Below are 56063 nucleotides of genomic sequence, written 5' to 3' on the forward strand. Positions count from 1 at the left end.
AGGCCGAGGTCGGTGTACCAGGCCATCCGGTGGTCGATCCAGTACTGGTGCCATTCCTCGTCGCTGCCGGGCTCGACGAAGAACTCCATCTCCATCTGCTCGAACTCGCGGGTGCGGAAGATGAAGTTGCCCGGGGTGATCTCGTTGCGGAACGACTTGCCGATCTGGCCGATGCCGAACGGCGGCTTGCGGCGGGCGGCCTGGTAGACGTTCTTGAAGTTGACGAAGATGCCCTGCGCCGTCTCCGGGCGCAGGTAGGCCAGGCCGGACTCGTCCTCGACCACACCGAGGTAGGTCTTCATCAGGCCGCTGAACTGCTTGGGCTCGGTCCACGCGCCGCGGGTGCCGCAGTTCGCGCAGGCGATCTCGTCCATCGAGGTGGCCGGGCGGCCCTTCTTCTCCTCGAACTCCTCCTCGAGGTGGTCGGCCCGGTAGCGACGGTGGCACGACTGGCACTCGATCAGCGGGTCGGTGAACACGTCGACGTGACCGGAGGCCTCCCACACCTGGCGGGGCAGGACGACCGAGGAGTCCAGACCGACGATGTCGTCGCGGCTGGTGACCATGTAGCGCCACCACTGGCGCTTGATGTTCTCCTTCAGCTCGACGCCGAGCGGGCCGTAGTCCCAGGCCGAGCGGGTACCGCCGTAGATCTCACCGCTGGGGAAGACGAACCCCCGGCGCTTGCTGAGATTGACGACTGCATCGAGGCGGGATTCCTGCTTGGCGGCCACGTTCGGCTCACTCCATCCGGCTGGTTGTCGGCGGACTCTTGATTTCTGACTTCACGTAGCGTATCTGCCCCCACCGACAGCCTTCGACGAGGTTTCGCCGACGACGCGCGCCTATTCCACGATCAGATCGCTCTCGTGCTCGGCCAGCCCCTGCTCCGGCGCCCAGGTGAGCAGGTCCTCGAAGGCGGTGGGCTCGTCGATGCACCGGTACATGAGGGGCACGGCCCGGATCTTCACCTCCGGGTGAGACAGCGCACGACGGTAGGCACCCACCGTCTCCCAGCGGGTGGAGAGCACCCACAGGTCGGGTTCGTCGATGGAACGCGCCACCCGCCCCTCCAGGCAGCCCGGCCGCTCGGCGAGCGCGGCCAGGGCCTCGCGGGCGAGGGCGGCGAACTCTTCCGATTCCGGCGCGGGCACGCGATATCTGGTGACTACGAACACCTTCGCCACGTTACCCCTGCGCCCTGCGCGAACCAGACTCCCCTGAGGGTGCCCTTACATGAAAAGCTTGACCTCATGAGCACGAACCGGCGCGAGACGAAGCAGCGGGTGGCCGTCTCGGCGGCGCTCGACGAAGTGAACGAGTTCGTCAGTGCACAGCAGCTGCACACCATCCTGCGTGAGGGCGGCGACGGCGTCGGGCTGGCCACCGTCTACCGCACCCTGCAGCAACTCGCCGAGGACGGCGAGGTCGACGTGCTGAAGAGCACCGACAACGAGTCGATGTACCGCCGGTGCAGCCGCGGGCACCACCACCACCTGCTGTGCCGTTCGTGCCGGCGCACGGTCGAGGTGGAGAGCCCCTCGATCGAGAAGTGGGCGCAGAAGGTGGCCGCCGCCAACGGCTTCGCCGACGTCGACCACGTCGTCGAGATCACCGGCATCTGCGCCGAATGCCAGGCCGCAGCCCGGGCCTGACAGACCAAACTGAGGACGCCCCACACGAGTCGTGTGGGGCGTCCTCTGGTTTTGGTTGTGGTCGGCTCCGACGCGGAGCCGCCGGGATCAGCGCTCTTCGCGGAAGTCCACGTGCTGCCGGACCACCGGGTCGAACTTGCGCAGCACCAGCCGGTCGGGGTCGTTGCGGCGGCTCTTACGGGTCACGTAGGTGTACCCGGTGCCCGCCGTCGAACGCAGCTTCACGATCGGTCGCAGTTCGGTGCGGCTCGCCATCTCGATCACTCCTTCACACGCCCGGCCGTTCCGGTCGCATGCAGAAGAACCTGAGAACCGTTCTCGGTATTCCGCCCGTCCCGAACTGGGTCAGGCGGTGGGTTTGTCCACCGCGCCGCCGTAACGCCGGTCCCGCTCGGCGTAGATCTGCACGGCCTCCCAGAGCGTCCGCCGGTCCACGTCGGGCCAGAGCACGTCCATGAAAATCATCTCGGCGTAGGCGGACTGCCACAGCATGAAGTTGGAGGTGCGCTGCTCGCCGGAGGAGCGCAGGAACATGTCCACGTCAGGCAGGTCGGGCTCGTCGAGGTACTTCTGAATGGTGCGCTCGTCGATCCGGTCGGGATCGATCTTGCCCTCCACGGCGAGCTGGGCGATGGTGCGCGCGGCATCGGCGATCTCGGCCCGGCCGCCGTAGTTGACGCACATGGTGAGGGTGATCACGTCGTTGCCCCGGGTCAGCTCCTCGGCGACCTCGAGCTCCTTGATCACGCTGGCCCAGAGCTTGGGGCGGCGCCCGGCCCAGCGCACCCGCACCCCCCACTCGTGCATCTCGTCACGCCGGCGCCGGATGACGTCCCGGTTGAAGCCCATCAGCCAGCGCACCTCCTCCGGCGAGCGCTTCCAGTTCTCGGTGGAGAACGCGTAGGCCGAGATGTGCTTCACGCCGATCTCGATCCCCCCCGCCACCACGTCCAGCAGCGAGGCCTCCCCCATCTTGTGCCCCTCGGTCCGGCTCAGCCCCCGCTGGTTCGCCCAGCGCCCGTTACCGTCCATGACGACAGCGACATGCTTGGGCACCAGCTCGGCCGGGATCGCGGGCGGCCGGGCCCCGGAGGGGTGGGGCGGGGGCGCGATCGGCGGGGTGGTGCGGACCGGCAGTGCCTGGCGACGGCGAAGCGCCAACGGAAGACCTCTTCAGAACGGCGGATCAGGGGCGGCAGCGATCGTAGTCCGGCCCAGCCCCCTCCCCCGACCCACCTGACCCGACCCCCGGCCCGATCACCGGCCTGCCCACCGGCCGCGCGGGCATACTGACCCGCCATGGACCTGGACGACTACCAGCGCAGGGCCCTCCTGACCGCGGCCTCCCGCGAGAAGCCGAACGAACTGCTGCATCTGGTCCTCGGCCTGGTCGGCGAGTCCGGCGAGATCGCCGAGAAGTTCAAGAAGTGGATCCGCGACCAGGAGAGCGACGAGACCCGCATCGACCGAGAGGACATCGCCAAGGAACTGGGCGACGTGCTCTGGTACCTGGCCGTCCTGGCCAACTACCTCGACCTCTCACTGGACGACATCGCCACCGCCAACCTGACCAAGGTCACCGACCGCAAGAACCGCGGAGTGCTGGGCGGCAGCGGCGACCATCGCTGACCAGAACGGCCTGGCCACCGCACCCAACTTCCCGCCCACGCCCTGGCCAACTCCCCACCCCAGCACGCCGAGACAACGGCAAACAGCCGCGGCACGGCAGCGCGGCGGCAGCCTCACCGCAATCAACTTCCCACCCACGTCCCCGGCCAACTCCCCACCCCAGCACGCCGGAGACAACGGCAGCACAACAGCCGCAGTACGCCACCGCGACAGCGGCATCAGCAGGCGGCAGGAGCAGGCGGCAGCCGCACGGCGGCACGGCGGCAGCCGCACGGCGGCACGGCGGCAGCCGCACGGCGGCACCTCGGCACGGCGGCACCTCAGCACCTCGGCACCTCAGCACCTCGGCACCTCAGCACGGCGGCACCTCAGCACGGCGGCACCTCAGCACCTCGGCACCTCGGCACCTCGGCACCTCGGCACGGCGGCACGGCGGCACGGCGGCACGGCGGCACGGCGGCACGGCGGCACGGCGGCACGGCGGCACGGCGGCACGGCGGCACGGCGGCACGGCGGCACGGCGGCACGGCGGCACCAGCCTGATCATCGGGCGCCTCAGCAACTGGACGGCTCGTCAGCACCCGGTCAGGCCGACAGATCCGGCCTACCAGCCGGGGGGATCTGCTGGCGCCACGGCGGCCTGGGCTCGTTCGATCGCGGCGACGTCGAGGCCCGGCTTCCGGGCACCTGCCTCGCTTCTCTGCCGCGCCTCACTCCCCGCCCGCGCCTCACTCCCCGCCCGCGCCTCGTTCCTTGCCCCGGTCTCGTTTCTCGCCCCGGTCTCGTTTCTCGCCCCAGCCACGCTTCTTGCCCCAGCCTCGCTCCGGCCCCGGGGCAGGTCCGGGCCCAACTGGTCGCCTTCACGCTCGACCCAGCGCAGCGACCGCACCCGCCGCTCCACGTGCCACTGCAGGTAGGCAGCCACCAGCCCGCTGGCCTCGCGGCGGCGGCGGGCTTCGCTGGCGTCGGCGCTCGTCCAGTCGCCGGTGAGCAGGGCGGACAACAGTTGCAGGGTTTCGGGGTGGGGCGCAGCCGAGCCCGGGGGGCGGCAGGAGGGGCAGACGGCGCCGCCCATGGCCAGGGAGAAGGCGCGGTGCGGGCCGGTCTGGCCGCAGCGTGCGCAGTCGGTGAAGCTGGGGGCCCAGCCGGCCACAGCGAGGGAGCGGATCAGGTAGGCGTCGAGCACCAGGCCGGGCTCGTGCAGGTTCTGGGCCAGGGTGCGCAGGCCCCCGGCGAGCAGGAGGAACTGCTGCAGGGCGGGCTCGCGTTCGGTCTCGGTCAGGCGCTCGGCGGTCTCCAGCATGGCCGTGGCCGCGGTGTAGCGGGCGTAGTCGGCCACGATCGCCAGGCCGTAGGGGCCGATGGTCTCGACCTGGGTAACCGTGTCCAGCGAGCGGCCCTCGTACAGCTGCACGTCGATCAGCATGAACGGCTCGAGGCGGGCGCCGAAGCGGGACATGGTCTTGCGCACGCCCTTGGCCACCGCCCGGACCTGGCCGTGCTCGCGGGTGAGCAACGTGACGATGCGATCGGCCTCGCCCAGCTTCTGGGCGCGAAGCACGATCGCTTCGTCTCGATAGATGACCGGCACGCCTGCGATTCTCCCTCATACCAAGTAAACGCAGTGGACGGCCCGAACGTGAGGTGCCGGGTACAGCGATTTCGACGGATACGCGCACCCATGGTCCCGAGGCCGGGGAGGCGATTTTCGTCAGCTGCGGACGATGCATAAAGCCACGAGCCTCTGGATCTGCTCGATCGTCTCGCCAGAAAAAATGGAAACCCTGGTCGGACCGGAGGCTGCGCCGGCCGACCGCTCCGGGCCTGCGAAGCCGGGGCCTGGGAAGCCGGGCCAGCGAAGCCCGCGGGTGCGAAGCCCAGCCTGCGAAGCTCGGGCCTGCGAAGCCGGAGCCCGAGAAGCCGGGCCTGCGAAGCCGGAGCCCGAGAAGCCGGGGTTGCGTAGCCGGGGCCAGCGAAACCGGGCCTGCGAAACCGGGCCTGCGAAACCGGGGCCTGGGAAGCCGGGCCAGCGAAGCCCGGCCTGAGAAGCCCGGCCTGAGAAGCCGGCGGGGTTGCGAAGCCGGGGCCTGGGAAGCCGGCGGCTCGCCGGCGTCCTCCATTGGAACCGATGACGCGGGTGGCCGCCCAAAGGCGACCACCCGCGTCATCAATTCACCGAAAGTCAGCGGCCTACGGACCGGTTGACCGCCGACAGCACGGCCTTCAGCGAGGCCCGCACGATGTTCTCGTCGATGCCCACGCCCCACAGCACCTGCTCGCCGACCTGGCACTCGACGTAGGCCGCGGCCTTGGCGTCGCCGCCGGCGCTCATCGCGTGCTCGCTGTAGTCCAGCACCCGCACCGACACGCCGTGCCCGGCCATCGCGTCACCGAAGGCCGCGATCGGGCCGTTGCCGGTGCCCTGCAGGGTGAACGGGGCGCCGTCGTCGACGATCTCCACCCGCAGCTGGTCGGTGCCGTTCTCGTCGCTGGTGTGCTGCATCGACTTCAGCGCGTAGCGGCCCCACTGACGGGCCGCCGCCGGCAGGTACTCGTCCGAGAAGATCGTGTACAGCTGGCCCGGGGTGACCTCGCCGCCCTCGGAGTCGGTGTGCTTCTGCACCACCTGGCTGAACTCGATCTGCAGGCGGCGGGGCAGGTCCAGCTGGTACTCGTTCTTCATCAGGTAGGCGACGCCGCCCTTGCCGGACTGGCTGTTCACCCGCACCACGGCCTCGTACGAGCGGCCCACGTCGTGCGGGTCGATCGGCAGGTACGGAACCTCCCAGACCACGTCCTCGACGGTCTTGCCGACCGCCGCGGCCGAGGCGTTCAGCGCCTCCATGCCCTTCTTGATCGCGTCCTGGTGGGAGCCGGAGAACGCGGTGTAGACCAGGTCGCCGCCGTAGGGGTGGCGCTCGGCCACCTTCAGCTGGTTGCAGTGCTCGACCGTGCGGCGGATCTCGTCGATGTCGGAGAAGTCGATCTGCGGATCGATGCCCTGGCTGAACAGGTTCATCCCCAGCGTGACCAGGCAGACGTTGCCGGTGCGCTCACCGTTGCCGAACAGGCAGCCCTCGATCCGGTCGGCACCGGCCTGGTAGCCCAGCTCGGCCGCGGCCACCGCGGTGCCCCGGTCGTTGTGCGGGTGCAGCGACAGGATCACGTTCTCCCGGAAGGCCAGGTTCCGGTTCATCCACTCGATCGAGTCGGCGTACACGTTGGGCGTGGCCATCTCGACCGTCGCGGGCAGGTTGATGATCACCTTGCGCTCGGGCGTGGGCTCGAACACCGCCAGCACCTCGTTGCAGATGCGCTTGGCGAACTCCAGCTCGGTGCCGGTGTACGACTCCGGCGAGTACTCGAAGTACACGTCGGTGCCGACCATCTCGTCGGCCAGCTTCTTGCACAGCCGCGCGCCGTTCAGCGCGATGTCGACGATGCCGTCCTCGTCGGTGTTGAACACCACCTTGCGCTGCAGCGTGGAGGTGGAGTTGTACAGGTGCACGATGGCCTGCTTGGCACCGCGGATCGACTCGAAGGTGCGCTCGATCAACGCGTCCCGGGCCTGGGTCAGCACCTGGATGGTCACGTCGTCGGGGATGTGACCGCCCTCGATCAGCTCCCGTACGAAGTCGAAGTCGGTCTGGCTGGCGGCCGGGAAGCCGACCTCGATCTCCTTGTAGCCCATGCGGACCAGCAGGTCGAACATCCGGCGCTTGCGCTCGGAGTTCATCGGGTCGATCAGGGCCTGGTTGCCGTCGCGCAGGTCGACGGCGCACCAGCGGGGCGCCACCTCGATCCGCTTGTCCGGCCAGGTGCGGTTCTCCACGGCGACATCGATCAGCTCGTGGAACGGCACGTACTTGTGGACAGGCATGCCGGAGGGCTTCTGGGTGTTCTTCATGGCTTCGGGCCTCTTCTGCTGGGCTGAGGTAAAGGGACGATCGGCCGGCATGCAGAAAACCACCGCGACGAGAGGACCGGCCTAGCAGGTCCCGCCGCGGCGACCAAGGAGGAGAAGCTCCGAACGCACGGTCGACAGGTTACACACGCATTTGCCCCTGGCGACAATCGAACCGCCTGACTGCTGCATCCGGTGGGATCTCAGCGGCTACGGATGTTTGCCTCAGGGACTTCTCAGTGCCGCCTTCCCATCATGAGCCGGTGGTCACCCTGAAATCCCTTGTCCCCGTCGCCGACGGGTACTGGTTCGAGAACGCGCTGGCCTTCGGCGGCAGCTTCGGTCTGCAGCTCGCGCTCGACATCGTCGTGGCGGGGGTGGCGCTCGCTGCCGCCGTGCTGCTGCGCAACCGCAGACCGGTGCGCGGCCTGCAGGTCTGGGCCCTGTGCCTGGTGGCCGGCTCGCTCGGGGTGATCGCGATCAGCACGCTCACCCGTCGCTCGGGTGCCACCAGCCCCGGCCGCCTGCAGCTGGAGCCGTTCGGCACGCTGCAGCGCTACACCCACGACCCGGCCGACCTCCTGATCTACCTCGGCGGGAACGTGGCCATGTTCATCCCCCTGGGCTTCTTCCTGTATCTGGCCCTACGCCGCCGGATGCTGCTCTGCGCGGCCCTCGCCACGCTGGTCTCGATCGGCGTGGAGATCCTGCAGCTGCCGATCTACAGCCGGGCCACCGACGTGGACGACGTGATCACCAATGGCCTGGGCGGACTGATCGGCGCCGTGCTGGGCGTGGTGGTGGGGTGGCTGGCCCGGACAGGCCGGCTCGGCTCATGGGCACGACGAACAATGGTCCCCCAGCCCCTAGGGGGCTGGGAGGTGCCCCCAGTAGGTCAGCTCACCGATTCGTACGAGCCCGCGCCGGCCTACCCCCGCTCGGCGGACACCCGCCCGTCAGGCCTCGGGACTATGCGCGTCGTACCGGGCGAAACGTGGGTTCCGCAGGCCGAGGAACACGACCAGCGCGATGCAGGTCAGGCCCCCGGCGATCGCCGCGACGCTCTCGCTCGTGAGGTCGGCCGCCGACCCGACAGCCAGGTCACCCAGCCGTGGCCCACCCGCGACGACCACTACGAAAACGCCCTGTAGACGGCCGCGCATGTGGTCCGGGGTGGCGGTCTGAAGGATCGTGCTGCGGAAGATGCCGCTGACCGAGTCGGCCACGCCGGACAGCACCAGCAGCCCGAAAGCCGGCCAGAGCAGCCAGTGCGCCCCGCCACCCGCGTCCGGGCCGGACGAGAGGCCGACCACCACGCCGAAACCCACGATGCTGGCGCCCCAGGCCACGATCGCGACCAGCACCGCCAGACCCTGACGGCGCACCCGGCCGAGCGGACCGGAAAGGACCCCGGCCAGCACCGCGCCGGTGGCGATCCCGGCCGAGAGCACGCCGACCGTGGTGGCCCCACCGCCGATCACCACCGCACCGAGCGCCGGGAACAGCACGCGCGGCATGCCGAAGATCATCGCGACCAGGTCGACCAGGAACGTCATCCGCACGTTCGGGCGGGTGCGCAGATAGTTCAGGCCCTCCAGCACCGAGGCCAGCCCGGAACGCCGCACCTCGCCCAGCGGCGGCATCGCGGGCAGGGCCACCAGGGTGGTCAGGGCGACGCCGAGCAGCAGCACCTCGCTGAAGTAGGTACCGCCGAAACCCAGGTGGCTGACCGAGAACCCGGCCAGCAGCGGGCCCAGCGTCATCCCCACGCTGTTGCCCAGGGTGGACAGCGCGTTCGCGGCGGGCAGCATCTCCTTCGGCAGCAGCCGCGGCAGGATCGCCATCCGGGCCGGTGAGTTCACCGCCCAGAACCCGTTCTGCACCGCCACCAGGCCGTACAGCAGCCAGACCTGGTTCAGCCCGGCCCAGGCCTGCGCCGCGAAACACAGGGCGGTCACGAAGAGCCCGCCGGAACTGACCAGCAGAACCTTGCGGCGGTCGAAGGCGTCGGAGACCGACCCGCCGTACAGGCCGAACACCACCAGCGGCACCAGCGCGAAGAGGCCGACCAGGCCCACGCTGAAGCTGGATCCGCTGAGGTCGTAGACCTGCAGACCGACCGCCACCGTGGTCAGCTGGGCGCCGACCGAGGACAGCAACGTGCCCAGCCACAGCCGACGGTAGGCCGGGCTGTGGCGCAGCGGGGTCAGGTCTGCGAACAGGCCCAGCCTGCGTCTGGCGGTCTCCGGCGGCACCCCTCGGGGCGCCGCCACTCAGAACCCCAGCCGCTGCATCTGTTTCGGGTCGCGCTGCCAGTCCTTGGCCACCTTGACCCGGATGTCCAGGTGGATGCGGGTGCCCAGCAGGGCCTCGATCTCCTTGCGGGCCTTGGTGCCGACCTCGCGCAGCCGGCTCCCGCCGCGGCCGATCACGATCGCCTTCTGGCTGTCGCGCTCCACGTAGAGCAGCACGTGCACGTCGAGCAGCGGCGCACTCTGCGGCCGGCCCTCGCGCTCGCTGACCTCCTCGACCACCACCGCCAGGCTGTGCGGCAGCTCGTCCCGCACACCCTCCAGCGCGGCCTCGCGCACCAGCTCGGCGATCATCACGTTCTCGGGCTCGTCGGTGAGCTCGTCGTCCGGGTACATCCGCGGGCCCTCGGGCAGGTGCCCCATGAGCACGTTTACCAGGGCGCCGACCTGGAACCCGTCGACCGCGGAGACCGGGATGATGTCGTCCGACTCCATCAGCTCCTGGACCTCGAGCAGGTGCTCGGCCAGACGCTGCGGCTTGACCTTGTCGGACTTGGTCACGATGGCGACGATCGGGGTGCGGCGCAGTTCCTTCAGCTCGCGGGCGATGAACTTGTCGCCCGGGCCGATCTTCTCGTCGGCGGGCAGGCAGAAGCCGACCACGTCGACCTCCAGCAGGGTCTCGCGCACCAGGTCGTTCAGCCGCTCGCCGAGCAGTGTGCGCGGGCGGTGCAGGCCGGGGGTGTCGACCAGCACGAGCTGGGCGTCCGGCCGGTGCACGATGCCGCGGATGGTGTGCCGGGTGGTCTGCGGGCGGTCCGAGGTGATCGCGATCTTCTCGCCGACCAGGGCGTTGGTCAGCGTCGACTTGCCCGCGTTGGGCCTGCCGACCAGGCAGGCGAAGCCGGACCGGTGCTGGGTGTCGGGCGTGTTCGTCACTTTTCTCCGATGGGTGCGGCCAGGGCCCGGGCCCCGGCCTTCTGCAGGTGGTCGGCGACCAGGCCCGCGCTGGACTCGCTGAGGTTCTCCTTGACGATGGTGGGGGCCTCGTCGAGGAGTTGCTTGGCGGCGCGCAGGTCCAGCCCGGTGGTGCGGCGGATCTCGCGGATCACCGCGATCGGGTTCGGCCCGGCGACCTGGAGCACCACCCGGTGCCCGCCCGGCTCGGTGAACCGCTCGGCCACCCGCGACGGATCGGCCGGGCGGTAGACCCGGTAGATCCGCATCGCCGGGGAGATCGCCAGCACCAGCAGGAGCAGCCACCAGCCGCCGCGCAGCGCGGAGCCGACGAAAACGACGAGCAGCAGGCCGTTCAGGGCCAGCGTGACGTTCTTCTGGGTACCGGTCATCGGGGTGGTCATCGGGGATGGCTTCCTTCCGCTGCCGGCTGTGCCTCGGCGAGCTCGGGTTCGGTGCCGGCCCGGGCGTCGTCGTCCCGGCCGACCAGGACCGTGGCCAGGCTGTGCCGCCGGCCCTCGAAGGTGTCGGCGGTGAGCAGGAGACCCTGCACCGCCGTGGTGGAACCGGCGATCGGCACCCGGCCCAGGCCCTTGGCCAGCAGACCGCCCACGGTGTCGACCTCCTCGTCCTCGATCTCGATGCCGAACAGCTCCCCGAGGTCGTCCAGGTGCATCCGTGAGCTCACCCGGCGGCGGCCGTCGGGCAGATTCTCCACCGCGATCTCGGCCCGGTCGTACTCGTCGGCGATCTCCCCGACGATCTCCTCCAGGATGTCCTCGATGGTGACCAGGCCGGCCGTGCCGCCGTACTCGTCCACCACGATCGCCGCGTGACCGGCGTGCTGCATCTCGCGCAGCAGCTCGTCGGCCGGTTTGCTGTCGGGCACGAACACCGGCCGCCGCATGATCGACTCGACCCGCTGGGTGAGCCCGGCGTCGGGGTGCTCGTGCATCCGGCGGGCCACGTCCTTCAGGTAGAGGATGCCGACCGGATCGTCCAGGCCGCCGCCCACCACCGGCACCCGGGAGAAGCCGGAGCGCAGGAACAGCGACATCGCGTCGTGCAGGTTCCGGTCGCGGTCGACCGACACCACGTCGGTGCGCGGCACCATCACCTCACGGGCCAGGGTGTCGCCCAGACCGATCACCGAGTGGATCATCTTCTGCTCGCCCAGCTCGATCAGCTGGCTCTCCTGGGCGATGTCGACCGCCTGGCGCAGCTCGGCCTCGGAGGCGAACGGCCCGTCGCGCAGCCCGCTGCCCGGAGTGACCGCGTTGCCGATCAGCACCAGCAGCCGGGTCAGCGGGGCCAGCACGGTGGTCAGCGCGACCAGCGGCGGGGCCGCGATCAGCGCCACGTTGTCGGCGTACTGCCTACCCAGGGTGCGCGGGCCCACCCCGACCATGACGAACGAGGCCGCGGCCATGATCAGCCCGGCCACCACGCCCGAGGTGTAGTAGTTGCCCAGCGCCTCGATCGTGGCGAACGTGACCGAGACGACCGCGCCCACCTCGGCGGTGACCCGCAGCAGGGTGGCCACGCTGAGCACCGGCGCGGGCTCGTCGGCCACCTTGACCACCGCGGCCGCACCGCGCCGGCCCTGGGCCTGCAGGTCTGCCGCGTGCGAACGGCCGATCCGGGACAGCGCGGCCTCGGACGCCGCGGCCAGACCGGCCACGACGGTGAGGACCAGTGCGATGAAGACCAGACCGACCACCGGCGACTAGCCCTTGCCCTGGGTGGCCAGGAAGGTGAGCAGGAGCTTGCGCTGCAGCCCGAACATCTCCTTCTCCTCCTCCGGCTCGGCGTGGTCGTAGCCGAGCAGGTGCAGGATCCCGTGGGTGGTCAGGAGCAGCAGCTCCTCCTCGAACGAGTGACCGGCCGTGCGGGCCTGCTTCTGCGCGACCGCCGGGCAGAGCACGATGTCACCGAGCAGACCGGGCTCGGGCTCCTCGTCGTCCTTCCCCGGGCGCAGCTCGTCCATCGGGAACGACAGCACGTCGGTCGGGCCCGGCTCGTCCATCCACTGGATGTGCAACTGTTCCATCGAGGGCTCGTCGACCATCACGATCGACAGTTCGGCCTGCTGGTGCACCCGCATCGCGTCGAGGACGCTGCGGGCCAGGGCGGCCACCTCTGCCTCGTCGACGGCGACGCCGCTCTCGTTGTTGACCTCGATGCTCACCTGGGCATTGTCTCGCATCGCGGGAGGTCCCCGAGCCACCGGCCTGCTGGCCGCCGGTGGCCGGGGACACGGCCGGCCTACCGACCGGTGCGGTTACGCCGTTCCATCCGGTTCTGCGGGGCCATCCGGTCCTGCGGCTGGCGGGTGGCCCGGGCGCTCTGCTGCACCTGCTGCTCGGTGTCCCACCGGCCGTAGGCCTCCACGATCTCCCCGACCAGCCGGTGCCGGACCACGTCGGTGCTGGTCAGCTGGGCGAAGTGGATGTCCTCCACGTCGTCCAGGATGTCCTGCACCACCCGCAGGCCGGACTGCGTGCCGCTGGGCAGGTCGACCTGGGTCACGTCACCGGTGACCACGATCTTGGACTGGAAGCCCAGCCGGGTCAGGAACATCTTCATCTGCTCGGGCGAGGTGTTCTGCGCCTCGTCCAGGACGATGAAGGCGTCGTTCAGCGTGCGTCCGCGCATGTAGGCCAGCGGGGCCACCTCGATCGTCCCGGCGGCCATCAGTCGCGGGATCAGATCCGGGTCGAGCATGTCGTGCAGCGCGTCGTAGAGCGGGCGCAGGTACGGGTCGATCTTCTCGGTCAGGGAGCCGGGCAGGAAGCCCAGCCGCTCCCCCGCCTCCACGGCGGGCCGGGTCAGGATGATCCGGTTGACCTGCTTGGCCTGCAGCGCCTGCACGGCCTTGGCCATCGCCAGGTAGGTCTTGCCGGTACCGGCCGGGCCGATCCCGAACACCACCGTGTGCTGGTCGATCGCGTCGACGTAGCGCTTCTGGTTCAGCGTCTTGGGCCGGATCGTGCGGCCGCGGTTGCTCAGGATGTTGAGGGTGAGCACGTCGGCCGGCCGCTCGGCGGTCTGCTGCCGGAGCATGTTGATCGACCGCTCCACCGCGTCCGGGGTGAGGGCCTGGCCGGAGGCGACGACGGCGAGCAGTTCGTCGATCAGCCGCTCGACCAGGGCCACCTCGCCGAACGGGCCGGTGATGGTGATCTCGTTGCCGCGCACGTGGACGTCGGCCCGGGTGAAGGCACGCTCGATCGCCCGCAGAACCTCGTCCCGGGATCCCAGCAGGGCCACCATGTTGACCTCGGACGGCACCACGATCCGGTGCACGGCCTCCGCGCCCTTGTGCGGAGCGCTCTTCGGTTCCGTCATGAGCTGGGGCTGCGCCCGCCTTCCGGGTTCGGCTCGCTGCCCGGCTGGTGGGCAGCGCTTACGCCAACGATCGTAGCCGCCGTCCCCATTCCACGGCGCCCCGATTTACCCCCGAATCAGAGTCGGACCCGGAGCGGGGTTCAGCCCGCGAGGCCCTGGATCTGTCCGGCCAGGACGTGGCCGTGCACGTGGAACACGGTCTGGCCGGCCCCGGCGCCGGTGTTGAAGAGCAGCCGGAACTCGCCCCCGGCCTCGGCCTTGGCGATCTCCCCGGCCACCGTGACCAGCTCGGTCAGCAGCGGCTCGTCTTGGGCGGCGAGCTGCACCACGTCGGGGTGGTGGTCGACCGGCACGACCAGGATGTGGGTGGGGGCGGCGGGCTTGATGTCGCGGAAGGCGACCACGCGGTCGCCGCGGTAGACCATGTCGGCCGGGATGTCGCCGGCGACGATCTTGCAGAACAGGCAGTCCGGGTCAGCAGTCACAGGCGGCACGCTATCGCGGGCGTGGACCAGCTCAGCAGACCTCGTCAGTGACAGCGCATCTCGTCCCCGCAGCGAGCCTCTTCAGCCGCAGACGCCTTTTAGGCCCAGCGCCCGGAGACGGCGGCGAGGTGCCCGAGCGCCACCGGGCCGGCCGAGGAGGTCCGCAGCACCTCGGGGCCGAGCCGGACCGGGGTGGCCCCGGCCTCGGTCAGAGCAGCGAGTTCCGGTTCCCCGATGCCCCCCTCGGGCCCCACCACCAGCAGCACCTCACCGGCCGCGGGCAGCTTCACCTCGACCAGCGGCACGGTCGCGTCCTCGTGCAGGACCAGCGCCAGGTCGGCCTCGGCCAGCCGCTTGGCCAGGGCCGAGGTGTTGCGCAGCGGCTCGACCACGGGGATGCGCGGACGGCGGGACTGCTTGGCGGCCTCACGGGCGATCGTGGCCCAGCGCTTCTCGTTCTTGGCCACCTTGGGCCCTTCCCAGCGGGACACGCTGCGGCCGGCCTGCCAGGGCAGCACCAGATCGACGCCCACCTCGGTGGCCGTCTCGACCGCCTGCTCGTCCCGCCCGCCCTTGGCCAGCGCCTGCACCAGGCCGAACCGCAGCGCCGGGGGCTCGTGCTGCTCGACCGAGGTGACCAGCAGGTCCAGCCGGTCCTTGGTGCTGGCGGTGACGTCGCAACGCGCAACCACACCCGAGCCGTCGGCCAGCTCGACCGTCTCCCCGGCTCGGATCCGCCGTACGGAGGCCGCGTGCCGGCCCTCTTCACCGTCCAGCACCAGGGCCGACTGCGGGCCTACCCCCGACAGGGCGCCCTCCGCGGCGAAAAACCTGGGCAGCGTCATGAATCCGCCTTCATCTTCCTGGCCGCGAAGGCCCTACCCCACCGGCGCCCACGGACGTCCACAAACTTGCTTACAGACGTCCTTGGGTTCAGTTCTGGACTCAGCGGCCGGAGAAGCGGTCGCGCAGCTTCGAGAACACACTGGTGTGCACCGGAGTCATCCGGCCTGCCGGACGGTCCTCGCCACGCAGCTTGGCGAACTGACGCAGCAGCTCTTCCTGCTGCTCGTCGAGCTTCGTGGGGGTGACCACCGCCAGGTGCACCACCAGATCGCCCCGGCCCCCGCCGCGAAGGTGGGTGACCCCCAGCCCGCGCATGGTGGTGGCCTCGCCGGCCTGGGCGCCGGAACGGACCTCGAAGCTCTCCACCCCGTCCAGGGTCTCCAGCTCGATCGTCGTGCCCAGGGCGGCCGCCGTCATCGGCACCTCGACGGTGCAGTGGATGTCGTCGCCGCGCCGGGTGAAGACCGCGTGCTGACGCTCCACGATCTCGACGTACAGGTCACCGGCCGGGCCACCGCCGGGCCCGATCTCGGCCTGGCCGGAGAGCTGGATGCGGGTGCCGGTCTCGACCCCGGCGGGCACCTTGATGGTCAGGCTGCGGCGCGAGCGCACCCGGCCCTCGCCGGAGCACTCCAGGCAGGGGCTGGGGATCACGGTGCCGAAGCCCTGGCAGGCGACGCAGGCCTGGGTGGTCATCACCTGGCCGAGGAACGAGCGGGCCACCCGCTGGGTCTGGCCCCGGCCCTTGCACACGTCGCAGATCTGCGGCTGGGTGCCCGGCTGGCAGCAGCTGCCGGAACAGACCGGGCAGACCACGGCGGTGTCCAGCTGCAGCTCGCGCTGGCCGCCGAAGGCCGCCTCGGACAGGTCGATCTCGATCCGGATCAGCGCGTCCTGGCCGCGACGCTGACGCGGCAGCGGACCCCGCGCGGCGCCCCCGGCGGCACCTCCGAAGAAGGTCTCGAAGATGTCGGTGAAGCCGAACCCGGCGCCGAAGCCACCGGCCCCGTTCGGGTCGCCGCCGTTGTCGTACGCCTGGCGTTTCTCCGGGCTGGAGAGGACCTCGTAGGCGCGCCCGACCTCCTTGAACCGTTCCGAGGCCTCCTCGCTCGGGTTCACGTCGGGGTGCAGCTGGCGGGCCAGCTTCCGGTACGCCTTCTTGATCTCCTCGGGGCTGGCCGTCCGGGAAACCCCGAGCACCTCGTAGTAATCGCTCACGGCGGTGATGTTCTCTCCAGGTCGGTGCAATGAAGGGTGCGGTCAGGTTTCAGGATTCGCGGCGGGTCGGGCCGGCCCGGCTCCCAGCATGGGTCACGATGCCAGGATCCGGGAGACGTAGCGGGCCACCGCGCGCACGGCCGCCATCGTGTTGGGGTAGTCCATCCGGGTCGGGCCGAGCACGCCCAGGCGCGCCACGACCTCCCCCTGCGAGGCGTAACCGCTGGAGACCACCGAAGCTTCCATCAGCCCGATGTGCGCGGTCTCGCGGCCGATCAGCACGCCCACGCCACCGGCGCCGTCGGCCATCTCGGTGAGCAGCTTGAGCAGCACGACGTGCTCCTCGATGGCCTCCAGGACCGGGCCGATGGTCTGCACGAAGTCGGTGCCCGAGCGCGCCAGGTTGGCCGTGCCGGCCAGCACGATGCGCTCTTCGCGCTCGATGTCGAGCGAGTCCTCGAGGGCCTCGATCACGGCCCTGACCAGGGCCGTCTCGTCCGGCGCGAACATCTCGGGCAGGGCCGCGACCAGGTCGCTGACCTCGGTCAGGCGGCGGCCGGCGACGGCCTGGTTGAGCCGGCTGCGCAGGCTCGACAGGGTGGCCTCGGAGACCTCGCCGGCCTGCGGCACCATCCGCTGCTCGACCCGGCCGGTGTTGGTGATCAGGATGACCAGCAGCCGGTTGCCCTCCAGGGCCACCAGCTCGACGTGACGCACCGTGGAGCGGCTCAGCGACGGGTACTGCACCACCGCGACCTGGCGGGTCAGCTGGGCCAGCAGGCGGGTGGTGCGGGTCACCACGTCGTCCAGGTCGACGGCGCCGTCGAGGAGCGTCTGGATCGCCCGCTTCTCGGCCTGCGACAGCGGCTTGACCCCGCTGAGCCGGTCGACGAACATCCGGTAGCCCTTGTCGGTGGGCACCCGCCCGGCGCTGGTGTGCGGCTGGGCGATGTACCCCTCGTCCTCCAGCGCGGCCATGTCGTTGCGGATGGTGGCCGGCGACACCCCCAGCGAGTGCCGTTCCACCAGGGCGCGCGAGCCGACCGGCTCCCGCGTCTCCACGTAGTCCTCGACGATGGCGCGCAGCACGGCGAGCTTGCGTTCCTCGCTCATGCCACCCCACCTCTCAGTCACGATCCATGGCGTTGCGCCGGGTCTCCGGGTGATCGGAAGACCCTGGCACTCACGCCGCCGGAGTGCCAGTTTACGGCCCTCCGGGCACCGATGTGTGTCCCCGGCGGGTCGGCTAGGTCTCTCGGCGGACGCTGGCTACGGTCGCGCCATGGTTCCCAGTCTGCCCAGGATGCCCGGTTCGGCACGTGGCCCACAGGGCGCGGGAGCGCCTCCGGGCGATCGTTACGCTGGCGACGTGCTCGCCCGTGCGCGCCAGAAACCGCAGCTCAGGACGGAGCCGGCCGAGCCCGGGCTGGTGGTGGAGGACGTCGAGACAGGGTTCGTCGGGGCTGTGGTGCGCACCGAGAAGAGCGGCGGCATGCACCTGGTCGTGCTGGAGGACCGGAAGGGCCGCACCCGTTCCTTCCCCCTCGGCCCGGGCTTCTGGGTGGACGGAGTGGCGGTGCAACTGGTTCCGCCACGGGTCGGTGGTTCAACTGCTGCCACCGGTCCGGTCCGGCCGGTGAACCTGCGCAGCGCCTCGGGATCGGTGGCGGTGACCGACCACCGGGCCCGGGTGGCGCGGGCCTCGCGGATCCTGGTCGAGGGCAAGCACGACGCCGAGCTGGTGGAGAAGATCTGGGGCCACGACCTGCGGGTCGAGGGCGTGGTGGTGGTGCCGCTGCACGGGGTCGACGACCTGGCCGCGGCGGTCGCGGACTTCGGGCCCGGACCGGGCCGGCGGCTCGGGATCCTGGTCGACCACCTGGTGGCCGGCAGCAAGGAGTGGCACGAGGCGGCCGCGGTGACCCGGGTGGCCGGAGCGCGTGAGCACGTGCTGGTGGTCGGGCACCCGTTCGTCGACGTGTGGCAGGCGGTCCGGCCGAAGTGCCTGGGCATCCCCGCCTGGCCGGTGATCCCCCGCGGCCGGCCCTGGAAGGAGGGCGTGCTGCAGGCGCTGGGCTGGCCGCACGCCGACCAGGCCGACGTGGCCGAGGGCTGGCAGCGCATCCTGGCCTCGGTGAACAGCTTCGCCGACCTGGAGCCGGACCTGCTCGGCCGGGTCGAGGAACTGATCGACTTCGTCACCGCCGACGAGCAGGATCGTTGAGCGGGGCTGAGACGTTCAGTCTGTGCAGCCGTGTCGACAGGGGAAGGGGCCGGCCATGAGCCAGGAGAACGAGCCGACGCAGTACACATCGATCATCCCTGGTCAGGAAGATCTCGACCGGCCCTCGAGCATGGGCGGGCAGAACCCGTGGGCGCAGCAGGCCCGGCAGTACGAGCAGAACCCCTCGCCCGACGACGACTTCCTGCAGGGGCGCTACCGCAGCACGCCGCCCCCGGAGCCTGAGCAGTCCCAGCCCTCGCCTCAGCCCCAGCCCTCACCTCAGCCCTCGCCCCAGCCTCAATCCACCTGGAACCCGCCGAGCCAGCCTCGGGTGACCAGTCCGCCGGCCGGCTCGCTCACCCAGAAAGAGACGAACCAGTGGGCGGCCGGGGCCCACGCCGGTGGCCTGCTGGCCTGGATCCCGGTCGTGCCGCTGATTCCGGCGGTCGCGATCTACGCCGTGTACAAGGACCGCAGCCCCTACATCAAGGAGCAGGCCCTGGAGGCGATCAACTTCCAGATCTGCATCCTGATCGCCTACGTCCTGGCTTCGCTGATCGACCGCCTGCCCGTCCTCGGCGGTTTCACCACGCTGGTCTGGGCGGTCTCGGCCGTGTTCGCCGTCATCGGCGCCGTGGCGGCGTTGCGCGGTGATCGCTACCGGTACCCGTTCACGCGCCGTTTCGTGAGCTGACCAACCAACTAAGGACGCCTGTGAGCGGCAGAGGCTCACAGGCGTCCTTAGTTGGAAATCAGTTCAGGAAAGCAGAGCCCGCACCACAGCGTCGGCCAGCAACCGCCCCCGCCGGGTCAGCACCACGGTGCCCTGGACGGCCGGTTCCGGCTCGACCAGCCCGTTAGCCAGCACCTCGGCCAGAACGATGCCCGGGTCTCCGTGCAGCCCAGCTTCTTTCAGGGGAAGCCCTTCGCGCAGGCGGGAGCGCAGCAGCACTTCTTCCAGCTGGCGGGCCTGTGCGTCGAGCACCTCACGCCCCTGGGCCGGACTCTCCCCTGCCTCGATCCGCGCCGCGTAAGCAGTGGGGTGCCGCACGTTCCACCAACGCACTCCCCCGACGTGGGAATGCGCGCCAGGACCGACCCCCCACCAGTCGTCTCCCCGCCAGTAAGCCAGGTTGTGCTGGCAGGCATCGGCCGGGGTACGCGCCCAGTTGCTCACCTCGTACCAGGTCAGCCCGGCGGCCGAGATCAGCTCGTCGGCCAGCTCGTACTTGTCGGCCTCGTCGTCGTCATCCGGCGCCTTCACCTCACCGCGCCGCACCCGGGCCGCCAGCCGCGTGCCGGCTTCGACCACCAGCGCATAGGCCGAAAGATGGTCCGGCTCACAGGCCAGCGCCGCCTCCAGGCTCGCCCGCCAGTCGCTCAGACTCTCGCCCGGCGTGCCGTAGATCAGGTCCAGACTGACCGACAGCCCCACATCCCGGGCCCAGCGCACGACATCCGGAATGCGTTTGGGATCATGCGTACGGTCGAGCACGGCCAGCACGTGGCGCACCTGTGACTGCATGCCGAACGAGACCCGCGTTACCCCGGCCTGAGCCAGCGCTGCCAGCGAATCGGGCGTTACGGAGTCTGGATTCGCCTCCACGGTGACCTCGGCGCCCGGCACCAGCCCGAAGTTGTCGCGTACCCCAGAGATCAGCAACGCCAGATCACTGGCCGGCAGGAGAGTGGGCGTACCCCCGCCGACGAACACGGTGGAGACCGGTCGCTCGGCTACCCCGGCCCGGGAAAGCACCGAGGAAGCGAACGAGAGCTCTTGCACAGCGGTTCCGGCGTACGCGGCCTGACTTGCCCCACCGCCCAGCTCTTTCGCGGTGTAGGTGTTGAAATCGCAGTAACCGCAGCGCACCGCACAGAACGGCACGTGCAGGTAGACCCCGAAGGCTCGCTCTGCAGCACCGACCGCGGCCGAGGCGGGGAGGGCACCGTCGAGCGGAGCGGGCTCACCGTCGGGAGGGGGACCGGCCATTGCTCAACCTCGTCTGATTGCTCGTTGGGCCACCCGACGGATGGCCGGATCCAGTTCCAGCCCGAGCGCCGCGAATGCATCGATGAGCGTGCGCATCCGCGCCGGATCGGCCCCGGTGAGAAAATCGCCCACCACGATCCCGTGCTCCGGCCGGAACAGCACCCGCACCTCGTCACCCGCCGAGACTGCACCGGTCTGAAGCACTTTCAGGTACGCACCCGGACGGTTGGCGACACTGAAGCGCCGGACCCAGCCCCGCTCGTCCATACGTTCTGCGAAAGTACGGCAGGGGGTGCGCGGCATCGTCACCTCGACCACCACGTCCTCGCCGATCGACCAACGCTCGCCGATCTCGGCGCCGGTCACGTCGATGCCGTGGGTGCGCAGGTTCTCGCCGAACAGACCGGGCTTGATCTCCCGGTCCAGCTCGGCCTCCCACCAGGCGACGTCCTCGTCGGCATAGGCGTAGACCGCCTTACCCGGCCCGCCGTGGTGCCGGCGGTCGGCCTGGGTGTCTCCCACCAGCCCGAGCGGACCGACCTCGACCGGGCCGGCCACCGGACGTTTGTCGATGGCCGTCTGCTTCACCGCCTTGTTCCAGGGCAGGTCGCGCAGCTCGTACACCACCGAGACTGCGCTGACCCGGCCCCCGGCACCGTCGTGATCGGAATCCATCCGCCGACCGCTACTTCTTACGGTCTCCGGTCGGAGCGTCGCTGGACAGCGCGGCGATGAAGGCCTCCTGCGGAACCTCCACCCGGCCGACCATCTTCATCCGCTTCTTGCCTTCCTTCTGCTTCTCCAGCAGCTTGCGCTTGCGGCTGATGTCACCGCCGTAGCACTTGGCCAGCACGTCCTTCCGGATCGCGCTGATGTTCTCGCGGGCGATGATCCGGGCCCCGATCGCGGCCTGGATCGGCACCTCGAACTGCTGGCGCGGGATCAGCTTGCGCAGCTTGCCGGTCATCATCACGCCGTAGGAGTAGGCCTTGTCGGCGTGCACGATGGTGCTGAACGCGTCGACCGGCTCGCCCTGCAGCAGGATGTCGACCTTGACCAGCTTGGCCACCTGCTCGCCGTCGGTGTCGTAGTCGAGCGAGGCGTAGCCCTTGGTGCGGGACTTCAGCTGGTCGAAGAAGTCGAACACGATCTCGGCGAGCGGCAGCGTGTACCGCATCTCCACCCGGTCTTCCGACAGGTAGTCCATGCCGCGCAGCGAGCCGCGCCGTTCCTGGCACAGCTCCATGATCGAGCCGATGTACTCGGCCGGCGCCAGCATGGTGGCCCGCACGATCGGCTCGCGCACCTCGTTGACCTTGCCGCCGGGGAACTCGGACGGGTTGGTCACCGTGATCTCCGAGCCGTCCTCCATCGTCACCTGGTAGATGACGTTGGGGGCGGTGGAGATCAGGTCCAGCCCGAACTCGCGCTCCAGCCGCTCCCGGACGATCTCCAGGTGCAGCAGGCCGAGGAAGCCGCAGCGGAACCCGAAGCCCAGGGCCACCGACGACTCCGGCTCGTAGACCAGCGCGGCGTCGCTCAGCTTGAGCTTGTCCAGCGCCTCCCGCAGCGGGCCGTAGTCGGAGCCGTCGATCGGGAACAGACCGGAGAACACCATCGGCAGCGGCTCGCGGTACCCCTCGAGCGCCTCGCTGGCCGGCTTGGCGTTGTTGGTGACGGTGTCGCCGACCTTCGACTGACGCACATCCTTCACGCCGGTGATCAGGTAGCCCACCTCCCCCACGCCCAGGCCCCGGGTCGGCGTCGGCTCCGGGGAGCTGACGCCGATCTCGAGGAGCTCGTGGGTGGTCTTGGTGGACATCAGCGCGATCCGCTCACGCGGGTGCAGCTTGCCGTCGATCACCCGGACGTAGGTGACGACGCCGCGGTAGGTGTCGTACACCGAGTCGAAGATCATCGCCCGGGCCGGGGCGTCCGGGTCGCCGACCGGGGCCGGGACCTGCCGCACGATCTGGGCCAGCAGCGCGTCCACGCCGACCCCGGTCTTACCGGAGACCTTCAGGCAGTCCTCCGGCTCGCAGCCGATGAGCTTGGCCAGCTCCTCGGCGTACTTCTCGGGCTGGGCCGCGGGCAGGTCGATCTTGTTCAGCACCGGGATGATGGTGAGGTCGTTCTCCATCGCCAGGTACAGGTTGGCCAGGGTCTGCGCCTCGATCCCCTGGGCCGCGTCGACCAGCAGCACGGCGCCCTCGCAGGCGGCCAGCGACCGGGAGACCTCGTAGGTGAAGTCGACGTGACCGGGCGTGTCGATCATGTTCAGCGCGTAGGAGACACCGTCCTCCTCCCAGGGCATACGGACGGCCTGGGACTTGATCGTGATGCCGCGCTCGCGCTCGATGTCCATCCGGTCGAGGTACTGCGCGCGCATCTGCCGGGCCTCGACGACGCCGGTGAGCTGCAGCATCCGGTCGGCCAGGGTCGACTTACCGTGGTCGATGTGGGCGATGATGCTGAAGTTCCGGATGAGTTCCGGAGCGGTGGCGGACGGCTCGGGCGCCGTGTGGGCCATCGGAGACACTGCTGCGCTACCTCGATCGTGTGGCTCGACGGACTGCTCGGACTCTCCATCGTCCCATGTCCCCGGCCGGATCCGCGCATCGTCCCCCATCTGCCTGCTGGTTCGGGCGTTCCGGGATCGCTGGTAGCCTGGTAGGTCTGCGCATTGACCTAGTGCGCTGCCGGTGTGCCTACAGACCGTTGACCAGACTTAGACGATCGCGAGAGAAGATCAAGTGGCAAACATCAAGTCCCAGATGAAGCGCAACCTCACCAACGAGAAGCGCCGTCTGCGCAACAAGGCCGTGAACTCCCAGCTCCGCACCGCCGTCCGCAAGACCCGCGAGGCCGTGACCTCCGGTGACGTCGAGGCTGCGAAGGCCGCCCTGATCAGCGCCTCCAAGCAGCTGGACAAGGCCGCGAGCAAGGGCGTCATCCACAAGAACCAGGCCGCCAACCGCAAGTCGGCGCTGGCCCAGGCCGTCGCCAAGCTGGCTGCCTGATCTCTGCCTGAACGAAAGCCCGGCCCCCTTCGGGAGGCCGGGCTTTCGTGTTTTCAAGAACCGATTGAAGACGTTTGTGGGCCTGCGGTCCGGAACGTTGCGGTTCGTTCCGGGCGGGTCAGGCGCTTCGCCGGATCTCGGTGAGCACGAGTTCCGTGGCCGTCTCCTGGTCCAGCGCGACACCGGCCGCTCGCAGCACAGCGACCGCGGTGCTCTCGGGGCGGCCGAGGATGGCCAGCAGGATGTGTTCGGTACCGATGTAGTTGTGCCGCAGTGAAAGAGCGATCTTCAGGGAGTCCTCGAGGACCCGCTTCCCGCTGCGCTGGAACGGGATGTGCGAGGAGGGCAGGGAGAGCCCGAAGAGCCGGCGGCGACGCGGCTTCCGGTCCAGCGCGCCCGCCCCGAACAACGCCTCGGCCCGGCGGCGGACCTCGTCCAGGTCGATGCCGAGGGACTTCAGGGCCTCGGCATCGCCGGGCGCGTTCTTCTGGGCGACGAAGTCGCGAAGCACGGTCAGGTCGGCGCCGCTGCGGGTCAGGATCCGTTCCCCCACCGACGGGGTGGCGAGGATGCCGAGCAGGACGTGCTCGGCACCGACGTGGCCGTGCTCCAGGGTGCGGGCTTCGTCCTGGGCGGCGATGACCGAGGCTCGGGCGGCTTGTGTGAAGCGTTCGAACACGAGTTTCTCCTCAGAGTCTCAGATCCGGCGGGAGTGCTTCTTGTGGACGGCCTGCTTGGTCACACCGAGGCATTCGGCGATGTCGGCCCACGACCAGCCGAGCCGGCGGGCCTGCTCGACCTGCAGGTTCTCCAGTTGCTCGGACAGGCGGCGCAGAGCCGCGACGGCACGCAGCCCGACCGCCGGGTCGGCGTCCGTACCGCGAGTGACCAGGGCTTCCGGCGCGGGTTCGCTCATGGGGTCAACTATGGTTGACGATCTGCGATGCAGTCAACCCATGTTGACGATCTGGGTCGGTCCGGCCTACCGGCGGCTCTGGGCCACCGTCAGCACCAGGCGTTCGACGGCGTACACCGGGTCCCGGCCGCCGCCCTTCACTGCTGCGTCCGCCTCGGCCAGGGCCATGACCGCCTTGGCCAGCCCGCCCTCGTCCCACCCGTTCAGCTCACGCCGGGCCTTGTCGATCTGCCACGGCGCCATGCCCAGCGACTTGGCCATCGAGGCCGAGGCCCCCCGGCCGGCCGCGGACACCTTGGCCAGCCCCCGCACCTTCATCGCCACCGCGGCCACCAGCGGCACCGGGTCGGCCCCCGTGGCCAGCGCGTGCCGCAGCAGCACGAGCGCCTCCTCGGCGTGCCCGGCGACTGCCGCGTCGGCCACCTTGAAGCCCGTCACCTCGACCCGGCCGCCGAAGTAGCGCTCCACCGAGTCGACGTCGATCCGCGCCGTCTCGTCGTCGGACATCAGCTGCGAGCACGCCGCGGCCAGCTCGCGCAGGTCGTTGCCGACCGCGTCGACCAGCGCCCGGATCGCCGCCGGGGCGATCTTGCGCCCCCCACGCCGGAACTCCTCCGCCGCGAACTCGACCTTCTCGTCGTCACGGGTGATCGGCTGGCACTGAACCTCGGGCGCATTGATGGCCCGGGCGGCCTCCAGCAGAGGACGGGCCCGCAGCGCCCCGGAGTGCCGGATCACCACGCAGGCCTCCTGCGCCGGATCCTTGAGGTAGGCCGTGACGTCGGTGACCAGCGCCTCGTTCGCCTGCTCGACGTTCTCCAGCACCACCACCTTGCTGCCCCCGAACAACGAGGGACTGGTGGCCACGGAGAGCTTGCCGGACAGGTACCCGGCCGCCTCCATCCGCTCGACCTCGGTCTCCGGATCGGCGGCCCGGACCGCGGCCAGCACGTTGGCGACGGCCCGGTCGGCCAGCACCCCCTCGGCCCCGACGACCAGCAGGACGGGGGCCGGACGCACCTCGTCAGGGGTGACGATCGGGTTCTTCGCCTTGCCCGTCGACTTGCCCGCCGCCGACTTCGACACCGACTTCGACGCGCTCCGCGATCTCGAACCCGCTCCTGCTGCAGCCACGGATCTCACCATAGTCGCCACGCCCCGAGCCGATGCGACGCGAAAAGCTGGCTCAGTCCCTGGCCCGGCCTCGCACCACCAGCCCGGCCGCACCACCAGCGGAGCCCTGGACCACTGGAAACAACGCCGACCACACCGCTTCCGTCAACCACCTCAGCCCGAGGTGACCACCCGCAGCTCCCCCGGCCCGCCGGTGACCGCGATCTGCCCCTGGGTGTCGGTGCGGAAGGCCGCTGCTCCGATGCGTCTGAGCATGGCCAAAGCCGCTGGGGCCGGGTGGCCGTAGTCGTTGTCCGCCCCCACCCCGATCAGGGCGACCCGAGGGTGCAGGAAGCGGTACAGCTCCTCCTCCTGGTTCGCCGAGCCGTGGTGCGACAACACCACGACGTCCACCGGTTCCGTCATCCCCGGAACTGAAGTCAGTGTGCGCAGCAGAGACCGCTGGGCCTCCGGCTCGACGTCTCCGAGCGCTGCTATGCGTACCCCTCGCACCTCGGCCAGCATCACCACCGAGAGATTGTTGATCTGCTCCCCCTCCGGGTCCGATGCAGCGGCGATGCCCTGCCGCACCGCAGAGGCCGAGGGCGGGATGAGACGCCAGCGCACCTGCCACGGCGCGGCTCCCGCCGTTCCGCTGACGTCGGTGGAGACCGGAAGCACTCGGTCGGCCGACATCAGGCCCTTCACGTCGGCGGCCTGCGGGCCGGGCACGGGTACCGGGCTGACGAAGACGGGTGGACTGCCCCGCCCTTCGATCGCTCCTTCCAGACCTTCGGCGTGGTCGGCATGGAAGTGGGTGACCAGCACCAGGTCCAGGTGCCGCACGCCGAGCCGCCGGAGGCAGCGGTCGGCCAGGGTGGGGTCGGGACCGGCGTCGACCAGCACGGCCCGGTCGGGCCCGCTGCGGATAGCAGTGGCCGAGCCCTGGCCGACGTCGCACTGCACCACCAGCCAGTCGTCCGGCGCAGCGCCGACGAGAACCGGCATCCAGCGCGGCAGCACCAGGCAGGCAGCGATCAGCGGCGGCAGCATCGCGGCCGTTCGCCAGGCCCGGCGCATGAGCAGGCTGAGGCACAGCAGCGTCAGCGCGGCCAGCAGGGCAGCGCCGGGCACGCCATCGGGCCAGGGCAACGAGCCTGCCGGCACGTCCGCGGCCCGATGCGCCACCAGCGCTATCCATTGCGTGGCCAGACCACCGACCCAGGCCACCGCAGCCGCCGCATCGGGCCAGACCACCGACAACGCCGCCGCGGCGACGCCCGTGACGGTGGCCGGTGCGACCGCCGCGCCGACCAGCAGGTTGGCCGGGACCGAGACCAGGCTGACCACGGGGTCGAGCAGAACCGTCACCGGAGCCGTGGCAACCTGCGCGGCCAGCGGCACCGCAACGGCCAGCACGAGTGCCTGCAGCCGCCAGCGCTGGAGCCGGTGCAGCCAGACCGGAACCAGAAGCAGCAGGCCGGCCGTGGCCAGCACCGACAGAGCGAAGCCAAAGCTGCGGGCCAGCCAGGGATCGGCGCCGAGCAGGATCACTCCGGTGGCCGCGAGCATCGGGACGCCCGCACCACGCCGGGCCATCAACACCCCGGCCAGGCCGAGCAACCCCATCACCGCGGCTCGCACGACGCTCGGTTCCGGCCGGGCCAGGATCACGAAGCCGCCGATGACCAGGACGGTCACAACCACCTGCACCTGCCGACGCCCGCCGATCGCGCCCACGACCAGGAAGCAGGCCGCGCCGAGAATGGCCACGTTGCTACCACTTACCGCGGTCAGGTGGGTCAGTCCAGCAGCCTGCAGGTCTTCTTTCAGTTCCGGGTCAAGGTTGGAGGTGTCACCGACCACCAGTGCGGGAAGCAGACCACGAGCGTCGTCAGGCAGCCCGGCGCAGGCCTCCCGCAGCCCATCGCGCAGGTGCTCGGCGAGCCGCCAGGGCCAAGACCCCGGATCGGTGACGACCGGCGCGGACCGCGGGAAAGCCACCGCCGCCTCGGGTTGCCCAGGCTCGCCCGGCTCGAGCCTGCCCATGGCCGTGACCTGCTGCCCCGCAACCACTTCGCCCCATGCACCAGAGGCCAGCACCACGAGCAACGCATCACTCGACAGGGGGCGACCGCGAACCTCAAGGCGTTTCAGCCGAATCCGGACCACGAAAAGCTTTTCTCCACCAAATGACTCGCTAGCCACCTCCTTAGGGTCACCGGACACCTGACCGGAGAAACGCGCTGTCAGACCGGCCTCGGCAGCAACGGTGAGGGGATCCCGCTCCCGATCCAGCAACCGCAGGCCGGTAAGGGAGAGAACCGGCACAACGAGGGCCAGAATCAGCAGGAAGCCCGCCCCCAGGGCTACCGGCGGAGTCCGCGCCCGACTACGACCCGGCCCGCGGTGCCGGCCTGGCCAGTCACGGCAACCAGACCCGCCAGACCCTGCAGGTCCATTACGCCAGCCAGAATTGCCACCCCACTCGGCTTCGCCGTTGGAGCTCAGCAGTCGGCCATGCCAGGCAGGTAGGCCATCTCCCTCAGATCGGCTACGACTCTCAGATCGGCTACGAACCTCAGACCAGCCACGCGCTCCAGACCAGCTACGCCTTTCAATCCCGCCATGCTTTACAGACCTGCCACGCCTTTTAGACCGGCCACGCCTTTCAAACCCGCTGTGCCCTTCATGCCTGCCACGTCTCTCGGGCCTGCAACGCCTTCCAAACTCGCCGCGCCCTCCAGATCCGCCACCCCCATTAAATGCGCCACACTCTCCAGGCTCACCACGTGAGTTACACCCACCGCATCCCTCAGGCCCACCGCCTTCCGAAGGCACGCCAGGCCCGCCGCGCCCAGCGGGATTGGTCATCCCATTGGGTCGACCAGGCCCTCTGAGGCCGCCTGGCCCACCGGCCCGCGAGGACCCGGCAGGCCCGGCAGGCCTGGCAGGCCTGGCAGGCCCGGCAGACCCGGCAGACCCGGCAGGTCTGAGCGACCCTCGCGGCCGCTCAGACCGCGCGTTGCCTGACGTTGCTCTTCGTCCGCGCCTGCGGCCAGCCCGAAAGTCCACTGAGGACGCAGCCAGGGTCATTCGCGTGGTTTGGTCAGCGCGGGGCAAGAAGGCCGGAGCAGGAGCAGGATCCAGAGCCGCGGCAGCACGCCGATCGCGAAGCACCGCAGCGAGCAGTCCAGTTGCTAACCCAAGGCCCAGCACGGCCGCGACCAGCAGAACCACGTGAGCCGGCAGCAGCAGCGCTGCCCACACCGTCAGCCAGGTCAGCCCGGCCCCAGGCAGTAGGCGCAGATCCGGATGTGGTCTGGGAACTCGGCGCCGCACGGCGGGGTCGCTGCTTCCACCGGCCCACTCCCGGATGTCGGCCCAGAAACTCCGCTCCCCCGAAACCTCCGCCGTCGCGCTCACCCGCGCCACCCGTCCTTCATTGGATTCAGACCCGGACCAGAGGGCGCAGCTTTTCCATGGTCGCGTCGCCGATACCCGAGACTTCGTTCAGATCGTCGACCGTGGCGAATCTGCCGTTCGCCTGGCGCCATTCGACGATCCGCGCGGCCAGTACCGGCCCGACGCCCGGCAGCGCGTCCAGTTCGGTGACGCTGGCCGTGTTCAGATCGATCGGCGCAGCGGAACCAGACCCGGCATTCCCGCCAGAGCCGGCGGACGCTTCCACCGAACCACCGTCGGACGACTCAGCCGGAAGCTTCTGCCCGGGCTTGGGAACGAGGATCCGTTCCCCGTCAATAACTTTGCGGGCCAGGTTGATGCGGGCCAGATCAGCCCGGCCGGTCGCGCCGCCGGCCGCCTCGATCGCGTCCTGCACCCGGGCATCAGACCCCAGCGCGACTACGCCGGGTTCACGCACCTGACCCACCACATGCACACGCAAGGGCCCGGGGGACGGCGTTGAGTCCGCCACGGCAGTTACATCCGGAGCAGACGAAGGAACCGGCTGCGCAGCGGAAGTGGAAACCAGTGGCGCGCTTTCGTCGATCAGTGCTCCTTCCGAACCGCCGTCGGAGCGCAGAAGGAACACGACCACGACAGCCACCACCATGAGCGCCGCCACGGCCACAGCGATTGCCGCGCGCAGCGGAACCTCCCACCGGGCACCGCCCGGAACCCGGCCGCGGATCAGGCTCTCGCGCAGCTCACGTAGGGCCCGTTCCTCGTCCACGTCGTCGCCGGCGCTCGACCAGGTCTGCGGCCAGGGCTCGTGGCCGTGCTGGTCGTCGGCGCCGAGAACTCGCGCTCTGCGGCCTGTCTCACGCTCCGATCCCATGAATCGAAGCTAGGCGCACACCTCAGCGAGGAGCCACCCCAAGGATCTACCTGTGGACAAACCCCGGTTCGTACCGGTCAAGGCAGGCACGAAACCGCGGCAGATCAGCTGTCCAGGCCGCGGGCCACGACCACTCCCACGGCCCCGGGACCGACATGGGCGCCGATCACCGGGCCCACCTCCACGACCGGTACCTCGGCCAGGGAGGGCAGGTGTTCGTGCAGCCGTTCGGCCAGTTCGGTCGCCCGCTCCGGTGCAGACAAGTGATGAACAGCCATCCGGACGCCGCCGTCGTCCTCAAATTTGCTGGGATCCACCCCGTCCACCTCGCTCACCGCCAGCTCGAGGAGCCTGGTCAGAGCACGCTGCGTGGTGCGGACGCGTTCGAGCGGCTCGAGCCGGCCGTCGGCCAGGGCCAGGACCGGTTTGATCGTGAGCGCGGACCCGAGCCAGGCCTTGGCCGCGCCGATCCGGCCTCCGCGGCGAAGGAACTCCAGGGTGTCCAGATAGATGTAGATCGAGCTGTTCAGCGAGCGACGGGCCGCGATCCGCGCCACGTCGGGCCCGTCGGCTCCCCCGGCAGCCGCCTCAGCGGCCGCCTGCACGCCGAACCCGAGTCCCATCCCCAGCGACCGGGAGTCGATCACGTCCACCTTCAAGCCACCCGCGGCCACCTCGGAGGCCGCCAACCGGGCCGCGGCCACCGTCCCGGAGATATCGCCGGAGAGATGTACCGAGACCACTGCCGTGTGCCCGCGGGCCTGCAGACGCCGATACGTGTCGACGAAGACCTGGGGGGAGGGGCGCGACGTGGTGACCGGCCGGTTCGCCCGCAGCGCGGCCACCACCTCGTCCGCCCCGAAGGTGATCTCGGTGTCCGAGCCGATGTCTTCGGGACGGGACACCCCACCCACGACGACCTGCAGCGGGACCACCGTTACACCTAGCTCTGCCACCATCGAAGCCGGCAGGTAGGCGGTGGAATCGGTCACGACGGCTACGGAACCGGCCATGGTCGCCGAGGCTAGCGCGGATCTTGCCGAACCGGGACGCCGCCGGGCGATCAGGCCTCCGGTTCGGGCTTTCCGGCCTTCTCGGGCACGTCCGGCGCCGGCACGTTGGTCAGCGCCTCGTCCTCCTCAGCCATCCGCGCGGCGGCCCGGCGCTTCAGCGAGCGGCGCAGCGACAGGTCCTGGATGGCCCGCTCGAGCAGTCCTTCGAGGTCGTCGGCGTCCCAGGGCACCAGCGTGGCGATGCCCGCGCTGACCCGCCCCTGCCAGGTCTCCTTCGGCAGCTTCAGGGTCTCGGCCAGGTGCGCCCGGATCCGCCGCTCCATCTCCAGGGGCGAGGTTCCGGTGCCGGGGCCGATCATCACGAACTCGTCACCGGCCCAGCGCGCCACCACGTCGGTCGCCCGGGTGGCCGATCCTAGTGCCTGCGCCACCGCGACCAGCACTTCGTCCCCGTCGCGGATCCCGTGTTCCTCGTTGATCCCGCGCAGCGTGTCCACGTCCACCACCAGCGCATGCACCGCATGTCCCTGCCGGCGGGCCAGGTCGATCATCGGGCGAGCCACCAGCTCCAGCCCCTTACGGTTGGCCACCCCGGTCAGCGGGTCCTTCACGGACTGCTCCATCACCTGCCGGTGCGCATCGACCAGGGCCATCGCCGCACTGGTGCGAGCCCTACGGACGGCTGCGGCCAGTACGCCGGCCGCGATCACCAGCAGCAGCACGTTCACCCAGCGCGCTGCCTCGTCGACGGTGAAGCCGCCCCTGGCGGCGGCGGTGGCGACGCACCCCACCCACAGTGCACCGCAGGCCGCCAGCACCGACCAGAACCAGTTCCGGGCCGAGACGACGCAGGCGGCCGCCGCGGCCACGATCAGTTCCGCGGCCGGCCAGTACTGGTCGATCAGCCCGGCCCGGGCGCAGGCCGCGCTCGCCGCCATGATCGGCACCACGGCGGCCGCGGTCTCCCGCCGCCAGCCGGGCAGCCGCCGGCTCGAGGCCATGAAGGCGATCAGCACGAACAGCAGGGCGCAGACGCCGTCGACGGCGATCAGCACCCCGCGGTACTGGATCTCCATGAACAGGCCGAGGACGGCGCTGACCGCATGGATGGCGGCGAAGCCGAGGCAGAGACGGGGCAGGCCGAGGCTGGTGGCGTCACCGGCTCTGGGCGCGAGGTAGGCAGGACTCACGAGGAGGGAATCGGCCGCGGGCGCACCCCGCTTGAGGTGACGTCCGTCCCACCGGTCCTGACCCACACGAACACCGGTTCATCCACAGGTGCGAGGTTCGGAGTTCAGAACTGTCGGAGGTGCGTGGCAGTCTCGGGTGCGTGACCACCACACCTACCGCCACCCGCAGCTCCGAGGTCCGCGCCCGTGCCGAAGAGGCACTGCGTGGGCTGGTCGGTTCGCCCCAGGCCCAGCTGCACGAAGACCAGTGGGTGGCGATCGAGGCGCTGGTGGTCGATCATCGGCGGGCCCTGGTGGTGCAGCGCACCGGCTGGGGTAAGTCCGCGGTCTACTTCGTGGCCACCGCGCTGCTGCGGGCGGCCGGGGCCGGGCCGACCATCATCATCTCCCCGCTGCTGGCGCTGATGCGCAACCAGATCGCCGCGGCCGAGCGGGCGGGCATCCGGGCGGTCACGGTCAACTCCTCCAACGCCGAGGAGTGGGCCGAGGTCTACCGGGCGATCGAGGCCGGCGAGGTCGACGTGCTGCTGGTCTCGCCCGAGCGCCTGAACAACCCGGACTTCCGCGAGCGCGCCCTCCCCCGGCTCACCGCGGCCACCGGCCTGGTGGTCATCGACGAGGCGCACTGCGTCTCCGACTGGGGCCACGACTTCCGGCCCGACTACCGGCGCATCCGCACCCTGCTGGCCGAACTGCCCGCGGGCATCCCGGTCCTGGCCACCACGGCAACGGCGAACCAACGAGTGACGTCCGACGTCGCCGAACAGTTGTCGGTCACCGGAACATCCACTCTGGACGACGTGCTGGTGCTGCGCGGCACGCTGGACCGGGCCTCGCTGCACCTGGCCGTGGTCGAGCTGGCCAACCCGGCGCAGCGTCTGGCCTGGCTGGCGGAGAATCTGCGCACGCTGCCGGGCTCGGGCATCATCTACTGCCTCACTGTGGCCGCCACCGAGCAGGTCGCCGAGCACCTGCGGGCGGCCGGGTACGAGGTCGCGGCCTACTCCGGTCAGACCGAAGAGACGCAGCGCCGGGCCGCCGAGGCCGATCTGCTGGGCAACCGGGTCAAGGCGCTGGTCGCCACCTCCGCCCTGGGCATGGGTTTCGACAAGCCGGATCTCGGCTTCGTGATCCACCTCGGGGCGCCGCCCTCGCCGATCGCCTACTACCAGCAGGTCGGGCGCGCCGGGCGCGGGCTGTCCCAGGCCACGGTGGTGCTGCTGCCCGGCCGCGAGGACCGCGAGGTCTGGAACTACTTCGCCGGCCTCGCCTTCCCGGCCGAGCACCAGGTGCGGGCCACGCTGGAGGCGCTGGCCGACCGCGAAGGGGCGATGTCCACCCAGTTGCTGGAGACCCGGGTCGACCTGAGCCGCACCCGGCTGGACATGATGCTCAAGGTGCTCGACGTGGACGGCGCGGTGCAGCGGGTGCGCGGCGGCTGGGTCAGCACCGGTAGGCCCTGGCAGTACGACGAAGACAGGTACGAACGGGTGCGGGCGGCCCGGCGGGCCGAGGAACAGTCGATGCTCGACTACGTCCACACCACCGGGTGCCGGATGCAGTTCCTGCGGCGCACCCTCGACGACGACGCGGCCGCTCCCTGCGGCCGGTGCGACCGCTGCGGCGGGGTTCAGCTCGACGTGAACGTGGCCGAGTCCGACGTGCAGTCGGCCGGTGAGGTGCTCGACCGTCCGGGAGTGCCGGTGGAGGCTCGCAAGCAGTGGCCCAATGGCCTGGCCGAGCTCGGCCTGTCCCTGAAGGGACGCATCGCTCCGGCCGAGCAGGCCGGGCCGGGGCGGGCGATCGCCGGTGTCACCGATCTCGGCTGGGGTGCGCAACTGCGGGAGCTCTTCGCCCCCGACACGCCCGACGGCGAGGTCCCGGTGCCGCTGCGGCACGCCATCGTGGCGGTGCTCGACCACTGGGAGATGCCCGAGCGGCCCCAGTGCATCGTGGTGATCGAGTCGTTGTCGCGGCCGCATCTGGTCCGCCACCTGGCCGAGGGCCTCTCCAAGTACCTCCGCCTGCCGATCGCCGCCCGCCTCGTGCCCGACCCGTCGATCCCGCCGGACGAGGGCACGGCCAACTCGGCCCAGCGTGTGCTCGCCGTGGCCAACCGGTACACCCTCGTCCCGGTCGAAGGCGCGCCTGGTCTAGAGGGACAGCCCGTCCTCCTGATCGACGACCGCACCGTCACCGGCTGGACGTTGACCGTGGTGGCCCGTCAGCTCCGCAAGGCCGGCGCCTCGGCGGTGTATCCGCTGGTGCTCGCGACCAACTGAAACGTGGCGCGGACTCCCGGGGGCGCCGGCGCTCGGCCCGCTTACAGAGTCGAAGCGGGCCGACGTGTGTCGGTGGGGTGCGGCTGCCCGCAGCTTGACGGCGGCTTTAGTGGTTGCGGTGGCTTGACGATCGGGCCCTGGCCGGGTTCCGAGCGAGGCCGGCCGCGTGTCGGGGCGACAGCGACTGGGCCCGACGCACGCCCTGTGCACAGACAAAGGCTCGGCCCTCGCCACCCCCGGGGAGAGGACGAACGCGCGGAGGGAAGCGCGTCGGCGAGGGCCGAGCCGATCAAGGGGTGTGGCCGTCCGGAAGACGACCGACACAGACGCGGCCCAGGGAACGGGCCGCTCAGCAGGGGGTGCTCCCTGGGCGAAAACCCGAGGCAGCACCACCGAAGTTCAGACCAACAGCACGACTTGCCGGCGGGAATCGTCTGTGAGGCGATAGCGGGCACTGCCCACCGTCAGCATCAACGCGCCCCGCTCCCAGGCCCAGGCCACGCTGCCCGCCACCATCGGCCGGGCCAGCAGAGAGCCGGCCACTGGAGCAACCACTGGAGCAGCCGCAGCGCCAGTCACGGCGTGATCAGCGGCACCGACCGAAGTTCCGATCGAAGTGCGGATCACCGGGCGGGAAGCAGCACCGGCCGGGCCGACTGCGGCGGAATCCATCGCATCGGACGGTCCAGCCAGCCACTCGGCGAACAACCGGCGTGACACAACGGACATCTCAACCAATTGATGCCTCAGATGCACGGTTTCACGCCGCACCTCGATCTCGGCGGGCGGCGCCGGCCAGCCACGACCGTTCAGCAGGTCGATCCGGAATCGACCGACCCATTCCATCGGGTCCACCCCGGACCAGGGATCAAGAATGCGCGGCCGACGATGCCCCGCGGCCACAGCACTCACCCCAGAAGTCGCATCAGGAACAGACCCCTGCCGCGGGAGTGCGCCGACGCCCGAAAGGTTTGGACGGGCGAAACTTCCTGCCCCCTGCGCCATTCCCGAATCACCGATCACACCAGGAACACGCGTCTCTGGACTTTCCACCGCCGAGCCCTCTCACGCGGACTGCACAACTCCCGACAGATCCCGGTTCTTCGAGATGACCTGCATCTAACTCCTTCGCCACCGAATTGACAACTATCAGAAGCGGTTTGCTGAAAAACTCGTGGCAAATCGCCGTCCGGCAATCGAACTCGTCAGTAGGTGATATTCAATTGCCTGACAAGAGGAATCAGATGGAAAGGTCTAGCGTCATGGCTGAACCGGCCGGAACCATCGGGATCGCCTTGCTGCGCCGCCACATCGGGCGGCATTTCGAGCGCCTGCGCGTGCAGGCCGGGCTCACCCAGGACCAGGCGGCCGAGCGGGTCGAGCTGAGCAAGTCCACGCTGATCCGGATGGAGAACGGCAACGACGGCGTGAAGTTCCGCGACGTGCAGGTCCGCCACATGCTCGACCAGTACAACGCCTCCGGCACCGACCGGGAGGTGCTGATGGCGCTGACCGCGGAGACCCGCCTGGGCCCGCGCAAGTCCTGGTGGCACGACTACACCGAGACCTCCCTGCCCCCGTGGTTCGCGATGTACGTCTCGCTGGAGGACTCGGCGGCGGTGATCCAGTACTACGAGCAGGAACTGGTGCCCGGTCTACTGCAGACCAAGAGCTATGCCGAGCGGGTCATGCAGGTCCCACCCGGCTACGTCGACGAGGCCGAGGCCGCCCGCCGGGTGCAGGCCCGGATGGAACGGCAGAGTCTGCTCACCCGGCCGATGGCGCCGCGGCTGGAGGTGGCGATCTGCGAGGCCGTGCTGCACCGGCTGCTGGGCATGGGCGAGGAGGTCGCCCGGGAACAGCTCGAACACCTGCTCGACGTCACGCAGCGGATGAACGTGGAACTGCGCGTGGTGCCCTGGGAGACGGGAATGCACGGTGGTGTCGCGAGTGGTTCCTTCATTCTTCTGCATTTCCCCCGCGACCCGTTCACGGACGAGCCTCTGGAACCACCAATGGCGTATTCTGACTCGCTGACTGGCGCCATGTATCTCACGAAACCGGCCGAGGTGCACAGTTACCGACTGGTCTGGTCGGACGTTCTCAATAACGCGCTCGATCCTGGCGCCAGCCGTTCGGTACTGACCACCTTCCTGGAAGGATTGCACAGTGACGGAGAACCCCACTCCCGAATGGTTCAAGAGCAGCCGCAGCGGTAACGGCAACGCCTGTGTCGAGGTAGCCACGAACCTGCTGCCCAGCACCGGGCAGGTTCTCCTGCGGGACAGCAAGAACCCAGATGTCGCGCCGTTCGCCTTCACTCGGGCCGAGTGGGAGGCGTTCGTGGGCGGGGCCCGGGACGGCGAGTTCGACATCTGAGCACCACCGCTCTTCGAACCGTGAGGAGCTCCCGCTGATCCGGAGGCCGGCGCAACCACGTGAAGTTCGCCGGCCTCCGTCGTAGCCCGGCATCAAAAGCCGGAAAAGAATTGCTGGCCGGCTGACCGGAATTTCCATCCTTATGAAACGAACTGCGTATTCCCGGGCCCACTGCTTCTAGGCGTAGTCATCGCCGGGTGAACAGTTCCTGACGGCCGAGAGGGTTTTCACCTGGCATTAGTCGCGGACAGCGACGAACTCTCACACCGTCTCGACCTCTTGCCGGGCCCGCCGGCGCACGTCACCGCTCAGCCGGTCCAGGTAGACCTTCCCGATCAGGTGGTCGCTCTCGTGCTGCAGACAGCGCGCGACCTCCCCCTCGCCGGTGATCTCGATCGGGGCCCCGGTCTGGTCCTGCCCGACCACGGTGGCCCGCCGGGCCCGGGCGGTCGGATAGCTGTGCCCGGAGACCGACAGACAGCCCTCGGGCCCGGTCTCCACCTCTTCGGACAGCTCGGTGATGCGCGGGTTGGCGACCACCGCCACCACGCCCTCGCAGTCCATCACGAAGAGCGCGTGACTGAGCCCGATCTGGTTCGCCGCCAGTCCCACCCCGCGGGCCTGGTACATCGACGCGAACATCAGCTCGACCGTCTCGGCCAGGGCCTCGTCGAACACCGTGACCGGGTCGGCCTTGGTGCGCAGGACCGGGTCGCCCAGCTGACGGACCGGAGCCGGCTTCGGGGCTCTTCTGACTGTCGTCCTCCGCTTCGCCACCCCCGAAGAGTACTCAGGAGCTCTTGGTCAGCGCCCCCGCCTTGTGCGCCGCCCGGTGGCCACTCTTGTCGCTCTCGACCACGTACATCGGCTCGTCCTCGCTGGCCGTGAACTTCTGCTTGGCGAGCTGGAAGTCCTTCTTCTTGACCTCCTTCACCACGCCGTGGGTGGCGCCCTGCGGAGTGTTCCAGGAGACCTTGTCCCCCACCTTGATCTGCGACATTGCAGCAGCTTGGCCCGCCTGCGCAGCGCCCGCGACCGGAGGCTGTTCCTTGGTGCGGTGCAGCAGCCAGTCGGTGTCGGTACGGATCAGCGCGTACCGGGACGAGCCGTCGCGCCCGTGCAGGACGAAGACGAACCGGCGGGGGTTGCGGTCTTCTTCTTCCCACCAGCCGATGTCGGCGATGAACTTGTTCTCGTCGGTGTAGGTGAGGTGGTCCAGATGGTGGTCCGGCACCGCCACGGCGAGGCGGTTGTGCCGCGGCGAGTCGGGCAGGCCGCGGGGCACGGCCCACGAGCGCAGCACCCCGTCCTGCTCCAGCCGCAGGTCGAAGTGCGGCCGGGGCACCCGATGGTCATGCAGAACGAAGGACGGTCGGCGCGCCGATGACTCCACCCTGCGATTTTGGGGCGTCCCCGGCTCACGCTGCATCATGTCCTGCGTGGTTGAAGTCGAGATCAGTGACGAGTACATCCCGCTCGGGTCGTTCCTCAAGCTTGCCGGGGCGATCGACAGCGGCGGGGACGCCAAGCTCATGATCGCCTCGGGCGACGTGGACGTGAACGGTGAGCCCGAGAGCCGCCGGGGCCGCAAGCTGCGCCCCGGCGACGTGGTGACCACTGCCTCCGGCAGCTGGACCATCACCCGGGGCTGAGCTCAGCAGCGTTCCACCTGGGCGAACGGGACCGTGAGCAGCTGCCGCCGGACCTGCACGTGGTAGCGGGTACGGCCGATCTTGATCACCTTCCCGGTGCTGCCCGAGTACTTGCCCGGGCAGATCAGCCGCACCCGGGTGCCGATCGGCAGCAGCGCCGCGGCCCGGCCGGTGACCGCCGGCTCGGGCAGCGCCCCCCGGGCCGCCACCGCCGGCTCGGGCCGGGCCGGCCGCACCCGCTGCTGCACCCAGCGCCGCTCGGCCACGTAGCTGGGGTGCATGGGCACCACCTCGCCGTTGCGCGTCCAGTCGAGCAACGCGCTCGGGTCGAAGGTGCGTGAGCACTCACCGCAGGACTGCACCCGGACCGGCTGACGGTGCCGGGTGATCGAGTGCCCCCGCGCGCAGGTGCCCTTCCACGGGCCCGGTGGACGCGGTGCGTCCACCGGGATGGTCCGGGTGCCCGAGCAGCCGATCTGGCGGGCCTTGGCCTGCCAGACCTCGTCGTGCCCGTGGTGCGGGCCGACCAGTGCGTGGGCGATCTCGTGCAGCACGGTCTCGGTGACCTCGGCCCGGCTGTGCAGCTGGGCGAGGACCCGGCTGAGACCGATCTCGCGGGGTTCGGCCCGGCAGATGCCGGCCCGCGTCTTGGCGTTGTCGAACACGAGCCGCCAGCCGGAGAGCCCGTGATGCCGCATGAGCCCGACCGCGAGTGCCCGCGCCTGGATGAGCTCCACCCTTGCCGCTCCCTACCGACGATCCTCAAGGTGGAGATGAGACTAGGCGTACCCACCGACAACTTGGGCCTCGCCGGGCGATTCTGTGGAAAAGTTCTTCGGACGGCGAAGGTCACTGTCCGCCACCACTTTTCAACCGCAGGCAATCAGGCGTACAACGCCCTGCGAAACCCCGCAGGTCTACCGCGTGGAGCGGGCCAGCCGGATCGCGGATCTGACCTGCCGGCGATACTCAGCGCGAGCCTTCGGGTTCAGGCTGAGTGCACCGGCATGGGCCGGATCGGTGCTGTTGAAGTACGCCTCGTAGGCCAGGTTGGCCCGGTTCTCCCGGAAGAAACCGAACATCTTGCGCATGTAGTTGGCGTTGTCCCCGCCGCCGTTGCCCTTCCAGGCGTAGCCCGGGTACAGGCCCCACTCCGGCACGGTCAGCCGCTTGCCCTTGGCCTTGGCGAACCGGGCCCAGTAGCGCAGCCCCTGGTTGCCGTTGAGCTGCTTCTCCCAGCCGGCCTTGGTGGTCACCGCCGGGTATCCGTCGTAGCTGTCGATGCCCACGTAGTCCACGTACTTGCGCCCCGGCCAGGCCTTGGTGGCGTCGCTCAGCGCGTCGCCGATCCCCCGGTTCACCGACCAGTCCCAGCGCAGACCCGGGGCCTGCGACTCGGCCGAGTTGAACACGTGCCGCCAGCACTTCACGAAGTGCACCGGGTTGTAGGCCGCCCAGGCCACCCAGGTTCCGTTGAACTCCCAGGCCAGGCGCACGATCGTGCGGTCGGCCGAACCGGTCGCGGCGGCGTTGCGGCCGAACGTCTGCCAGTACTTGTTGTACTTGCCCCGGGCACAGGCGGCCAGGGTCCAGCCTCCGGTCTCGGGGAAGGGCGCGGTGCTGATCACCAGGGTCTGCGGCGCCCCCTTCCAGGTCTGCATCAGCCATTCCGGGTTGGAGATCTCGGTCCAGTTGGCCCGGCCGGCGTAGGTCAGGGCCACGTCGGAGGCCGCCCCCCGCTGCTCCCCGAAGTCGACCTGGGCCGAGGGCACGTAGTCGGGCATGTAGGCGCCGCTCGCCCAGGCCATGCCGGACTGCTTCTTCGGCAGCTTCGGCGGCGTGGCGGCGGTCGCCGACGTGGTCGTCCCGATCATGGTCAGGGTGGTGGCGGCGAGCATCGCGGCCCCCACCGCACCGACGGAACAGAGGACCGAGCGTCTGATTTTCACGACATCCCCAAAGCGCAGAGCGAGCAACGGCTTACCGTTCGTGACGGTAGCACTCCGCTCTGTAACTAAAGTGGCGGACGTGTCCCCCGGTCGGCTGAGTCACTGCTGGTCAAAGCAGGTCAGCAGTGAGCACTGTGACGGCGTCGGACCAGGCCAGCGGGGCCGGGCCGGCCGGGGCCCCAGCACTGGTCACCTTTTCCGCGATCGAGCCGTAGGCGGTGCGATGGTCGCGCAGCCAGTTCATCCGCCACGTAGCGCTACCGGTGTCGCCGATCGCCGCGCCGGTCAGGGCGAACAGGGCGGTCTGCGGCGTCCAGCTGATGCCGTCGTTGCGCCAGCCCACTCCCGGCGCCAGCCCACCGGCCGGTCGCGCCATCTCACGCCCAGCCTTACGCCAGGCCCGTACGACCGCTGGGGAGGCCTTGGCGGTGAAGGGAGGCAGCAGGAACGAGAGCGATGCGTCTGAGGCGTCCCCGCCCAGTTCCCGGGGGTAGCCGTGGGCACCGAACTCGGTGGCGATGCTCTTCTCCAGCCGATCGGCCCGGCGCTCAGCCGACCTCGCGGTAGTACGGGCGCCGAGCATGCCCTGCAACGCACTTGCCGACCGTAGGCCCAGGGCGATGGGGGCAGCAGTGCCCAGACTCAGCCGGTACATCGGCACCTCCCAGTAGTCCTGGGAGTGCGGAGGGAGGGCATCTGCCGTGTCGGTCAGGCGGAGCGCCGCGTCGGTAGAGGAATCGATCATGGGGCGCAGCGTGGTCAGAACCGCTTCGCGATCGGCCTCAGGCAACGACTCGACCAGCCGCAACGTCGCCCACAGCACCCAGCCGAGACCGTCCGACTGTTTGCCCCGGGCATCGGGCACCCCGGTCTCGTCCGGCAGGTAGCGCGCCTCGAAGACCCCGTCCGAGGGTTGCTGCCGCTGCACGAACTCCAGCACTCGCAGCGCGTCTTCCGGATGCCCCGAGACGGTGAGAGCTACGGCCACGAAGGCCGCGTCCCTGGGCCAGACGTACCGCCAGGCTCCCGGCCAGGCCGCCAGGGAGGCACCGTTGTCCAACAGGAGCGTGTGGATGTCCAGCAGCGCAGTCTCGACCATCTCCGCGTAGGGCCCGCCGGCCCCCGGAATCGTGCCTGACTCGACCCACTCCCTCTGCTGCGCGGCCAGCGCGGCTGACGCCGACGCGTCCTCTGTTGTGACTGTGGTTCTGGTCAGCAGCGCGGCCGAGTCGGGGGTAAGCACGCGGGTGCCGGGGTAGAAGTCGACCACCGATGGGTCGGTCTCGGGAGAGATGGGGATGCGAGTGCCGTCTGGTCCGATCCCCACCACCTGGGTAAGCAGGGGTGCCGCCAAGTTCGCGGATCGCTCCCGGCGCTGCTCCAGCCGCATGACCCCCGCGGCCAGCACGAGCATCACGGTCACCACCGTCACGATCCGCAGAGCTTTCTGGCTTGAGGACGCTCGTGGGCCTGGACCGTCGACGGCGGCGCCCGCCGCTGTGGTCCGGTCCCCGGCATCCGTGCCGGAGACAGGTTCGGAGGCAAGATCGACCGGGCTCACAAGCCCACTCTCCCAGGAACCACACCGCTGCTCAGCCCCAGGTCTCGACTCAAACGCGACGCCAGTCGTCCGCCTTGAGGTGCGATCCGCCCTGCGGGCCCATGTTGAGCATCCCGCCGTCCACCGACCAGGAGGCCCCCGTGACGTAACTGGCCGCCGGGGAGGCCAGGAAAGCAATCACCGCGGCCACCTCGTGGGGATCGCCCGGACGGCCCAGAGGAACCCCGGGACGACTGATCGTGTGCGGGTCCACGCCCTCGGTCCGGTTCATCGCCGTGGCGATCTCGCCGGGCGCCACGCTGTTGGCCGTGATCCCGTGTTCGCCGAGTTCCAGCGCAGCGGTCTTGATCAACGCCCCCAGCCCGGCCTTGGCCGCGTCGTAGGCCGCGGCCCCGACCCGCGGCTGATGCTCGTGCACGCTGGTGACGGCGATCAGGCGACCGCCCTCCCCGGCCTCGACCATCGCCCGCGCGGCGGTCTGCAGGCACACGAAGGCGCCGTCCAGGTCGACCGCGACCACCCGCCGCCAGGTGTCCAGCTCCATCTGCAGGAACGGCGAGGCCTGCCCCATCCCGGCGTTGTTGACGAACACCTGCAGCCCGCCGAGCCCGGCGATCAGCGCCTCGATCACCGCCGCACACGATCCGGGGTCACCGGTGTCCAGCCGGGCCAGCACCGCACGCCGGCCCCGGGCCTCGATCTGCGCCGCCACCCGGGCCGCCGCCGCCTCGTCGTCGAACCAGGTCAGCCCCACGTCCAGACCGGCCTCGGCGAGCGCCAGGGCGGTGGCCCGGCCGATCCCGGACTGCGCGCCGGTCACGATCGCGGTGCGCGGCCGGAAACCATTCGGTGCGCTCATCGTCAGCCTCCAAACACGTAAGGGCGGATCGTGCCGAATTCTGCACGATCCGCCCTGGCCACGACGTGGAGCTGAATCAGGAACGGGTTTCCTGCACCCGCTCCTTGGCCTGGACACCCTGGTCCTTGACGTCCTGCCCGGCCGAAGCGGCCTCGTCCTTCACCGTCTGGGCCGCCTCACCGGCGGTGGAGCGCACCGACTCGGCAGCCTCCTGGGCGCTCTCGCGCAGGTGCTGGCCGACTTCCTGGGCCACCTCGGAGGCCGGGCCGGTGAGGGTCGAGGCGTTCTCCTTCAGCGCCGCCACGGCCTCCTCCTCCTTGCGGGTGGCCGGCAGCAGCGAGCCCAGCAGCATGCCCGCGCCGAAGGCGATCAGGCCGGCGGCGAGCGGGTTGCCCTCGGTGCGGGCCTTCACCGCACCCGGGGCGGCCGCGATCGCCTCCTGCGAGGTGGCGGCGGCCGAGGCCACGGCCTCCTGCGACGACGAGGCCGCCGAGCCGACGGCGCTGCGGGCGTCCCCCAGGGTGGAGGACGCGCTGTTCCCGGCGCTCGAGGCGCTACCCATGACCTTCTCCTTCGCTGTGCCGGCGGTACCCATCACCCGGTCGCGGACGCTGCCCACGGCGTCGCGGGCCTTGTCCGCCTGACGCTTGGCGACATTGCTCGGCCGGACCGTCTCGGCGAGCGTGTTGACGTCGGTACTCAGTTCCTGGCGGGTGTTCTCGATCCGCGCCCGGATCTCTTCGGGGGTCTCGTTGCGCGGGGTCTCACTGCCGTAGGTCGGCTGGCTCATCGCACGTTCCCTTCGTTGCCCTTGACCGCATCCGGGATGCGCTTCACGCTGTCCGCGGTCCGGCCCAGGCCGGGCGCCGCCTTCACCTGGTTACGGCCCAGAACGCCCAGCACGGCGGCGATCACGGCGAGAACCACCGCCACGATCAGGCCGGACCAGCCACGGCCGATCTCGTTGCCCAGACCCCACCAGATCGCGATCAGCAGGAACACCACCGCGAGGTGGCCGACAACCCCTGCGGCACCGAGCATTCCGGCGCCCTTGCCCGACTGCTTCGCCGACTGCCGGAGCTCGGCCTTGGCGAGCTCGACCTCCTGGCGCATCAGGGTGGACAGGTCGCGGGTGATGTCGCCGAGCAGTTCACCGATCGACGGCGTCTCACCGGTGGGGGTGGGACGGGGCGCCTGGGCGTCGGGCGTGGTGGTCACAGCCCCTCCCGGCGATCAGCCGGGAAGCTGGTGCCCGGAACGGTCTCTTCGTAGCGCTCGTACGGCACCGGGTCGGCCAGCGGGTCGACGACCGACTCGGCCGGAGTGGGGTGCGGGTAGCCGGGCACCGGAGCCCCGGTGGTCCCGGCAACCGGAGCAGCCGGCGCGGGCGGGGTCGCGAACGACGGGCCGGTGGTGTAACCCGTTGCCGCAGAGGTGGACTGGGACTCGTTCTTGGCCTCGCTGATCGCCCCGCGGGTGAGCCGCCCGGCGATCAGGCCGGCCCCGGCCGCGATCGCCAGGAACGTGCCCGGACGGCGGCGGGCGAAGTCGGTTACCTCCTGGAGCACGCCTCCCGGGTCGCGCTGGTCCAGCCAGCCGGCCACGTCACTGGCCCGGCCGGAGGCCTCGCGCACCAGGTCGGAGGCGGGGCCCGCGTTGCCCCGGTCGGCCATCGAGGCCAGCTCGGTGCTCAGCGAGCGGATGCTCTCGGCCAGCCGCTCCTGCTGCGTGGCGGCCTGTCCCTGCAGCTCCTGACGGGTCTGCTCGTAGAGGTTCTTGGCCTGACCGGCGGCCTCCGAGGCCACGGTGGAGGCCTGCTCGGAGGCGACCGAGGCGACCCGGCGGCCGGCTTCGGTGGCGCCCTGCCCGACCTGGGCGGCCTGCTCCTTCGCCACACCGGGCGTGGACTCGCTGGAAGACCCTGCAGAGTAATCGGATTCGGGGTAGGTGGTACGCGGGGGCGTACTGAACTGGTCGGCCATGTCAGCCTCACAAGGGGTTCGGTTCCTGAATTCCGAGCGGCTGGTCTGCACTCGCCGATGAGCCTCGCACCACAGATCCACCGCGCAACCGCACAGGTACCCACCAAACCGGCGGCAACCGGCCACCCGAAGGTGAAACCGGTTGCCGCGAAGTGGATCAGGAGTGGATCAGCCCAGTTTTCCGGCCAGTCTCAGGTGCATCGCCTCGCTGGTGGGATTCATCCCGACGATGGTGACCTCCTTGCCGCGGGCGGCGTACTTGGTCGAGATCGCGTCCATCGCCGCCACCGACGAGGCGTCCCAGATCTGGGCCGTGGTCAGGTCGATCACCACCCGCTGCGGGTCACCGGCGTAGTCGAACTGGTGCACGATGTCGTTGCTGGAGGCGAAGAACAGCTGCCCGTGCACCTGGTAGGTCTTCAGCGAGCCGTCCTCGCTGGTCTGCGCAGTCACCGTGACCAGGTGGGCCACCCGCCGGGCGAACAGCACGCTGGCCGCCAGCACCCCGATGATCACGCCGTAGGCCAGGTTGTTCGTGGCCACCGTGACGGCCACGGTGACCAGCATGACCAGGGTCTCGCTGCGCGGCATCCGGCGCAGGGTCGCCGGGGCCACGCTGTGCCAGTCGAAGGTGGTGGCCGAGACCACGACCATGACCGCCACCAGGGCCACCATCGGCATGTCGGCGACCACCGGGCCGAGCAGCAGCACCAGGACCAGCAGCCAGGCGCCGGCCATGAAGGTGCTCAGCCGGTGCCGTCCGCCGCTGTTGACGTTGATCATCGTCTGGCCGATCATCGCGCAGCCGCCCATGCCGCCGAACGCCCCGGCGGCCAGGTTGGCCACCCCCAGCCCGGCCGCCTCGCGGGTCTTGTCCGAGCCGGTGTCGGTGATGTCGTCGACCAGCTTGGCGGTCAGCAGCGTCTCCAGCAGGCCGACCAGGGCCAGGCCGAGCGAGAACGGCAGGATCAGGGTGAGGGTGTCCATCGTCCAGGGGATGTCCGGGATCCCCGGCAGCGGCAGGCCGTCGGGCAGCTTGCCCTCCTCCCCCACCGTCGGCACGTGCATCCCGAAGCCGATCGCCAGCGCGGTCACCACCACGATCGAGATCAGCGGGGCCGGTACGGCCTTGATGAACCGGGGGGCGAACACGATGATCACGATCGAGAGCACCAGCAGCGGGTAGACCAGGGCGGGCACGTCGAACAGGTGCGGCAGCTGGGCGCTGAAGATCAGGATGGCCAGCGCGTTGACGAAGCCGATCATCACGCTGCGCGGGATGAACCGCATCAGCCGGGCCACCCCGAGCAGGGCCAGCGCCACCTGGATCAGCCCGCCCAGCAGCACCGCGGCGATCACGAAGTCCAGCCCGTGCTCCTTGGCCAGCGGGGCGATCACCAGCGCGGTCGAGCCCGCCGCGGCGGTCACCATGGCCGGCCGGCCGCCGGTGAAGGCGATCACCACGGCCATCACGAACGAGGTGAACAGGCCCACCCGCGGGTCCAGCCCGGCCACGATCGAGAACGAGATCACCTCGGGGATCAGCGCGAACGCGGTGACCAGCCCGGCCAGCACCTCGACCCGCAGCACCGTCCAGGAACGCAGCCACTCGGGTCGGCGAACCCCCTCCGGGCCACTCACGGGGCCCGGCGGATCGGTCAGGACGGCACTCATGGTCAACCTTTCGGGAAGCTCAAAACCGAGCGTGACTCTAACGCGGCGGCACAGTTGGCTCTGGCCAAAGGGAAGTCACCGCCGAGTGAGCTGGCTCACCCGAACGCCAGGGATCAGAAATGGACCGGCTGGGCCGGTACCTCGGCCCGCCGCCCGGATCCGCGCAGGAAGGATTCGCGCAGGAACAGGGCCCAGAGCGTGCCGGCCCCGATGACGTGGGCGGCGACCAGCCCCACGGCTGCTCCCCGCACACCGTGCAGCTGTGCCCCCAGCAGCCCGAGGCCGAGCAGGAGCAGGGCCTGCAGCAGGGCCACCTGACGCAGCAGGTCGCCGCACCGCCAGGCCCGCAGCGCCAGCCCCGGACCGGTGGCCAGGGCCAGCATCACCACGCCGACCACCGCGGGCTGGAGCACCGTGCGGGCGCCCTCCCAGGTCTCACCGGTGAGGTGCATGCCGACCGCGTCGGGCACGACCGAGATCGCCACCGCCCACAGCACGGCCACCACGGCCAGCCCCGTGCCGGTGAGCAGGGCCGGGCGGAGCAGCGAGCGCTCCTGCAGGGCCCGCAGCTCGAACCGGGCCGACAGCAGCGAGGCGGTGGCGGTGATCGCCACGTAGGCCGGGAGCAGGAACATCTGCGCGGCCCAGAGCGAGCCGACCGCGGACAGGCCGACCACCGCACCGATCAGGCAGTAGGCCAGGTAGAGGGCACCGAGGCCGAGCACGTGTTCGACGGCGGCCCGCACGCTGAGGTGCCGGTTCAGGGCGAACCACAGCCGGGCCCGGCCCACCGAGGGCAGCAGGCCGGTCATCAGGCAGCCCAGGGCGGCGGTGACCAGCGCCACGACGCCCCAGCCGAAGGTGATGGGAACCATCGAGTCGTGGTCGGCCGCGGCCAGCAGGCCGACCACCGTGAACTGGGCGGCGGCACCGGTCAGGCCGAGCACCAGGGCGGGGCCGGGGCGGCCGGCCGCGATGTAGACGAAACGCAGGGCGTCCTGCACGAGCAGGCCGGGCAGGGCCAGGCCGATGGCGAACACGGCCATGCCCAGGTCGCGCCCGGGCAGCAGCACGGCGGCCAGGCAGCACAGCAGACCGGTGACCAGGCCCAGCAGCACCGCGCCGCCGGTGGCCTCCTTGGCCGCATGCCTGCGCACCCGCGCGGGCACGTCGCTGAACTGGATCAGGAACACGTCGCTGACCATTGCCCGGGACAGGCCCAGGACGAAGCCGGAGGCGAGCAGCGCCACGCCGAACACGCCGAAGTTGCCCACCTCGGCGCTGTGGGCCACCACGAACGAGAGCCCGACCAGGGTCAGGCCGGAGAGGATCTGGTCGGCGACCTTCCACCACGCCCGCGACCGCATCGACCTCTCCGCCTGCCCCGACGGCACCGCACCGGCATCCATGAGCCGCGTCACCCGTCACTCCAGCAGCATCGGAAAACCCTTACGTGACGAGAGACTAGGCGCTCGCACCTGAGAGCGCGCTGACATGACACTAGGGCCGGGGTTTTACACCTGTCCGGCCGAATCGGTCCCGATGCGTCTTCGGGCAAACCTGCGATACAACGCTTTTCACGTGACGAAGCCCCGCCGGAACGTCCGGCGGGGCTTTCACTGTGCTCCCGGGCGCCCCTGCGGCCGCCCGGAAGAATTCAGCGCGAGTACAGCGTTTTCAGACGCCGGTGTGATCGCGGTCACGACGCGACCGCGAGGCCGTACCGTGCCGGGAGGGCGTGTTGCGGTACTGGACCACGCGGCGCCCGATACCGAACGCGAGCACGCCGAGGATCGCGGCGTAGAGCACGTAGTCCAGGTAGTGGGCGTAGCCCTCGACCTTCTCGTACTGCGTACCCAGCGCCATCCCGGCGCCGATCAGCAGGGCGTTCCAGATCCCGGTGCCGAGCAGCGTCCAGGCGGTGAACTTCCACAGCGGCATGCCCGCTGCCCCGGCCGGGAGCGAGATCAGACTGCGGATACCGGGCACGAAGCGGCCGGTGAACACCGCCACGGAGTCGTACTTGTTGAACCACTCGGCGGAGTTGTGCACGTCGGAGGCGTCCATCAGGGGGACCTTGGAGGCGATCCAGGCGGCGCGCTCCAGGCCGATGATCGCACCCAGGTAGTAGAGGACGATCGAGCCGATCACCGAGCCGAGGGTGGCCAGCACGAACACCAGCACCATGTTCAGCTCGCCGACCTGCACCTGGTAACCGGCCAGGGGCAGGACGATCTCGCTCGGGATCGGCGGGAAGACCACCTCGAGGAAGCTGAGCGCCCCGACCCCGATCTCGCCGAGATCGGCGATCAGGTCGAGGGTGAAGCCGGTGAGTCCGCCGACGTCCCCCTCGGTCTGGACGGGTTCGGTGGCGGACGCCAGAAGCGCCGGCGGCAGATGTGTCGTCGGTGTCAGAGCGAGGGTCACAAGGGAACGACTACCACGGGGGCCGAAAAGGTTCCCAATTCCCCGGGTCAGTGCCGAGCGTCACCCGGAACCCGCAGTCCGGTCACAGCTCGTCGTTGGTCCACTCGATCTCGCCGTCCACCACCACGATCGTCGGATGCAGCCCGATCGCCCGGGCCACCCCCTTCGAGGCCCGGTGCCGCGGGTGGATGCAGGCGGTGAGCCGCTGCACCCCGTGGCCCATCAGCCAGATCGCCGTCTCGCCGGCGGCCTCCCGGGCGAACCCGTGCCCCTGCGCGTCGAAGGCCAGCACCCAGCCCAGCCGGGCCTGCTTCACGTGCCCCCGCCCGAGCGTGACGGTGGCCTGCACGGTGCCCACCAGACGGCCCGTGCGGTGCCGGATCATCCAGTTCAGCCAGCCCTGCAGCCCGTCCGGCGAGTGCCCCTCGGCCTGCCGGCGGAACCGCTCGCGCAGTTCGTCCAGCGAGCCGGGCCGGCCACCGGTGAAGGCGTGGATGCGCTCGTCGGACATCCACGGATAGGCCTCTTCGGCGTGTTCCGGGCGCAGCGGCTCCAGATCCAGGCGCGCGCTCTCCAGGTAGGTCGCGACCGGCCACGACAGCTGAGTACCCATCACGTCTCCCCCCAGACGCCCGGCAGTCCCCCCACCATGCCGCACCCGCGACCGTCCCGCAGCGCGGAACACCGGGACGGACGAATCCGCACCTGACTCTCGTCAACGATCAGTGGGTCTACCTAAAGTTCTATTGCCCTACACCAATGGAGGAACCGATGATCGAGTTTCACCTCGACGGTCGGTCCGGGGTGTCTCCCTACCTGCAGATCGTCCAGCAGGTCAGGCACGCACTCCGGCTCGGCCTGCTCACCGAGGGCGACCAGCTGCCCACGGTCAAGGACGTGGTGGCGGTGCTCGCGATCAACCCGCACACCGTGCTCAAGGCCTACCGCGAGCTCGAGCACGACGGTCTGGCCACGGCCCGGCCGGGCGTCGGCACCTTCATCACCGGTTCCCTGGCCACTCCGGGCCTGGCCGTGATGCGCCCGCTGCGCCGGGAGATCGACGGCTGGATCGGCCGGGCGCGCGGCGCCGGGCTGGACGACGAGAGCATCGAGGCCCTGTTCCTGGCCAGCTTCCGGGCCTCGGCGGCGGAGGGTGTGGCATGACCGGCGTGCCCGCGCTGAGCGCCCACGGCCTGGGCAAGCGCTACCGGCGCCGGTGGGCCCTGCAGGACTGCGACCTCGAGGTCCCCACCGGCCGGGTGGTCGGACTGGTCGGCCCCAACGGCGCCGGCAAGAGCACCCTGCTGAACCTGGCGGCCGGTCTGCTCACCCCCACGAGCGGCAGCATCGAGGTGCTCGGCGGCCGGCCCGCCTCCGGTGCCGAACAGCTGGCCAAGGTCGGCTTCGTCGCCCAGGACGCCCCCACCTACAACAGCCTCAGCGTGGCCGACCACCTGCAGCTCGGCGCTCGTCTCTATCCCCGCTGGGACGCGGAGCTGGCCTCGGCCAAGATCGAGCGGCTCGGCCTGGACCCGAGGCAACGCGCCGGCCGGCTCTCTGGTGGCCAGCGGGCCCAGCTCGCCCTCACCCTCGGCGTGGCCAAGCGGCCAGAACTGCTGCTGCTCGACGAGCCGGTGGCCAGCCTCGACCCGCTCGCCCGCCGCGACTTCCTGCAGGACCTGATGACTTCGGTGGCCGAGCAGGAGCTGAGCGTCATCCTCTCCTCGCACCTGGTCTCCGACCTGGAACGGGCCTGCGACTACCTGATCGTGCTGGTCGGCTCGCGGGTCCTGCTCAGCGGTGACATCGAGGAGCTGCTGGCCGCCCACCACCGGCTCACCGGGCCGCGGCGCGACATCTCCCGGCTGCCCGCCGACCAGCACGTGATCAGCGAGCGCCACACCGACCGGCAGACCACTCTGCTGATCCGGACCGACCAGCCGGTGCTCGACCCGGCCTGGACCGTCACCCCGCTCACCCTCGAGGACCTGGTGCTCGCCTACCTGGGCAGCGACCGTCCGAGCACCCCGGCCCGGCCCTCTCTGGAGGTTCAGCGATGATCTGGCTCCACTACCGGCTCTCCCGGCTGCAGCTGCTGATCGGGCTCGGCGCCCTGGCCGTCGTCGCCCTGGCCCTGGCTCTCACCGGGCCCGACCTGGCCGACCTGTCGAGCTCCGAGAACTTCCTGCAGCAGGCCGCCCGCCACACCCCGAACAGCTTCCTCTACGTCGCCACCATCCTGCTCACCTATGCGGTGCCGGCCCTGCTCGGCGCCTTCTGGGGAGCGGCCCTGGTGGCCCGCGAGGTGGAGGCCGGCACCCATCGGCTGATCTGGGCCCAGGGCGTGGGCCGCACCCGCTGGCTGGCCTACCGGCTGGGCCTGGGGGCGGCGGCCGTGCTGGTGATCAGTGGGCTGCTGACCTTGGCGATCACCTGGTGGGCGGCGCCGATCGACGCGGCCGTGCCGAAAGAGGGCCCGACGGATGTCTTCTCGTTCAACCGGATGAGCCCGTTCCTGTTCGGCGTGCGCGGTCTGGTGCCGATCGGCTACGCACTGTTCGCCTTCACCCTGGGCGTGGTGCTCGGCATGGTGCTGCGCCGCACCCTGGTCGCCCTCGGCCTGACCATGGCGTTGATGGTGGTGCTGCAGGTGTGCATGCCGCTCTTCGTCCGCGCGCACCTGGCCGCCCCGATCGACACCCGGCTGGCCATCACCCTCGACAACCTGCGCGGCCTGGAGGGCACCGGGTCCCCACAGAACCCGCAGCACAAGACCTTCCACATCTCCGGGGCCGGGGCCGCCGACTGGGTGCTGAGCGACGAGACGGTAGACCGCAGCGGCACCGCGCCGGCTCAACTGCCCGACTACGTACCCGACTGCATGCCGGAACCCGGGCAGGACGACTCCGCGTCGGCCCCCGGAGGTGAGCGCGACCGGTGCATCCAGCAACTGGCGGCCGACGGCTACCAGCAGCACATCGTCTACCACCCCGAAAGCGCCTTCTGGACGTTGCAGTGGCGGGAGACCGGCCTGCTGGTCGGGGGCGCGGCCCTGCTCACCGGCTTCGCCTTCTGGCGCATCCGCCGAGACCTGTGAGCGCCTCCACTAAGCCCTGTGAGCGCATCCGCAGAGGCCTGTGAGCGCCCGCCCGGTGGCCCGGCCCAGAAGACCTCGTAGGGTGCGGGGATGGCATCAGCTTGGTGGGATTCAGCGCTTCGTCTGCTCGGGCTAGGACGGCCCGAGCAGACTCCCCGACGGAACCGGTCCGGCCCAAAGCCCAAGCCCCCGGCCGCAGCATCGACCAGCACCAGCACCAGCACCAGCACGGCCTACGCGGGGGACTTCACCGGCAAGGCCAAGATCACCTATGCCCCGGAGGCCGACGGCGCCCCGGACCCGGGCGAGGTGGTCTGGGCCTGGGTGCCCTACGAGGAGGACCACAGCCAGGGCAAGGACCGGCCGGTGCTGGTCGTCGCCGAGCACCGCGGCCACCTCCTGGGCCTGATGCTGACCAGCAAGGACCATGATCGTGACGCGGCCCAGGAGGCCCGGTACGGACGCCGCTGGATGGACGTCGGCCCGGGCGCCTGGGACCGCCAGAACCGGCCCAGCGAAGTGCGTCTCGACCGGGTGCTGCAGCTGAACCCGGCCGCCGTGCGGCGTGAGGGAGCCGCTCTGCCCCGTCCCGTGTTCGAAAAGGTCGCCGCCGGCGTCCGTGAGGTCAACGGCTGGTAGTTCCGGAGGGAATCACCCGCCAGGCCACCAGCCCGGCCACCACCACCAGCCCGGCGGCGATCCACGAGGTGGCCTGCATCGCCTCGGCGAAGGAGTGCCGAGCCGCCTCGAGCAGCTCGCCGTCGGGCAGGACCTGGGCCGCCCGCGCCAGCGAGTCCTGCACCGCCGCCCCTGCCCCCTCGGGCAGGTGGTTGCGGTAGAGCACGCCCTGCAGCGAGCCGAGCACCGCGATACCCACGGCAACCCCCAGCTCGTAGGACATCTCGGAGATGGCCGAGGCCGATCCCGCCCGCTCGCTGGGCACCGAGCTCAGCACCGCGTCGGTCGCCGCCGCGAACACGACACCCACGCCCAGGCCGATGATCACCAGGCCCAGCGCGAGACCCGCGTAGCCTTCGGCCGTCTCGAACACGGCCAGCACAGCCAGCCCCAGAGCCGTAAAGAACAGCGAGAAACCGAGCGAGCGCCCGACCCCGAGCCGGACGATCAGCGGCACCGCCACGACCACCACCGCGATCGAGGCGATCGTCAGCGGCAGTTCACGCAGCCCCGCCTGCAGCGGCGAGTAGCCCTTGACCAGCTGCAGGTACTGGGAGAAGAAGTACAGCAGCCCGCTGAACGCGAAAATGGCTATGAACTGGGCCAGTACGGTGCCCGAGAAGGCCGGCCGCCGGAACAGGGTCACGTCGACCAGAGGATGACTGAGCCGCCGCTGCCGCTGCACGAAGATCCAGCCGAAGGCCACCCCGGCCAGCGCCGCGCCCAGCCCGAAACCGTCTGCCCCCTCGTGCGCCAGGTGCTTGACCGCCCAGACCAGCGGCACGATCGCGAGCACCGACAACAGCGCGCTGAGCAGGTCGAAGCTCCCCGGCCGGGGGTCACGGGACTCCGGCACCAGCCAGAGCACGGTGGCCACCATCAGCGCCATCACCGGCAGGTTGATCACGAAGACCGAGCCCCACCAGAAGTGCTCGAGCAGGAAGCCACCCACCACCGGGCCGAGCGCGGCACCACCGGCCGCACCGGTCGACCAGATCGCCACCGCCCGGGTGCGCTGCCGGTCGTCCGGGAACAGGTTGCGCACGATCGACAGGGTCGAGGGCATCAGCGTGGCTCCGGCCACACCCAGCAGGGCGCGGGCGGCGATCAGCCAGCCCGGCCCGGGGGCGAACGCGGCCAGCAGCGAGACCAGCCCGAACCCGACGCCGCCGATGATCAGCAACCGCCGCCGGCCGATCCGGTCGGCCACCGTGCCCATCGTGATCAGCAGGCCGGCCAGGGCGAACGAGTAGATGTCGCCGATCCACAGCAGCTCGGTGCCGGAGGCGTTCAGGTCGGCGGTCAGCGAGGGCACGGCCAGCGCGAGCACGGTGCCGTCGACTGCCAGCAGGGTCACGGCCAGCGTGAGCGGCACCAGCGCGGCCCACTCGCGGGGTCCGGCCGGCTTCGCCGGCCGGTCGGTGGGCAGGACGGGAGTACTCATGCCCTCAGGTTACGGACCACATGGTCGGTTAAGCAAACCATTTGGTCGGCTATTAGGCTGTCCGAGGGCAACCCCGATCTGAGGACGTCCGTGGACACCGATGCTGGACCGGTCTCCTGGTCAGGGTGGTCGGCTGAGATTCAGAACAGAGGAGGCCAGGTGGCCGAACGAGAGCGGGATCCGGCGCGGACCCGACGCGCCGTGCTGAGTGCAGCGGCCCGGGTGGTCGCCGCCAAGGGCGCCGGGGTCAGCATCGACACCATCGCCCGGGAGGCCGGGGTGTCGAAGGGCGGCCTGCTGCACCACTTCCGTTCCCGCGACGAACTGCTCCTGGCGGTGTGCGAGGACCTCCTCGAGCAGTTCACCTCCACGGTCCTGGCTGCGGTGGACCCGGCCGACCGGGCCCCCGGCCGCAACCTGCGGGGCTACATCCGGGCCTCGTTCGACATCCTGCGCAACGAGCCGTCCCCGGTCGAGCACGTGGCCCTGGTCTCGGCCCTTTCCAACGTCCCGGGGGTGGGCGAGCTGATGCTCCGGGACAAGCAGCAGTGGAAAGACCTCTTCGCCCCGGACGGTCTCGATCCGCAGCGCGTGCTGCTGATCATGAGGGCCGCCGACGGCGCATCCATCGCCGGCCTGTACGAAGGCGGTCACCAGCACGAAGAGCTGGAGTACACCCGCCAACTGCTGCTGGCCCTGACCTACGCCGAGGAACCACTGGTGCAGCTGCCCGACGCACCGCCCTGGCCGGCCTCCCTCAGCGACGGCACCGAGCCCGCGTAGGGTGAATCGGTGATCACGCGAGACGACGTCCTTTCTGCCCGCACCCGCATCGCCCCCTACATCCGCCACACTCCCCTGCTGGCGGCCGAGGGCCTCTGGTTCAAGTGCGAGTTCCTGCAGAAGACCGGCGTTTTCAAGACCCGTGGGGCGTTCAACCGGCAACTGGCGGCCCAGGAGCGAGGCGAGCTCGACCCGCAGACCGGCATCGTCACCGCCTCCGGCGGCAACGCAGGCCTGGCCAACGCCTACGCCGCCTCGGTGCTGGGCGTACGCGCCACCGTCTTCGTGCCGCAGACCGCGCCCGCGGTCAAGGTGGCCCGGCTGCGCGGGTACGGCGCCGAGGTGGTGCAGGTGGGCACCGAGTACGCCGAGGCCTACGCCGCCGCCACGGCGCACGTGGCCAGCACCGGCGCGCTCTTCTGTCACGCCTACGACCAGCCCGAGATCGTGGCCGGGGCGGGCACCCTGGCCGAAGAGATCCTCGACGACGCCCCCGACGTGGACACGATCGTGGTGGCGGTGGGCGGGGCCGGCCTGTTCGCCGGCATTGCCGCCTCGGCCGAGCACCGGGCCAAGGTCGTGGCGGTCGAGACCGAGCACTGCCCCACGCTGCACTCCGCCCTGGCCGCGGGCGAACCGGTCGACATCGCAGTCTCCGGCGTGGCCGCCGACTCGCTCGGCGCCCGCCGGGTCGGTGACATCGGCTGGAACCTGGCCCAGCGCACGTCCCCCACTTCGGTCCTGGTCTCCGACGAAGCCGTCGTCGAGGCCCGGCACCAGCTTTGGCGCGACTACCGCATCCCCGCCGAGCACGGCGCCGCGACCGCCTACGCGGCCCTGACCTCCGGCGCCTACGTTCCGGCCGAGGGCGAGAAGGTGGCCGTGGTGATCTGCGGCGCCAACACCGACCCGGCCACCCTTGTCTGACCAGAGTCTGATGCGGCTCAGCCCGCAGGCTGACGCCCACCCGGAAGTCAGCTCCCAAGATCACCCCGGGGAGTGACGCTCCGTCCCCTTCGTCCCCACCAAGCTGGTGGCGACCTAGGGGATGGATGAAATGACTCTGCTCGAAAATCTTTTCGTCGGCAGCGCAATAGTCTGCGTGGCCAGCACCGTGGTGCCGGCCCGGATGCGCCGCTCAGCCGCTGTCGGCGCCGCAGTCGTGTTCGTGGCCGCGTCGGTCGCGGTCCTCCTGACCCAGGGCCTGCGCTGGCAACTCACCGGCGTACTGGTGGC

The 56063-nt window shown here is 70.3% G+C and carries 56 protein-coding genes and 3 pseudogenes (2 of these 59 cut by a window edge); 17 read left to right on the forward strand and 42 right to left on the reverse strand.

The genetic code is table 11. From position 1 onward, the window contains the following. Both QSK18_RS24980 and QSK18_RS24985 read right to left on the reverse strand, forming a co-directional pair. On the reverse strand, positions 1-734 hold the 5' portion of the coding sequence (locus tag QSK18_RS24980; RefSeq protein ID WP_232813772.1) for a glycine--tRNA ligase. It extends 655 nt beyond the left edge of the window; 734 of the gene's 1389 nt are visible here — the first part of the coding sequence; the start codon lies at positions 732-734; its stop codon lies off the left edge, out of view. Between the two features lie 111 nt (positions 735-845). After that, complete coding sequence (locus QSK18_RS24985; protein ID WP_285623944.1) at positions 846-1178, reverse strand: antibiotic biosynthesis monooxygenase family protein; 333 nt, start codon at positions 1176-1178, stop codon at positions 846-848. Between the two features lie 75 nt (positions 1179-1253). Between QSK18_RS24985 and QSK18_RS24990 the strand changes: the two genes are divergently transcribed. Continuing rightward, positions 1254-1655: a Fur family transcriptional regulator gene (locus QSK18_RS24990; RefSeq protein WP_232813770.1), complete on the forward strand. Its 402-nt coding sequence runs from the start codon at positions 1254-1256 to the stop codon at positions 1653-1655. Between the two features lie 87 nt (positions 1656-1742). On the opposite strand, the gene rpmG is transcribed toward QSK18_RS24990, so the two are convergent. Both rpmG and QSK18_RS25000 read right to left on the reverse strand, forming a co-directional pair. Then, positions 1743-1910: a 50S ribosomal protein L33 gene (gene rpmG / locus QSK18_RS24995; protein ID WP_232813769.1), complete on the reverse strand. Its 168-nt coding sequence runs from the start codon at positions 1908-1910 to the stop codon at positions 1743-1745. Between the two features lie 90 nt (positions 1911-2000). After that, positions 2001-2816, reverse strand: a complete 816-nt coding sequence (locus QSK18_RS25000; RefSeq protein ID WP_232813768.1) for an isoprenyl transferase — start codon at positions 2814-2816, stop codon at positions 2001-2003. Between the two features lie 138 nt (positions 2817-2954). Between QSK18_RS25000 and QSK18_RS25005 the strand changes: the two genes are divergently transcribed. Beyond that, a complete protein-coding gene (locus QSK18_RS25005) occupies positions 2955-3284 on the forward strand; it encodes a nucleoside triphosphate pyrophosphohydrolase family protein (protein ID WP_232813767.1) in 330 nt (109 codons plus the stop codon). 862 nt (positions 3285-4146) lie between these two features. Here QSK18_RS25005 and recO read toward each other — a convergent pair. Beyond that, a pseudogene (gene recO, locus QSK18_RS25010) lies at positions 4147-4875 on the reverse strand (DNA repair protein RecO); the annotation flags it as partial. Between the two features lie 591 nt (positions 4876-5466). After that, a complete protein-coding gene (gene leuA / locus QSK18_RS25015; protein WP_232813765.1) occupies positions 5467-7191 on the reverse strand; it encodes a 2-isopropylmalate synthase in 1725 nt (574 codons plus the stop codon). Positions 7192-7658: 467 nt separating this feature from the next. Here leuA and QSK18_RS25020 point away from each other — a divergent pair. Then, positions 7659-7973, forward strand: a pseudogene (locus QSK18_RS25020) (VanZ family protein); the annotation flags it as partial. A gap of 171 nt (positions 7974-8144) precedes the next feature. Here QSK18_RS25020 and QSK18_RS25025 read toward each other — a convergent pair. The 10 genes from QSK18_RS25025 to hrcA all read right to left on the reverse strand — a co-directional run bounded on the left by QSK18_RS25025 (position 8145) and on the right by hrcA (position 17407). Continuing rightward, complete coding sequence (locus tag QSK18_RS25025) at positions 8145-9461, reverse strand: MFS transporter (RefSeq protein ID WP_232813764.1); 1317 nt, start codon at positions 9459-9461, stop codon at positions 8145-8147. After that, positions 9462-10379, reverse strand: coding sequence for a GTPase Era (gene era, locus QSK18_RS25030; RefSeq protein ID WP_285623953.1), 918 nt, complete (start codon positions 10377-10379; stop codon positions 9462-9464). It abuts the gene before it with no gap. Beyond that, positions 10376-10801, reverse strand: a complete 426-nt coding sequence (locus tag QSK18_RS25035) for a ribosomal protein L7/L12 (RefSeq protein ID WP_285623956.1) — start codon at positions 10799-10801, stop codon at positions 10376-10378. Before QSK18_RS25035 ends, era begins: the two co-directional genes overlap by 4 nt. Next, positions 10798-12117 (reverse strand): hemolysin family protein, encoded by a 1320-nt coding sequence (locus tag QSK18_RS25040; RefSeq protein WP_232813761.1) that lies wholly within the window; start codon positions 12115-12117, stop codon positions 10798-10800. Before QSK18_RS25040 ends, QSK18_RS25035 begins: the two co-directional genes overlap by 4 nt. 6 nt (positions 12118-12123) lie before the next feature. Then, positions 12124-12585 (reverse strand): rRNA maturation RNase YbeY, encoded by a 462-nt coding sequence (gene ybeY, locus QSK18_RS25045; protein ID WP_232813760.1) that lies wholly within the window; start codon positions 12583-12585, stop codon positions 12124-12126. 77 nt (positions 12586-12662) lie between these two features. Next, positions 12663-13745 carry a PhoH family protein gene (locus QSK18_RS25050; protein WP_232813759.1) on the reverse strand — a complete coding sequence of 361 codons (1083 nt, stop codon included), beginning with the start codon at positions 13743-13745 and terminating at the stop codon, positions 12663-12665. A gap of 140 nt (positions 13746-13885) precedes the next feature. Next, complete coding sequence (locus QSK18_RS25055) at positions 13886-14170, reverse strand: HIT domain-containing protein (RefSeq protein WP_408624109.1); 285 nt, start codon at positions 14168-14170, stop codon at positions 13886-13888. A 158-nt stretch (positions 14171-14328) separates the two neighbouring features. Next, positions 14329-15075: a 16S rRNA (uracil(1498)-N(3))-methyltransferase gene (locus tag QSK18_RS25060; protein ID WP_285623963.1), complete on the reverse strand. Its 747-nt coding sequence runs from the start codon at positions 15073-15075 to the stop codon at positions 14329-14331. Between the two features lie 100 nt (positions 15076-15175). Then, positions 15176-16294 carry a molecular chaperone DnaJ gene (gene dnaJ, locus QSK18_RS25065; protein ID WP_232813756.1) on the reverse strand — a complete coding sequence of 373 codons (1119 nt, stop codon included), beginning with the start codon at positions 16292-16294 and terminating at the stop codon, positions 15176-15178. A gap of 93 nt (positions 16295-16387) precedes the next feature. After that, complete coding sequence (hrcA, locus tag QSK18_RS25070) at positions 16388-17407, reverse strand: heat-inducible transcriptional repressor HrcA (protein WP_232813755.1); 1020 nt, start codon at positions 17405-17407, stop codon at positions 16388-16390. A 190-nt stretch (positions 17408-17597) separates the two neighbouring features. On the opposite strand from hrcA, the gene QSK18_RS25075 reads away from it, so the two are divergent. Continuing rightward, positions 17598-18518, forward strand: coding sequence for a DUF3097 domain-containing protein (locus QSK18_RS25075; RefSeq protein ID WP_269810890.1), 921 nt, complete (start codon positions 17598-17600; stop codon positions 18516-18518). A 55-nt stretch (positions 18519-18573) separates the two neighbouring features. After that, positions 18574-19212, forward strand: coding sequence for a DUF4870 domain-containing protein (locus tag QSK18_RS25080; RefSeq protein ID WP_285623970.1), 639 nt, complete (start codon positions 18574-18576; stop codon positions 19210-19212). A gap of 63 nt (positions 19213-19275) precedes the next feature. Here the strand turns inward: QSK18_RS25080 and hemW are convergent, their stop codons facing one another. From hemW to lepA, 3 genes are read right to left on the reverse strand one after another with little or no spacing between them, the layout of a single operon-like run. Next, positions 19276-20508: a radical SAM family heme chaperone HemW gene (hemW, locus tag QSK18_RS25085; protein ID WP_285623973.1), complete on the reverse strand. Its 1233-nt coding sequence runs from the start codon at positions 20506-20508 to the stop codon at positions 19276-19278. A 3-nt stretch (positions 20509-20511) separates the two neighbouring features. Beyond that, complete coding sequence (locus QSK18_RS25090; RefSeq protein ID WP_285623976.1) at positions 20512-21183, reverse strand: MOSC domain-containing protein; 672 nt, start codon at positions 21181-21183, stop codon at positions 20512-20514. Positions 21184-21193: 10 nt separating this feature from the next. Beyond that, positions 21194-23038 (reverse strand): translation elongation factor 4, encoded by a 1845-nt coding sequence (lepA, locus tag QSK18_RS25095; RefSeq protein WP_232813750.1) that lies wholly within the window; start codon positions 23036-23038, stop codon positions 21194-21196. A gap of 223 nt (positions 23039-23261) precedes the next feature. Between lepA and rpsT the strand changes: the two genes are divergently transcribed. Then, positions 23262-23528 carry a 30S ribosomal protein S20 gene (gene rpsT / locus QSK18_RS25100; RefSeq protein WP_232813749.1) on the forward strand — a complete coding sequence of 89 codons (267 nt, stop codon included), beginning with the start codon at positions 23262-23264 and terminating at the stop codon, positions 23526-23528. Positions 23529-23646: 118 nt separating this feature from the next. Here the strand turns inward: rpsT and QSK18_RS25105 are convergent, their stop codons facing one another. The 7 genes from QSK18_RS25105 to QSK18_RS25135 all read right to left on the reverse strand — a co-directional run bounded on the left by QSK18_RS25105 (position 23647) and on the right by QSK18_RS25135 (position 32060). Then, positions 23647-24207, reverse strand: coding sequence for a Clp protease N-terminal domain-containing protein (locus QSK18_RS25105; RefSeq protein ID WP_285623981.1), 561 nt, complete (start codon positions 24205-24207; stop codon positions 23647-23649). Positions 24208-24225: 18 nt separating this feature from the next. Further along, the gene (locus QSK18_RS25110; protein ID WP_232813747.1) at positions 24226-24444 is read right to left on the reverse strand and encodes a helix-turn-helix domain-containing protein; all 219 of its coding nucleotides are present in this window, start codon (positions 24442-24444) and stop codon (positions 24226-24228) included. A 66-nt stretch (positions 24445-24510) separates the two neighbouring features. After that, positions 24511-25530: a DNA polymerase III subunit delta gene (holA, locus tag QSK18_RS25115; protein WP_285623984.1), complete on the reverse strand. Its 1020-nt coding sequence runs from the start codon at positions 25528-25530 to the stop codon at positions 24511-24513. Between the two features lie 201 nt (positions 25531-25731). Continuing rightward, complete coding sequence (locus QSK18_RS25120) at positions 25732-27606, reverse strand: ComEC/Rec2 family competence protein (RefSeq protein WP_232813745.1); 1875 nt, start codon at positions 27604-27606, stop codon at positions 25732-25734. 1402 nt (positions 27607-29008) lie between these two features. After that, positions 29009-29752 carry a helix-hairpin-helix domain-containing protein gene (locus tag QSK18_RS25125; protein ID WP_285623988.1) on the reverse strand — a complete coding sequence of 248 codons (744 nt, stop codon included), beginning with the start codon at positions 29750-29752 and terminating at the stop codon, positions 29009-29011. Positions 29753-29961: 209 nt separating this feature from the next. Continuing rightward, positions 29962-30870: a DegV family protein gene (locus tag QSK18_RS25130; protein WP_285623991.1), complete on the reverse strand. Its 909-nt coding sequence runs from the start codon at positions 30868-30870 to the stop codon at positions 29962-29964. A gap of 50 nt (positions 30871-30920) precedes the next feature. Next, positions 30921-32060, reverse strand: coding sequence for a GGDEF domain-containing protein (locus QSK18_RS25135; protein ID WP_232813742.1), 1140 nt, complete (start codon positions 32058-32060; stop codon positions 30921-30923). A 140-nt stretch (positions 32061-32200) separates the two neighbouring features. Here QSK18_RS25135 and QSK18_RS25140 point away from each other — a divergent pair, with 140 nt between their 5' ends. Beyond that, positions 32201-34342, forward strand: a complete 2142-nt coding sequence (locus QSK18_RS25140) for a RecQ family ATP-dependent DNA helicase (RefSeq protein WP_285623994.1) — start codon at positions 32201-32203, stop codon at positions 34340-34342. A 399-nt stretch (positions 34343-34741) separates the two neighbouring features. Here QSK18_RS25140 and QSK18_RS25145 read toward each other — a convergent pair whose 3' ends face one another. After that, complete coding sequence (locus QSK18_RS25145; protein ID WP_232813740.1) at positions 34742-35188, reverse strand: hypothetical protein; 447 nt, start codon at positions 35186-35188, stop codon at positions 34742-34744. A gap of 416 nt (positions 35189-35604) precedes the next feature. On the opposite strand from QSK18_RS25145, the gene QSK18_RS25150 reads away from it, so the two are divergent. Both QSK18_RS25150 and QSK18_RS25155 read left to right on the forward strand, forming a co-directional pair. Further along, positions 35605-36561, forward strand: coding sequence for a helix-turn-helix domain-containing protein (locus tag QSK18_RS25150; RefSeq protein WP_232813739.1), 957 nt, complete (start codon positions 35605-35607; stop codon positions 36559-36561). Continuing rightward, the gene (locus QSK18_RS25155) at positions 36512-36721 is read left to right on the forward strand and encodes a DUF397 domain-containing protein (protein WP_232813738.1); all 210 of its coding nucleotides are present in this window, start codon (positions 36512-36514) and stop codon (positions 36719-36721) included. Before QSK18_RS25150 ends, QSK18_RS25155 begins: the two co-directional genes overlap by 50 nt. A 261-nt stretch (positions 36722-36982) precedes the next feature. Here QSK18_RS25155 and def read toward each other — a convergent pair whose 3' ends face one another. The 3 genes and pseudogenes from def to QSK18_RS36030 all read right to left on the reverse strand — a co-directional run. Next, on the reverse strand, positions 36983-37498 hold the full coding sequence (def, locus tag QSK18_RS25160; RefSeq protein ID WP_285623999.1) for a peptide deformylase: 516 nt from the start codon (positions 37496-37498) through the stop codon (positions 36983-36985). Positions 37499-37511: 13 nt separating this feature from the next. Beyond that, a complete protein-coding gene (locus tag QSK18_RS36025; protein WP_352396647.1) occupies positions 37512-37721 on the reverse strand; it encodes a hypervirulence associated TUDOR domain-containing protein in 210 nt (69 codons plus the stop codon). A 39-nt stretch (positions 37722-37760) separates the two neighbouring features. Next, positions 37761-38150, reverse strand: a pseudogene (locus QSK18_RS36030) (DNA polymerase ligase N-terminal domain-containing protein); the annotation flags it as partial. 1 nt (position 38151) lies between these two features. On the opposite strand from QSK18_RS36030, the gene QSK18_RS25170 reads away from it, so the two are divergent. Continuing rightward, positions 38152-38373: an RNA-binding S4 domain-containing protein gene (locus tag QSK18_RS25170; protein WP_232813735.1), complete on the forward strand. Its 222-nt coding sequence runs from the start codon at positions 38152-38154 to the stop codon at positions 38371-38373. A 2-nt stretch (positions 38374-38375) separates the two neighbouring features. On the opposite strand, the gene QSK18_RS25175 is transcribed toward QSK18_RS25170, so the two are convergent. The 11 genes from QSK18_RS25175 to QSK18_RS25225 form a co-directional block, all read right to left on the reverse strand. Next, entirely contained in the window at positions 38376-39110 is a 735-nt protein-coding gene (locus QSK18_RS25175; protein WP_285624008.1) for a SprT-like domain-containing protein, read from the reverse strand. A 180-nt stretch (positions 39111-39290) separates the two neighbouring features. Then, positions 39291-40322 (reverse strand): glycoside hydrolase family 26 protein, encoded by a 1032-nt coding sequence (locus tag QSK18_RS25180; RefSeq protein WP_232813733.1) that lies wholly within the window; start codon positions 40320-40322, stop codon positions 39291-39293. 109 nt (positions 40323-40431) lie between these two features. Then, positions 40432-41754 carry a glycoside hydrolase family 15 protein gene (locus tag QSK18_RS25185; RefSeq protein WP_285624012.1) on the reverse strand — a complete coding sequence of 441 codons (1323 nt, stop codon included), beginning with the start codon at positions 41752-41754 and terminating at the stop codon, positions 40432-40434. A gap of 178 nt (positions 41755-41932) precedes the next feature. Then, positions 41933-42742 carry an SDR family oxidoreductase gene (locus tag QSK18_RS25190; protein WP_232813731.1) on the reverse strand — a complete coding sequence of 270 codons (810 nt, stop codon included), beginning with the start codon at positions 42740-42742 and terminating at the stop codon, positions 41933-41935. A gap of 76 nt (positions 42743-42818) precedes the next feature. Continuing rightward, on the reverse strand, positions 42819-43532 hold the full coding sequence (locus tag QSK18_RS25195) for a DUF3618 domain-containing protein (RefSeq protein ID WP_232813730.1): 714 nt from the start codon (positions 43530-43532) through the stop codon (positions 42819-42821). Continuing rightward, positions 43529-43960 carry a phage holin family protein gene (locus QSK18_RS25200; protein WP_232813729.1) on the reverse strand — a complete coding sequence of 144 codons (432 nt, stop codon included), beginning with the start codon at positions 43958-43960 and terminating at the stop codon, positions 43529-43531. The genes QSK18_RS25195 and QSK18_RS25200 overlap by 4 nt, the downstream gene beginning before the upstream one ends. Then, positions 43957-44637, reverse strand: a complete 681-nt coding sequence (locus QSK18_RS25205) for a hypothetical protein (protein WP_232813728.1) — start codon at positions 44635-44637, stop codon at positions 43957-43959. Before QSK18_RS25205 ends, QSK18_RS25200 begins: the two co-directional genes overlap by 4 nt. 255 nt (positions 44638-44892) lie before the next feature. Next, complete coding sequence (locus tag QSK18_RS25210) at positions 44893-46398, reverse strand: SulP family inorganic anion transporter (RefSeq protein WP_232813727.1); 1506 nt, start codon at positions 46396-46398, stop codon at positions 44893-44895. A 113-nt stretch (positions 46399-46511) separates the two neighbouring features. After that, positions 46512-47765, reverse strand: coding sequence for an MATE family efflux transporter (locus tag QSK18_RS25215; protein WP_285624021.1), 1254 nt, complete (start codon positions 47763-47765; stop codon positions 46512-46514). A 310-nt stretch (positions 47766-48075) separates the two neighbouring features. After that, positions 48076-48825: a DedA family protein gene (locus QSK18_RS25220; protein WP_232813725.1), complete on the reverse strand. Its 750-nt coding sequence runs from the start codon at positions 48823-48825 to the stop codon at positions 48076-48078. An 82-nt stretch (positions 48826-48907) separates the two neighbouring features. After that, the gene (locus tag QSK18_RS25225; protein ID WP_232813724.1) at positions 48908-49438 is read right to left on the reverse strand and encodes a GNAT family N-acetyltransferase; all 531 of its coding nucleotides are present in this window, start codon (positions 49436-49438) and stop codon (positions 48908-48910) included. 158 nt (positions 49439-49596) lie between these two features. On the opposite strand from QSK18_RS25225, the gene QSK18_RS25230 reads away from it, so the two are divergent. The 4 genes from QSK18_RS25230 to QSK18_RS25245 all read left to right on the forward strand — a co-directional run bounded on the left by QSK18_RS25230 (position 49597) and on the right by QSK18_RS25245 (position 52561). Further along, the gene (locus QSK18_RS25230) at positions 49597-49989 is read left to right on the forward strand and encodes a GntR family transcriptional regulator (protein WP_232813723.1); all 393 of its coding nucleotides are present in this window, start codon (positions 49597-49599) and stop codon (positions 49987-49989) included. Next, positions 49986-50885 (forward strand): ABC transporter ATP-binding protein, encoded by a 900-nt coding sequence (locus QSK18_RS25235; RefSeq protein WP_232813722.1) that lies wholly within the window; start codon positions 49986-49988, stop codon positions 50883-50885. Before QSK18_RS25230 ends, QSK18_RS25235 begins: the two co-directional genes overlap by 4 nt. Further along, positions 50882-51922: an ABC-2 membrane transporter-related protein gene (locus QSK18_RS25240; RefSeq protein WP_285624027.1), complete on the forward strand. Its 1041-nt coding sequence runs from the start codon at positions 50882-50884 to the stop codon at positions 51920-51922. The genes QSK18_RS25235 and QSK18_RS25240 overlap by 4 nt, the downstream gene beginning before the upstream one ends. 90 nt (positions 51923-52012) lie before the next feature. Further along, the gene (locus QSK18_RS25245) at positions 52013-52561 is read left to right on the forward strand and encodes a type II toxin-antitoxin system PemK/MazF family toxin (RefSeq protein WP_285624030.1); all 549 of its coding nucleotides are present in this window, start codon (positions 52013-52015) and stop codon (positions 52559-52561) included. Here QSK18_RS25245 and QSK18_RS25250 read toward each other — a convergent pair. Beyond that, positions 52548-54044: an MFS transporter gene (locus QSK18_RS25250; protein ID WP_285624034.1), complete on the reverse strand. Its 1497-nt coding sequence runs from the start codon at positions 54042-54044 to the stop codon at positions 52548-52550. The genes QSK18_RS25245 and QSK18_RS25250 overlap by 14 nt on opposite strands. Positions 54045-54203: 159 nt before the next feature. Between QSK18_RS25250 and QSK18_RS25255 the strand changes: the two genes are divergently transcribed. The 3 genes from QSK18_RS25255 to QSK18_RS25265 form a co-directional block, all read left to right on the forward strand. Next, complete coding sequence (locus tag QSK18_RS25255; protein ID WP_232813718.1) at positions 54204-54827, forward strand: TetR/AcrR family transcriptional regulator; 624 nt, start codon at positions 54204-54206, stop codon at positions 54825-54827. A 9-nt stretch (positions 54828-54836) separates the two neighbouring features. Continuing rightward, a complete protein-coding gene (locus tag QSK18_RS25260; protein ID WP_232813717.1) occupies positions 54837-55754 on the forward strand; it encodes a threonine/serine dehydratase in 918 nt (305 codons plus the stop codon). Positions 55755-55884: 130 nt separating this feature from the next. After that, on the forward strand, positions 55885-56063 hold the 5' end (the start) of the coding sequence (locus tag QSK18_RS25265) for an alpha/beta hydrolase family protein (protein ID WP_285624038.1). Its footprint extends 1153 nt past the window's final position; 179 of the gene's 1332 nt are visible here — the first part of the coding sequence; the start codon lies at positions 55885-55887; the stop codon falls past the right edge of the window.

The organism is Kineosporia sp. NBRC 101677 (assembly GCF_030269265.1).
Lineage (GTDB): Bacteria > Actinomycetota > Actinomycetes > Actinomycetales > Kineosporiaceae > Kineosporia > Kineosporia rhizophila.

What these genes read in the sequence shown, in the direction of transcription:
- QSK18_RS25090 (WP_285623976.1), bottom strand. Translation starts at nt 21,183, where the DNA reads ATGGATTCCGATCACGACGGTGCCGGGGGCCGGGTCAGCGCAGTCTCG.
- QSK18_RS25250 (WP_285624034.1), bottom strand. Translation starts at nt 54,044, where the DNA reads ATGAGTACTCCCGTCCTGCCCACCGACCGGCCGGCGAAGCCGGCCGGA.
- QSK18_RS25055 (WP_408624109.1), bottom strand. Translation starts at nt 14,170, where the DNA reads ATGGTCTACCGCGGCGACCGCGTGGTCGCCTTCCGCGACATCAAGCCC.
- QSK18_RS25150 (WP_232813739.1), top strand. Translation starts at nt 35,605, where the DNA reads ATGGCTGAACCGGCCGGAACCATCGGGATCGCCTTGCTGCGCCGCCAC.
- QSK18_RS25215 (WP_285624021.1), bottom strand. Translation starts at nt 47,765, where the DNA reads ATGCGGTCGCGGGCGTGGTGGAAGGTCGCCGACCAGATCCTCTCCGGC.
- rpmG (WP_232813769.1), bottom strand. Translation starts at nt 1,910, where the DNA reads ATGGCGAGCCGCACCGAACTGCGACCGATCGTGAAGCTGCGTTCGACG.
- QSK18_RS25235 (WP_232813722.1), top strand. Translation starts at nt 49,986, where the DNA reads ATGACCGGCGTGCCCGCGCTGAGCGCCCACGGCCTGGGCAAGCGCTAC.
- QSK18_RS25120 (WP_232813745.1), bottom strand. Translation starts at nt 27,606, where the DNA reads ATGGGCAGGCTCGAGCCGGGCGAGCCTGGGCAACCCGAGGCGGCGGTG.
- hrcA (WP_232813755.1), bottom strand. Translation starts at nt 17,407, where the DNA reads ATGAGCGAGGAACGCAAGCTCGCCGTGCTGCGCGCCATCGTCGAGGAC.
- QSK18_RS25170 (WP_232813735.1), top strand. Translation starts at nt 38,152, where the DNA reads ATGTCCTGCGTGGTTGAAGTCGAGATCAGTGACGAGTACATCCCGCTC.
- QSK18_RS25230 (WP_232813723.1), top strand. Translation starts at nt 49,597, where the DNA reads ATGATCGAGTTTCACCTCGACGGTCGGTCCGGGGTGTCTCCCTACCTG.
- leuA (WP_232813765.1), bottom strand. Translation starts at nt 7,191, where the DNA reads ATGAAGAACACCCAGAAGCCCTCCGGCATGCCTGTCCACAAGTACGTG.
- QSK18_RS25245 (WP_285624030.1), top strand. Translation starts at nt 52,013, where the DNA reads ATGGCATCAGCTTGGTGGGATTCAGCGCTTCGTCTGCTCGGGCTAGGA.
- QSK18_RS25240 (WP_285624027.1), top strand. Translation starts at nt 50,882, where the DNA reads ATGATCTGGCTCCACTACCGGCTCTCCCGGCTGCAGCTGCTGATCGGG.
- QSK18_RS25210 (WP_232813727.1), bottom strand. Translation starts at nt 46,398, where the DNA reads ATGAGTGCCGTCCTGACCGATCCGCCGGGCCCCGTGAGTGGCCCGGAG.
- QSK18_RS25110 (WP_232813747.1), bottom strand. Translation starts at nt 24,444, where the DNA reads ATGAGCGAACCCGCGCCGGAAGCCCTGGTCACTCGCGGTACGGACGCC.
- lepA (WP_232813750.1), bottom strand. Translation starts at nt 23,038, where the DNA reads ATGGCCCACACGGCGCCCGAGCCGTCCGCCACCGCTCCGGAACTCATC.
- QSK18_RS25075 (WP_269810890.1), top strand. Translation starts at nt 17,598, where the DNA reads ATGCCCGGTTCGGCACGTGGCCCACAGGGCGCGGGAGCGCCTCCGGGC.
- QSK18_RS24990 (WP_232813770.1), top strand. Translation starts at nt 1,254, where the DNA reads ATGAGCACGAACCGGCGCGAGACGAAGCAGCGGGTGGCCGTCTCGGCG.
- QSK18_RS25225 (WP_232813724.1), bottom strand. Translation starts at nt 49,438, where the DNA reads ATGGGTACTCAGCTGTCGTGGCCGGTCGCGACCTACCTGGAGAGCGCG.
- QSK18_RS25005 (WP_232813767.1), top strand. Translation starts at nt 2,955, where the DNA reads ATGGACCTGGACGACTACCAGCGCAGGGCCCTCCTGACCGCGGCCTCC.
- QSK18_RS25130 (WP_285623991.1), bottom strand. Translation starts at nt 30,870, where the DNA reads ATGGCCGGTTCCGTAGCCGTCGTGACCGATTCCACCGCCTACCTGCCG.
- QSK18_RS36025 (WP_352396647.1), bottom strand. Translation starts at nt 37,721, where the DNA reads ATGTCGCAGATCAAGGTGGGGGACAAGGTCTCCTGGAACACTCCGCAG.
- QSK18_RS25050 (WP_232813759.1), bottom strand. Translation starts at nt 13,745, where the DNA reads ATGACGGAACCGAAGAGCGCTCCGCACAAGGGCGCGGAGGCCGTGCAC.
- QSK18_RS25080 (WP_285623970.1), top strand. Translation starts at nt 18,574, where the DNA reads ATGAGCCAGGAGAACGAGCCGACGCAGTACACATCGATCATCCCTGGT.
- QSK18_RS25145 (WP_232813740.1), bottom strand. Translation starts at nt 35,188, where the DNA reads ATGGAATGGGTCGGTCGATTCCGGATCGACCTGCTGAACGGTCGTGGC.
- QSK18_RS25190 (WP_232813731.1), bottom strand. Translation starts at nt 42,742, where the DNA reads ATGAGCGCACCGAATGGTTTCCGGCCGCGCACCGCGATCGTGACCGGC.
- QSK18_RS25035 (WP_285623956.1), bottom strand. Translation starts at nt 10,801, where the DNA reads ATGACCACCCCGATGACCGGTACCCAGAAGAACGTCACGCTGGCCCTG.
- QSK18_RS25195 (WP_232813730.1), bottom strand. Translation starts at nt 43,532, where the DNA reads ATGAGCCAGCCGACCTACGGCAGTGAGACCCCGCGCAACGAGACCCCC.
- hemW (WP_285623973.1), bottom strand. Translation starts at nt 20,508, where the DNA reads ATGGCCGGTCCCCCTCCCGACGGTGAGCCCGCTCCGCTCGACGGTGCC.
- QSK18_RS25060 (WP_285623963.1), bottom strand. Translation starts at nt 15,075, where the DNA reads ATGACGCTGCCCAGGTTTTTCGCCGCGGAGGGCGCCCTGTCGGGGGTA.